Here is a 56,307-nt window from a genome sequence, read left to right as displayed (position 1 = left end):
CCAAGCCCGAGGCCATCGAGGCGATCGCCCGCCTGGAGGAGCGGCGCGGCCTCTATGCGGGCGCGGTGGTCACGCTCTCCCACACCGGAACGCTCGACTCGGCCCTGGTCTTGCGCGCCCTCTACAACCAGGACGGCCAGGCCTGGCTTCGCGCCGGCGCCGGAATCGTGAGCGGCTCAACCCCTGAACGCGAGTACGAGGAGACCTGCGAGAAGCTCTCCAGCATCGCCCCGCACGTGGTCCCCCTCGCCTGACGCGCCACCCAGCGTCGCTCAGCGCCGGTCAACGTCGCTCAGCGCCGTTCGAGCCCGTCGAGCAGCAGGTCGATGAGCCTGCCGGCCTGTGCCTGGTCGCTGCTGGCCAGGCAGATGCCGCTGAGACTGGTCAGCACGTCGAGGGCGGGAACGTCGTCGCGCAGCGTTTTCGAGCCCGCCTCCAGCAGCATGGTCACCGCGGCGACCATCGAGTCGCGGCTGGTCGCGAAGGGGTTGCCGCCCGCGTCGATCAGAGCCCGGAGCGCATCGCCCATGCCCTGCTTGGTGGTGATGTAGCCGTAGAACCTGTCCATCCAGGCGCGCAGCGCCCGCTCGGGCGGCAGTTCGGCGAGCAGGACCGGCGCCGCGTCACAGAGCTTGGACAGCTCGTTCCGGTAGGCGGCCTCGACCAGGGCGTCCCTCGTGGGGAAGTGCCGGTAGAGAGTGCCGATGCCGACGCCCGCCTCCTTGGCGATCGCGTCCAGGGTGGCCTCGCCATCGCGTGAGAACGCGCTGACGGCCACCTCCAGCAGCTTGTCGCGGTTGCGCTGGGCGTCGGCGCGCAGGGGGCGCGGCGGCATGGGCGGATCCCTTCGGTTGCCAAACGGAGGAGGCTCCGCTTATCCTCGAATCGAGAGCGGAGGATCCTCCGCTTAATATTCTACCGTCGAAGGAGACGGATCATGAGCGCACGCATCACCACACCGTTCGGGGCCCAGTCCACGGCCGCCGAGGTGATCGAGGGCATCGACCTCACCGGGAGGCGCGTGATCGTCACGGGCGGAGCGTCCGGGATCGGCATCGAGACGGCGCGGGCGCTCGCCTCCGCCGGAGCCGAGGTGACGCTGGCCGTCCGCAACACCGAGGCGGGAAACAAGGTCGCCGAGGATCTCGTGGCCTCCACCGGCAGTTCCCTGATCCACGTGGGGGCGCTCGACCTCGCCGACCAGGAGTCGGTCGCGGCGTTCGTCGCCGGCTGGGACGGGCCGCTAGACATTCTGGTCAACAACGCCGGGATCATGGCGTCGCCGCTGATGCGCACCCCGCAGGGGTGGGAGATGCAGTTCGCGACCAACCACTTCGGCCACTTCGCGCTGGCTGCCGGGCTGCGCCCGGCGCTCAGGGCGGCCGGAGGCGCCCGGGTCGTGTCGGTCAGCTCCAGCGCGCACCACCGGTCCGGGATCGTGTTCGAGGACATCCACTACGAGCGCCGCGCCTACGACCCGTTCACGGCGTACGGCCAGTCGAAGTCGGCGAACGTGCTGTTCGCCGTCGAGGCGTCGAAGCGGTGGGCGTCCGACGGGATCACCGTCAACGCGCTGATGCCCGGCGGGATCCGCACCAACCTGCAGCGCTACGTTCCGGACGAGGAGCTGGAGCGGCTGCGCGTCGCCGCCGGCGCGTCGGACATGCAGTGGAAGACCCCCGAGCAGGGCGCGGCCACCTCCGTGCTCGTCGCGACGTCACCGCTTCTGGAAGGCATCGGCGGACGCTACTTCGACGACTGCAACGAGGCCGAGCGCGACAGGCTCAGCGCCCGCAACGGCGTGGCCTCCCACGCACTCGACCCGGCCGCGGCCGAGCAGCTCTGGGAAGTCACCACCGAGACCCTCAAGCTCGACGCCTGAGCACGTCGACCTCGCAACCCGGCGCGGACGGGTCGAAGCCGTGGTCGACCAGCCAGCGGATGGCCAGCAGGCTCCGCAACGACCACCACGCGCGGATGACGTCCAGGTCGACATCGGCGCCGTAGCCCGCGAGAACGTCACCGAGGCGCTCCTCGTGCCCGAGCGTCAGGATGGCCAGGTCGAACAGCGCGTCGCCCCGGCCCGCCTCGGACCAGTCGATCACGCCGGTGACCTCGTCACCGCCGACGAACACGTGGGCAATCTGCAGGTCGCCGTGGGTGAAGACCGGTGTCCACGGCCGGAGCGCGGCCTCGGCGACCTGGCGGTTGCGGGTCACGAGGTCGGCGGGAAGGACTTCGTTCGCGATGAGCCACTCGCATTCGCCGTCGAGCTCCGACGCGATCTCGTTCAGGCTCCGGCCGGGCCACGGCGGCAGCGGCGCGTCGTGCAGCTTCCGCACGGCGGCGCCCGCCGCGGCCCACGCCTCAGGCGACGCGGTCGACGGCCGGCCGAGGCGGCCGAGCGGCATTCCGGGGAGGGCGGCGAGCGCGAGCACGGGCGGTTTCCGCCACAGAACCCGCGGGGTCGGGATCGGCGCCAGGGCCATCGCCTCGACCTCGACGTCGGTACGCGCCTGATCAGCGTCGATCTTCAAGAACACGTCGCCGACGCGCAGGGTCGCGCGCTCCTGATGAGCGACGACGACCTCGACCTCCTCCATCCCTTCCACATCGGCCATTGTCGCGTGCGCCTAGGCACTGACCTCCACGCCGTTCGCGTAAACGGCTCGAACGTTCAGCAGATCGGCGGGGTCGGCCAGCGGATCCCCGCCCACCGCGAGGATGTCGGCGTCGTACCCGGCGGCGAGTCGGCCCTTGCGATCCTCAACGCGGCAGGACCGCGCAGCCACCGAAGTGGCCGCCCGCAACGCCTCAACCGGTGAACAGCCGACAAGACTGACCATCATCGCCACGGAATGCGGTAGGACATCGTGGGGCTTGGGCGGACCGATCCCGGCGTCGCTGGCGCATACCAGGGGAACGCCGGCCGCCCGCAGCTGCGCGAAGATCCGCCCGAACCCGGCCAGCCGCGCCGCGATCCGGGGCGGAGGCGCGGCACCGGGCGTGACCCCGGCCGTGAGGGTCACCGTCACTCCGGCCGCGGCGATGGCGTCGATGAGGTCGGGCCGGTCGGCGGTCCCTTCCTCGGTCATGAAGCTGCAGTGCTCGATCGAGTCGACGCCGGCCGCGAGAACGTTCTCGATGGCCTCCGGCGCATGGGCATGAGCGGCCACAGGCAGCCCAAGCTCGTGAGCCTCATCGACGACGGCGTTCAATTCCGCCCGACCGAACTGCGACAGATGAGAATGAGTCCCCGGCGTCAGCTCACCCCCGCTGGCCATGACCTTGATGACGTGCACACCCCGTTGGGCATGCGCGCGTACCGAGGCCCGGACCACTTCGACGCCCTCGACCTCTCCCCCGAGGAACCAGCAATGCCCGCCACGAGTGGTGATCGGCGGCCCCGAAGCCAGCACCGTAGGCCCCTCAACCCTCAGGGCCAGGTAACCCCGATCCCCCAGATCCCTGACCGTGGTGATCCCCGCGCCCAGAGCAGTCCGGGCCGCCCGCCGCATGTCGGCGAGCAGTTCCTCATCGTCAAGCCGAGCAAGCCGCCCGATCTGATCCGGCCTGGCATCGAACGCCAGATGCTGATGCGCATCAATGAGCCCAGGCAACAGCGTCACATCACCCAGCTCGTTCACCACAACGCTCTCAGGCACAGGACCATCGACCGCAACGATCCGCCCATCGGCCACCAGCACCGTGGCATCACGCCGAAGCGAATCGCCGTCGAACAGCCTGGCCGCACGGAGAGCGAACATCGGATCCCCTCCCACAGCTGCCAGTATCAGCCCCCGATAGAGTCGTCGCGTGCGGATTCCCACCGACAAAGAGATTCGCGCCCTGCACGAGGAGTTCGCACCCACACGAGCCGCGTTCGAGCTCGTCCACACGCACTGCGAGATCGTCTGCAAGGTCGCCGAGCAGCTCCTTCGGAACCAGCCCTCAGCCAACGCCGATCTGGTCCGAGCCGGCTGCCTCCTGCACGACATAGGCGTCTACCGCCTCTACGACCAGAACGGCGTGCTGGACCACACCCGCTACATCCAACACGGAGTCCTGGGCCAAGACCTCCTACGCGACCAGGGCTTCCCCGAGATCCTCTGCCGCTTCTGCTCGCATCACACAGGCGTGGGCCTCACCCGCGAGGACGTCCAAAAGCAGAACCTCCCCATCCCCATCGACGACTACCTGGCCGACACCCCCGAAGAGGAACTGGTCATGTACGCCGACAAGTTCCACAGCAAGAGCAACCCGCCGGTCTTCGTCAGCGCCGACACCTACGCCATCAAGGTCCGCCGTTTCGGCGACGACAAGGCCGCCAAGTTCGCCGACTTCCGCGCCCGCTACGGCGACCCCGACCTGCTCGCCCTCCAGGACACCTACGTACACGGAACGATCTGAGCCCGCCGAAAACCCTTTGCGCTGCTCTCCCCCGCTCAAATACCGTGCCTGCGGCCCATCGCTGTGAAGACAGAGGAAAAACCCGCGTGACCCCGCCTGCCCTTTAGACCTGACACCTTCCGCTCACCTTCAAGCTGACCTTCTCGTCAGCTCCGCCGGGCTGCCCGCCCGGCCATTCAGCGTTCGAGGCCGCGCGCAATCGGCCTCGTGTCAGGTCTTGAGAGCTCATGTCTTCACAACCCCATACCGTGCTGCCCTGGGTCGTCAGCCGAACCAGCCTGCCCCTCCTCTCCATGCGGTGCATCGCCTGCCGCTCAGAGTCGGCCACCATCGGCGACGGCAAGTTCCGCGTGAACGCCAACGGCAAACTGCTGGACGTCTGGCTACTAGCCCACTGCACGTCCTGCGACCGCACGGCCAAACTCACCGTTCACGAACGCACCCCAGTCAAATCCCTCAGCCCAACGGCCCTAGACGGCTACCGCACCAACGACCCCGCCCTCGCGGCGTCCACACTCCTGGATCCCCTGATCGCCCACCGCAACCGCTTCACCCTGGACTGGAAAGGGGTCTGGAACCTGAACGCCCCACCCACGCCCCTCGACCACGCCTGGCCAATTCACATAGAGGTGGTCTTCGAGGACCCCATTCCAGTACGCCCGGACCGGCTCATCGCCTATGGCCTTGCCCTCAGCAGGAACGAAGCCCTGCAGCGCATCAAGTGCGAAATCCCATTGCGCCGCCCGTCCAACACCGGATTCAACTTCACCGTAATGCCCGCCGAGTAGCTGCGAGGGCCGGGGCACAACGCCCCGGCCCCATCCGGCCCTACCAATGGCCTAAGGGTTGAACCCGCCAGCGACTTCCAGAGCCGCCCAGACGACCTTTCCGCCGCCGGCCACGGGAGTTGAGCCCCACCTGCGCACGAAGTAGTCGACGAGATTCAGGCCGCGACCGGAGGTCGCGTTCAGGTCATCGGGTTGAGGGGCCGGAAGCAGATCGGAGTCGTCCCAGACCTCGACGACCGGCACGTCGTGATCGCAAAGGAACATGCGGAGGGTGATCTCGCCACCGACGGGCGAGTTCTGGACTGCGTTCGTGACGAGCTCGTTCACCACGAGTTTGCCCTCGTAGACCCTGCGCTCGCACAACCCCCACGTCTTCAATGCCAGTTCAGCCGTCTCTCGTGCGATGGGGAGCGCCTCTGGCTCAGGCTTGAGCGCCAGCGTGAAAATGAAGGAGTCGTCCATGGCGAGCACCCTTGGTCGGCTAATGGTAGGCCAACCTTAAGCACACCAACCCCTACCGACCACGGTATTGAAGGAGCAACGACCTACCGATGGCAACCGTGGTCGGGTTACGGTTGCACTTGATATTCCCCCGTCACACCGGGAGCCCTACCACCATGCCCAAACCTCCGACCAAGGCGCAGGCGCTGGCCGCAGCGCTCACTGCGCGAATCATCGAGGGTGATCTCCCACCCGGTGCCTGGCTCAGCCCGGAGCGTCAACTCGCCGAAGAGCATGACGTCGATCGGTCGACGGTACGGCGAGCACTGCAACTGCTGGCCGAACAGAAGCGTGTTACGTTGCACCCCGGTGTCGGCGCGCAGGTACGGACCGATGAGCCCGTACATCGCGACGCAGGTGACATCACCCGGCAGGTAGGAAGCTGGCGTGGCTTCCACGTCTCCGCCCAACGCTCAGGGCATGAGCCGTATACGGAGGTCACCGCCTGCCTCACGCAGGCCGACGTCACGTTGGCGCGCTGGCTCGGCATTCCGCTCGGGACCGAGGTCCTCGAACGGGCACGGATTCAGGGGTTGGTCGGCCTGTACCCAGTCCAGACAGCGACGACCTGGGTCCTGATGGACATCGTCGAGCAGATACCAGTGCTGAGGGAGGAGAACACCGGCCCGGGAGGCATCTATTCGCGGCTGGCGGAGACCGGCTACGAGATTCAGTTTGAGGAGAGCGTCAACTGCCGGCTGCCCCGGCAGGACGAGCAGGACACTCTGGCGATCGACTCGGACGAACCCGTGCTGACAACGTGGCGTCGCGCGTACGACCAGAACGAACGCATCATCGAAGTCACCCACAGGGTGGTGGTCGGAAGCCGCCACGAGCTCATCTACCGCTACGGAGCGTCCTCATGAACGACCAGGTCATCAAGCAGGTGGGCAGCAAGGTCGTCTACGAGAACCGGTGGATGACGGTGACCGAGGACGACGTCGTTCGGCCAGATGGATCGCAGGGCATCTTCGGCGTCGTTCACAAGCCCGACTTCGCGCTCATCATCCCGATGCAGGATGAGGGCTTCTTCATGGTCGAGGAGTATCGGTATCCGATCGGACGCCGCACGTGGAGCTTTCCGCAAGGGACGCTTCCCGATCGGCAGGACGCCCTTCCGGAGGAACTGGCCCGCCGCGAACTGGCCGAGGAGACCGGGCTCCGGGCCAACAAGCTGGAACATCTCGGCTTCCTGCACTGTTCTCACGGGACCAGCGGGCAGGGGTTCAACATCTTCCTGGCCACGGGTCTTGTGCAGGGCGCGACCGATCGGGAGGCCGAAGAGCAGGACATGCGGTCCGGGTGGATCTCCCGAGAGGAGTTTCACGCGATGGTCGAAGGCGGCCGGATCACGGATGACTCGACTCTGGCGGCCTATGCGCTGTTGGCGATGCGGAGGCTAGGGCTTCAGGCCTAGGTGGATGCGGTAGCGGTCGGCTCGGTAGGTGGAGAAGGTCAGCTCGGCGCAGGCTCCGCGGCTGAACGTGCGGCGACGCAGGTGGAAGACGGTGCCGCCTTGGGGGATGTCCAGCGGCTCGGCTTCGTTGTCGGTGGCTGGGCCTGCCTCGATCGTCTGGTCGCCCGTGTCAGTGACGATGCCGAACTCGCGTTCTAGTGCCTTGAAGAGGGAGCCGCCGGGGCGGCGGCGTTCGAACAGGTCGGGCGCCAGGGCTGCTGGGATGTACGAGCGTTCCACCGCCATGGGTTGGCCGTCGGCGAGGCGTAGGCGGTGCAGGACGTGGACGGGCGCTCCCGGTGCCGTGCCGAGGAGGTCGGCCAGGTCGGCATCGGCCTCGATCGTCTGGGTGCCCAGGTCGACGCAGGAGGCGCTCATGCCGAGGGCGTGCATGTCGTCGGCGAAGGACTGGAACCTGTTTGGTGGGCGCGCCACGACCATGCCCTTGCCGGGGACGCGGCGAAGGCGTTCTTCGACGACCAACTGGTCGACGGCTTGGCGGACCGTTGTGCGTGAGACGTTGAATCGTCGGCACAGCTCGCGTTCGGACGGGATGAGCGCGTCCATTGGGAGGCGGCTGATCGTGTCCAGCAGGAGGGCGCGGAGCTGGAGGTATTTGGGCAGGGGTACGGAGGGGTCGATCATTTGTACACCTGCTTGAAGGATCGCTTGATGGGGGCGCCACGGCTCAGGTGCATCATGGCGCCGATGCACCGGCCCAGGATGGTTGTGGAACGGCGGTCGTAGTCGACGGTGATTCGGGTTCCGGTGCCTTGGGGCTCGACGTGGAATTCGAAGGTGCCGCCGGGCTCGAAGATCCGACCGTCGGTGATGACCGAGCGGACGGTGGTGTCGGTCCATTCGTAGGTGCAGCGCTCCCATACCTCTAGGCCGGGGACTGCGGTGCCCTCTGTTACGTCGGCCTTGCGGTCGTTCAGGTCGTGCAAGGTGTAGAGGCGCGCGGTGAGGTTGGGCCAGATCTCGGGGCGGCGGTCGGAGAAGTCGACCATCGCGCCGATCACCTGGGCCGGAGGGGCGCTCACGTCCAGCTGGAACCGGAACTTGGGCATGTGCGAACTCTATGGGAGCTACTCCAGGGTGGCCGCCAGTTGTTTCTTGCTGATCTTGCCGACGGGGGTACGGGGGAATGTCTTCACGGGCTCGATGCGGTCGGGGAACTTGTAGGCGGCCAGGCCTCGGTCGCGGAGGAACTGCTTGAGGTCGTGCAGGGTCGGCGGTTCGTCGCGGGCTATGAGGAAGGCGCAGGTGCGTTCGCCCATGACCGGGTCGGGCATTCCTACTACGGCCGCGTCGTGGATCGCGGGGTGGGCCAGGAGGTGGCTCTCTAGTTCTTCGGCTGAGACCTTGTCGCCGCCGCGGTTGATCTGGTCCTTCTCGCGGCCCTCGACTATGAGGTGGCCGGACGGGAGTTGGCGGACCAGGTCGCCGGTTCGGTAGAAGCCCTCGGAAGTGAACGAGCGGGCGTTGTGGGCGGGCGCCTTGTAGTAGCCGCGCAGGGTGTACGGGCCCCGAGTGAGGAGTTCTCCTACTGAGCCGGGCTCTACGTCTGCGCCGTTGGGGTCTACTACGCGGATCTCGTCTGCGGGTGAAAGGGGGCGGCCTTGAGTTTGCTGGATGAGGTCTTCCGGGTCGTCCAGGCGGGTGTAGTTGAGGAGGCCCTCGGCCATGCCGAAGACCTGCTGGAGCTGGCAGCCCAAGGTCTTGGGGACTTCGGCCGCGCGTTCGGCGGCTAGTTTGGCGCCGCCTACCTGGAGGAGGGAGAGGGTGGAGATGTCCTCTTCGGACCAGGAGACCGCGTCCATCCAGAGGAGGGCGATCGGGGGGACCACGGCGCAGACGGTGGTTCGTTCGCGTTCGATCAGGGGGAACGCTTCGTCGGGTGAGCCTGAGGGGGCCAGGACCACTGTGCCGCCGGTGGCGAAGACTCCGAGGATGCCGGGGCAGGCTAGGGCGAAGTTGTGGGCGGCCGGCAGGACTACCAGGTAGGTGGTGTCTGAATTGAAGCCGCAGAGTTCGGCGCTGGCTTCGAGGTTGTACACGTAGTCGCGGTGGGTTCGGGGGATCAGCTTCGGCAGGCCGGTTGTGCCGCCGGAGAGGAGGAAGACGCCTACCTCGGATGCGTCGGGGGTGGGGAGCCCGACGGGATCTGAGTCCAGGGAGGAGAGGGGGGTGAACTCCCCCGGGTCGCCGTCGATGACCACGTGCTCCACGGGGAGCGTGCGGGCCATCGTTCGGTAGTCGAAGTCGCCGTCCAGGTCGGACGAGATGTAGGCGCGGGCCTCGGACAGCTCACAGAGGTAGCGGATCTCGCTCTCGCGGTGCGCGGGGAGGGCCAAGACCGGCGCGGCCCCTATGCGGACCAGGGCCAGAAACGTGACTACGAAGCTTGCGGTGTTGGGGAGTTGGACCACCACCCGGTCGCCCTGCTTGATGCCCAGGCGGAGGAGGCCAGCGGCGGCGCGGTCAGCGAGACGGTCCAGGTCGGCGTAGGTGAGACGGTCCGGGCCGGCTACCAGGGCCAGGGCGTCGGGGGCGCCGTTGAGGACGTCGCCCAGGACGCGGTCGGTCCAGTAGCCCTCGGAGACGTAGCGGGCCTGCAGGTCTACGGGCCACGCGGTGAAGCCGTCCATCATCGGCCTGCCAGCTGGGCCTCGGCGCCCGGGACGGGCTCGGCCGGGTCGCTGCCCAGGGCGACGATGCGGTTGGCGGCGTCCACGTGGACCACGCGGGGTTCGTGGGTGTCGCGCTCGGCGTCGTCCATGGTGGCGTACGAGATGATGATGACCAGGTCGCCGGGCTGCACGATGCGGGCGGCGGCGCCGTTGATGCCGATGACGCCCGTGCCGGCCTCGCCCTCGATGACGTAGGTGACCAGGCGGGACCCGTTGGTGATGTCGACGACGTGCACCTGCTCGCCCTCGACGAGGTCGGCGGCGGCCATGAGGTCGGCGTCGATCGTCAGGGAACCCACGTAGTGCAGGTCCGCCTGGGTCACCGTCGCGCGGTGGATCTTTCCGTTCATCAGCGTGCGCTGCACCGGGGAGTCCTCTTCTCTCAGATCAACTAAGGATAGGCTTACCTTAGTCACTCCCCCAGGTTCAGGAGAACCCCCACCGATGCTCATGGACCTCGGCCCGCTGCGCGACAGCCGGCCGTTCCGCAACGTGTTCATCGCCCGCACGGTCTCGGTCTTCGGGATCGGCATGCTGATGGTCGCCGTGCCCGTTCAGGTGTACGACCTGACCGGCTCGACCGTGCATGTGGGCGCCGTCTCCGCGGCCGAGGGCTTCGCCCTGCTGGCGGGGTTCCTGTGGGGCGGTGTGCTGGCGGACCGGCACGACCGGCGGCGGCTGATGCTGTACGCGCGGGCGGCGGCGGGACTCGGGTTCGCGCTGCTGACGGTGAACGCGTTCGTCGGCTCGCCTTCGCTCGCCGCCGTTTACGCACTGGCGGCATGGGACGGGCTTGCGACGGGTGTGAGCATCACCGCATTGCTGGCCGCGACCCCTGCGCTCGTGGGGCCGGACAAGCTCGTGGCGGCAGGGGCCCTCAACGCGTTGACCGTACGCCTCGGGTCCATGGCGTCGCCCGCGCTCGGCGGGCTGGTGGTCTCGTCGTTCGGCGTCGAATGGAACTACGCGGCCGCAGCCGTCGGCACCATGGGGACGCTGGGGCTGCTGACGTCTTTGCCGGAGCTCAAGCCGAGTGAGCCTGAAGCCTCGGGCAACCCCCTCGTGGCCATCGGCTCGGGACTGAAATTCGTCGCCGGGCATCGCGTGGTGGGCTCGCTGATGCTGCTCGGCCTTCTCTTCATGGTGGCGGGCGGGATCCCCGTGCTGATGCCCGCGTTCGCCTCCCAGGACCTCGGCGGCGGGCCCACCACGGTCGGGCTCCTGTACGCGGCGCCTGCGTGCGGGGCCGTCCTCGCATCGGTCACCAGCGGGTGGGCCAACACCCTGCGCGCCCCGGGAAGAGCCCTGCTGGCGGCGTCGGTGGGCGGCTTCGTGGCGCTCGCGTGCCTCGGCCTGACCGACAACGCACCCCTCGCGGTCGCCGTGGTCTTCGGCTATGGCTTCGTCACCTCGATCGAGGAGATCCTGCGGTACGGCCTCATCCAGTCGCACACGCCGGACGGTTTCCTTGGCCGGGTCAACGCGTTGTGGTCGGCGCAGGAGACCGGCGGGGGCGCGATAGGCGCGCTCGGTGCCGGGGCGCTCGGCGGCTACCTCTCCCCCGGCGACGCCATCGTGGCGTACGGGGCGGTGAGCGCGGTGCTCGCGTTGGTGCTCGCGCTCACGCTCACCGGCCTCCGTACGGCGACGCTCAGCCCATCTCCAGACACCGGCCCATCCGCAGACGTCAGCCCAGCTGCAGACGCTCGCTGATCTCGTCCTCGGTCATCGCCTCGACCTCCAGCCAGATCCCCGCGACGGCCTCCAGACGGCCCGGCGTTTCCTCCAGGTCGGCGAAGCGGCGGGCGACGCGGGCGACGGTCCGTTCGGCGAACAGGACGCGGACCGGCAGGGCGCCGGTGTCGAGCGCCTCGCGCAGCCGGGCGATGACCGTGGTCGCCAGCACCGAGTCGCCGCCCAGGGCGAAGAAGTCGTCGTCGGCGCCGACGCGCCCCACGTCCAGGACTCCGGCGACGACGCGCGCCAGGACCTTTTCCAGCGCGGTCTTCGGAGCGACGTAGGCCGACTCTCCCGACTCGGCGTTCGCCAGCGCGACGAGCGCCTTGCGGTCGACCTTGGCGTTGGCGGTCAGCGGCAGCGCGTCCAGCTGCAGCAGCAGCTCCGGGACCATGTGCGGCGGGAGCAGGTCGCGGGCGTGGTCGAGCAGTGCGTCACGCTCACCACCGCCGACGAACGCGCAGGCCAAGCGGCCGTTCGCCACGAACGCCACGGCTCGTTCGACCAAGGGGTGCGCGGCGAGAGCGGCCTCGATCTCGCCGAGCTCGATGCGGAAGCCGCGCACCTTGACCTGCTGGTCGCGGCGGCCGAGGAACTCCAGCGCACCGTCCGGGCGGTAGCGAGCCAGGTCACCGGTCCGGTACCAACGCGTGCCCTCGTGCAGCACGAAACGGTCGGCGGTACGGTCCGGATCGCCGACGTAGCCCTCGGCGACGCCCGCGCCGCCGATCCACAGCTCGCCGGTGGCCCAGTCCGGCCGGTCGCGGCCCAGCTCGTCCACGACCCGGCATGCGACGCCGCGCAGCGGGACGCCGTACGGGACGGCGTGCCAGTCGGCCGGGACCGCGCCGCCCTCGACCTCCTGCACGGTGGAGTGGATCGCGGTCTCGGTCGTTCCGCCGAGCGCGACGAAGCGGGCGGCGGGCGCTCGTTCGGCCACCAGGGCGGGCAGGTGCGTGCCGACCCAGTCGCCGCCGAGCAGCACCAGCCGCAGCGACGGCGCGGGGCCGGTGCGCAGCAGCATCTCCAGAACGGACGGCACGCAGTTCAGCACGGTCACGGCCCAGCAGCGCGCCAGGTCCTCCCAGCGCGCGGCGTCGCGGCGTTCGTGCTCCAGCGGCATCACCACGGCACCGCCCGACGACCAGGGCGCGAAGAGGTCGAACACCGACAGGTCGAAGTCGAGCGCGGAGATCGCGAGCGTGGAGTCGCCGGGTCCGAGGCCGAAGCGGTCGATGAGGTCGCCGATGGTGTTCATGGCGGCGCCGTGCGAGACCTCGACGCCCTTCGGCTCGCCGGTCGACCCCGAGGTGAACAGCACGTACGCGACCTGCTCGGGGCGCGCGTGGATCGGCTCGACGAGCGGCGCGTGATCCGGAACGTCCTCGTCGGTGATCGAGGCGGCGACACCGGCGCTCGTACGGATCCGTTCGCGCCGCGCGGGAGGCTGCTCGGCGCCGATCGGCACGTACGCGGCTCCGGCGGCCAGCACGCCGAGAGCGGCGACGGCCTGCGCCGGTCCCTTGGGCAGCTCGATCGAGACCCGGTCCCCTGGCCGTACGCCACTGGCGATCAGGCTTGCGGCGACGCGCAGCGCACGGTCGGCGACCTCGCCATAGAGCAGCGTGCCGTCGTCGCCCCAGTGCAGGGCGGGCGCGGCGGGCTCCTTGCGGGCGTGCCGGAAGAACTCGTCGGTCAGCGTCCGGGCGGGAGGCGGCGGGGTGGCGTTCAGGCCATGCCGGACGCGCAGCTGCTCGGGCGTGGCGCCGACGCGGAGGGTCTCGGTCCAGTCGGCGTCCGGCGCGCCCAGCCGGGTGATGGCGCCGGTGTACGCGGCGAACATCGCGTCGGCGACGCCCTCGGGGAACGCGGGGGTACGCACGTCCCAGTTGAGCAGCAGCCCGCCCGACACCTCGGTCACCTGGGCGTCCAGCAGCACTTGCGGGCCCTGGGAGATGATCCATTCCGGTTCGCCGAACGAGCCGCGGACCGTCTCGCCGAACAGCTCGCCCAGGTTCAGCGCGCTCGTGTAGACGATCGGCGCCAGGACCTGCTCGCCGCGGGCGCGCGACAGGTCGCGCAGCACCTCGAGCCCGGAGTAGTCGCTGTGCGTGCCGGAGGTGTGCAACGTCGCCTGCAGCGCGCGGGCCCGCTTGGTGAACGGCAGCTCGGCGGTGAGGTCGACCTCCAGCATGATCGAGCCGGTGAAGTCGCCGACGACCGCGTCCACGTCCGGGTGCACCGGCTCTCGGTGGAAGAGCGGCAGGTTGAGCAGGAAGCGAGGCGTCGCCGACCAGGCGCCGATCACCTCGGCGAAGACGGCGGCCAGGGCCATCGCGGGCGTGACGCCCTCGGCGTGCGCCCGCGCGATGAAGCGCCGCTTGGCGTCCGGCGACAGCCAGTGGTGCTTGCGTTCGACCAGGTCGCCGGGCTCGGCGACGACGGGCAGCTCGGGCGGTCCCGGCAGGTCGGCGAGGCGTTCGCCCCACCACTGCCGGTCGCGCTCGCCGGCCTCGGCGCGCGGGTTGTCGGCCAGGTAGCGCGCGTAGCCGTAGCGGATGGGCGCGAGGGTCTCGCCCTCATAGAGCGCGGCGAGGTCGGCGAGCATGATGCGGTAGCTCATCGCGTCGGCGGCGACCATGTCCACGTCGAGGTGGAGTCGTGCGGAGCCGCCGGGCAGCAGGCTGAGGCGCGCGTCGAAGACCCGCCCGGTCTCGATCGGCAGCCGCTGCGTCGACATCTCGGCGCGGACCCGTTGCAGCCCGGCCTCGACCTCGACCTCGGCCGCCCCGCGCAGATCGTGAACGGTCACCGCCGGTCCGGGCCGTTCGGGCAGAACGCGCTGCGTCCCGTCATCGGTGACCGCGACGCGCAGCATCGGGTGGCGCTGGACCAGCTCGCGCACCGCCGCCCCGAAGCGCGCCGGATCGATCTCGCGCCCGTCCAGCTCCACGTACAGATGAGCGGCCACGCCGCCGAGCGCCTGCCCGGAGTCGCGCCCGATCCAGTACGCGTGCTGCATCAGAGCCAGCGCGAACGGCTCGTCAGTATCGGGCTCTACGACCTCCTCGACGACTTCGACGGGGCGGGCCTCGACCTGGCCGCGTTCGGCGAGCAGATCCCACCACTGCGCGAGGCTCGGGCGTTCGGCCAGCTCGGCGAAGCGCACCTCGATCCCGCGCTTGCGCAACCGGCCGGTCAGCTGCATGAGCCGGATGGAGTCCATGCCGAGCTCGATGAGATTGTCGTCGGCCGCCGCGCCCTCACCCAGCACGTCCGCCAGCGTGGTCTGCAGCTCTTCCCAGGTCAGCACCGAACCTCCAAACTAAGGTAAGGCTAACCTAATTAAGCCCCTGTCGAGGCGTCAACAGAAGCCAGGCGAGATAGACGCCACCGAGCACGCCGGTGACGACGCCGACCGGCATCGCGACCGGCAGATGCAGCGAGACCAGGTCCGCGCACACCAGCAGCGCCGCGCCCGCGAGTCCCGCCGGGACCAGCTGCGCGCCCGGACGCCGGGTCAGCCGCCGCGCGAGCTGCGGGGCGGCCAGCGCGACGAACGGCACCGGACCGGTCGCCGCCGTCGCCGCCGCGACCAGCCCGACCCCGGCGACCACCAGCAACGCCCGGGTCCGCTGCACCGGAACGCCCAGCGCCTGCGCGGTGTCGTCGCCCAGCTCCCCCATCCCGAGGCGTCCGCCGAGCGAGACCGCCATCGGAACGAGCACGGCGAGCGCGATCGCCAGCGGAATGGCCTGGCTCCAGCCGCGCCCGTTCAGGCTGCCGGTCAGCCAGAACGCCGCCTCGTAGGCCTGGCGGAGTTCGGCGCGCGTGATGAGGTAGGAGTTCAGCGCCTCCAGCATCGCCGCCGCGCCGACTCCGATGAGCACGAGCCGGACGCCGTGCACTCCCCCGCCCCGATAGGCCATCAGGTAGACGACCAGCGCGGTCAGCACGGCACCGGCGACCGAGCTCATCGTGATGGCGACGGCGCCGCCGCCGAAGACGAGGATCTGCAGCAGCGCGCCGGTCGCCGAGCCCGTCGTGAAGCCGATGAGGTCGGGGCTGCCGAGCGGGTTTCGGGAGATGCTCTGGAAGATGGCGCCGCTCATGCCGAGCGCCAGCCCGGCCAGCAGTCCGGTGACGGCGCGCGGCAGCCGCAATGTGTTGACGATGAACTCGGTGGCCTGGTCGCCCTGTCCGACGAGCGCCCGCACGACGTCCAGCGCCGGGATGAAGAACTCGCCCGAGCCGACGACGAAGACGGCGGCACCGACGGCGAGCAGCACCAGCACCCCGCATACCGCCACGGCGCGGGGATCCCAGCGCATCGAGAGCGCGCCCACACGCGCCACCCGTCCCCGAATCACCTTGCTCACAGGTCGCGCGTCCTTCCCCGCCGCACCATCACCATGAACAGCGGCGCCCCGAGGAACGCGGTGACGATGCCGGTCTCCAGCTCGCCGGGCGTGACGACCCGGCCCGTGATGTCCGCGCAGAGCAGCAGGACCGGTGCGAGCAGCGCCGAGTAGGGCAGCACCCACCGCTGGTCGGGGCCGATGACGGTCCGGACGATGAACGGGACGGCGAGCCCCAGGAAGGTGATCGGCCCGACCGCCGCGGTCGCGGCCCCGCACAGCAGCACGATCGTGAACGCGCCCCAGGCCCGGGTCCGTTCGAGCTTCGCGCCGAGCGCCTTCCCGGTCTCCTCGCCCAACCCCAGCGCGTTCAGCGGACGCGCGAGGACCAGCGCGAGGATCGTGCCGACGACGATGAACGGCAGCACCCGGTAGAAGACGCCCATGTCCCGGTTGCCAAGCGTCCCGACCTGCCAGAACCGGAAGCTGTTGAACGTGCGCGGCGTCAGCAGCATCAGCCCGGCGGTCAGCGCGCTGAAGACGGCGTTGACCGCCGCGCCCGCCAGCACCAGCCGGGCCGGTGAGGTGCCACCGCGCCCGCGTGCCCCGATCAGATAGACCAGAACGGCGGCGCCCGCAGCCCCCGCGAACGCGGCCCAGATGTAGAGGAGCACGTCGTCCACGCGGAACAGCCCGATGACGACGACCACCGCGAGCGCGGCGCCGCCGTTCACGCCGAGCAGTCCCGGTTCGGCGAGCGGGTTGCGGGTCAGCGCCTGCATCATGGCGCCGGCCAGCCCGAGCGCGACGCCCACGACGACGCCGAGCACGGTACGCGGCAGCCGCAGCTCCTGGATGATCAGCGCGTCCTTGGATCCGTCCGGCGAGAAGACGCCCTCGGCCACCTTGCCGAGCGGGATGTGCTCGGCGCCGATGGCGAAGCTGGCCATCACGGCCAGGATCAGCAGGACGAAGAGAAGGGCCATGCCGCCCCATCGGCCCCGGCGCGGTCCGCCGGTGCGCGCCGGGCGGTCGACGGGGATCTTCCGCACGGACGAGGACAGCACGAGATGAGGCTAGCCTAAGCTAACTAAACGGTCGACCGCCCCGAAGCCGACTCCCTACGCCGCCCCCGGCCGACTCCCTATGTGGACCGCGCCTTCTCCACCCGGCCCATGAAGTCGGTGAAGCGGACCCGTTCGTCCTGGGCGGGTGCGAGGACCAGCCGTTCACCCACGTCGGCGACCGCCGCACGCAGCACCTTGTTGGCCTTCCGCGCCCGGCGCCGACCGGCCAGCCACGCCGCCGCACGGGACAACAGGGCGATCACGACCCCGACCACCGCGCCGCCGATCAGCAGCGCGGTCGGCCACGGGATCTCACCGATCTTCGCCGTCGGCAGGTCCGGCAGCTTCAGATAGCTCACGACGAAGAGCAGGAGCAGCCAGAGCGCGCCCACCGCCATCGTCGCGAAGACCAGCCACTGCAGGAACCCGACCACCGACCACCAGCGCGGCCGCTTGGCGGCGCCGAGCGAGGCGGAGGCCACGGCCTGGTCGAGGGCGCCCGCGAGCCGGTCGTTGTTGGCGCGCGCCGCCTCCCGGACGGCCCGCGCCCACGGCTCGGGCACGCCCTTGGCGGCACCGACCCCGACCTCGCGTACCGCGACATCGACCCCGGACCGTTGAACGGGAGAGGCCGCGGGCAACGAGGTCCGCCCTGCTCCGCCGCCATCACCGCCCAGCCGGAGCCGTCGCAACGGATCGGGCCGGAACCGCCGCACCCACCTGGTGAGCGGCCAGCCGGTGGCGACCACCGCGCGATGCCGGTGCGCCTTGGCGACCGCGTCGACGACCAGCGGGACACCCGCCGCCGCGCTCAGCGCCAGCGTGAGCTGCCCCGCGAGATCGGGCTGCTTGCCCGTCTTCGCCTCGCCTTCACCCGACAGGTGGGCGGCCTCGGCCAGCGCGTCCGCGGCCGTGGAGGCGTCGGCCGCCAGCCGCGCCGCCCACGCCTGCCTGCGCGAGACCTTGTCGGCGAGCATCTTGTGCAGCTCCGGAACGCCCTGCCCGGTGCGCGCCGACACGGCCAGCACCGGAACGCCCGACAGCCCGTCCTCGGCGAGCAGGCCCCGCAGGTCGTTCAAGCACTGCGCGACCGCCTTCTCCGGCAGCCGGTCCACCTGGTTGAGCACGACGACCATGACGTCCTTGTGCCGGGCCAGCGGGCGCAGGTAGCGCTCGTGCACGGCGGCGTCTGCGTACTTCTGCGGGTCGAGCACCCACACCAGCAGGTCGACCACCGCGACGAGCCGGTCCACCTCGACCCGGTGGGCGAGCTCGAACGAGTCATGGTCGGGCAGGTCGAGCAGGATCAGGCCGTCCAGACCCGAGTCCCCGCCCTCGACCGCGTGCCGTCGCGGCACCTCCAGCCAGTCCAGCAGCGGCCCGGAGCCCTCCGGATCCCACCCGGCCGCCTGTGCCGTCGCGGTCGTCGGCCGGGTCACGCCGACCGTGGCCAGCTCCGTTCCGGAAAGCGCGTTGAACAGCGACGACTTCCCGCTCCCGGTCGCCCCGGCCAGCGCCGCGACCGTGTGCTCGGCCGACAGCGCGGCGCGCGCCCCGGCCCGATCGGCGACCTCGCGGGCCTGTTCGACCACCGCGTCGTCCAGCCGGTCCTCGGCGAGGTCGGCGGCGGCCGCGAGCGCGGTCAGCCGTTCGTCGAGCGAGATGGTGCTCTTGCGGCGCAGGACCTTCACCGCACCTCCCGCTGAGGAAGCTCGAGCCGGTGCGCGTGGACGGCGGCCGCCGCGGACCGCAGCGCGGCCGGGTCGGCGCCGGTCACACCGTTCAGCAGGACGGTGAAGCGCTTCTCCTCCTCGTCCAGCAGTTCCCGGACGCGGCGCCGCAGGTCAGCGCGGGCGTTCTCGGTCAGCTTCCGTACGGCCTGGTCGCCGAAGACGGCCTCCAGCACCTTCTGGCTGAGCACGGTCGTGCCGCCCGCGATGCCGATCTCGATGCCCGACAGTCCGCCCGTGGAGGCGAACACGCCGATCATCAGCATCAGCCCGAGCCCGTTGATGCCGAACGAGGCGGCCCGCGCCCGCCCGCGCCGGTCGCCGCCCTCGGAACGGACCAGCTCCAGCACGTAGCCCTGCCACTCCCGTACGGCCGTCTCGGCCCGCGCCCGCAGCTCCGGCGAGACGCGACCGAGGCGCCCGGCCATCGCGACGCCGGAACGTTCCAGCAGATCGCGTCCGGGCGGGGTGGCCAGCCACGACTCGACGGCGCGTTCGGCCGACTGGTCGGCGACGGAACGGATCAGTGCCTCGACGCCGCTCTCCAGCGCCGTCGTCAGCTCCTTGGCGGTCGCCGGGCGGCCCCGGACCGCCGCGACGAGACGGTCCCTCATCCGCCCGATCCGCGACTCCAGGCTCCGCATCAGGTCGCCGGTGCCGATGAAGTCCTGCCAGCGTGCCAGCACCTCGCCGCGCAGCAGCGTGCCGTCGCGCATGCCCTCGTCGAACGCCGTCATCCCGGACTCGTAGCTCTTGCCGACCAGCGCCCGCAGCTCGTCGGCGGCGGCCCGCTGCCGGTCGGCGGCGTCGGCGAGCGCGGGCAGCCGTACGGCCAGGCTGTCGAGCGCGCCCGACAGCGTCCGGCGCACGACCTCCGCGCGCGACTTGGCGTCCGCCGACAGCCCGTTCAGCCACTCACGGATCGGCTGAACGGCCGAGGCGGGCAGGCGCGTGTTCTCGGCGGGCAAGGTCAGCTCCGGCACGACGAACAAGGGAGTGCCGGCCAGCCCGTTCTCCTCCAGCAGCCGGGCGAGGTCACGGGCGACCGGGTCGAGCGCCTCCAGCGGGACCCGCTGCAGGATGACCGACAGCGCCGTGCTGCGATCGCGCGCCGTCCGCAGGAACGCCCACGGCACCTCGTCGGCGTACCGGGCGGCGGTCGTGACGAAGAGCCAGAGGTCGGCGGCGGCCAGCAGCTGCGCGGCCAGCTCACGGTTGGCGGTCACCACCGAGTCGATGTCGGGCGCGTCCAGCAACGCCAGCCCGGCGGGAACGGAGTCGGTCGTGACGACCTTGAGCGACCCGGGCTCGCCGCGCCCCTTCCCGGTGGTCCGGGGCAGGCCGGGCAGCACGTTCGTGGCCAGGAACCACTCGGCGTCATCGGGGTGCGTCACCAGCGTCGGCGCCAGCGTGGTGGGCCTCAGCACGCCCGCCTCGGTCACCTCGGCCCCGGCCAGCGAGTTGACGAGCGTGGACTTGCCGGCGCCGGTCGAGCCGCCGACGACCGCCAGCAGGGGCGCGTCGATCGCGGCGAGGCGCGGCAGCAGGTAGTCGTCCAGCTGGCCGGTGAGCTCCTTCAGCGCGCGCCGGTCCCCCGCGACGTCCCTGACCGCCAGCGGGAAAAGATCATGGTCGAGCAGGCGCCGCAGCTCCCCCAGCGCTGCCGACAGCTCATCGGCCATATCCTCGATCTTCCCCTTGTTAGGCTTCGGCCATGCCGGATGAGCCGCAGGATGTGCCCCCTGAGCTGGATCGACATCCGGATCGGCTGCGCTGGAACGCCAAGTACACGGCCCAGGCGACCTCCAGGTTCCGGCCGCATCCACTGGCCGAACGGGCGCTCACGCTGGACCTTCCGGACGGCCCGGTCCTCGATCTGGCCTCGGGCCCGTCCGGCACGGCCCTGCTGGCCGCCACGACCGGCCGCCGGGTGACCGCCGTGGACGTCTCCGAGGTCGCGCTCGGCAGGCTCCTGGTGGAGGCGGGCCGCCGCGAGCTGAACGACCTCATCGACGTCGATCTGATCGATCTGGCCGCATGGCGCCCGGCTCGCACGTACGCGCTGGTGATCTGCACCGGCTACTGGGACGGCGCCGTCTTCCCGAAGGCGATCGAGGCCGTGGCGCCGGGCGGAGTGCTGGCGTGGGAGGCCTTCACCGAGGACGCCCGGCGCGTCAGGCCCTCGCTGCCCGCCCGCTGGTGCCTGGGCCCGGACGAGCCGGCCTCGCTCCTGCCGGAGTGGTACACCGTGCTTGACCAGCACGACCTCCCTGATGAGGACCACGGAACAAAACGCCAAATGCTGGCCATTTCAGGGTGATCCAGGCCACATTCGTGGGTATCGATCAACTGCTCGGGGGTCAGGCACGCTCTGCGCTCCCGAGGTGATCACCGGTGTACAAACAGGTCCTCGATCCCATAGCCGACTCGCTCGGCTGGAGCTCTCTCGTCGCGGCCATCCCGCTGGCCGTCCTGTTCATCCTGCTCGGCGTGGTCCGCATGCGCGCCTGGCTGGCCTCCCTCATCTCGCTCGCCGCCGCGCTGGTCGTGGCCGTCTGGGCGTACGGGATGCCGGTCGGGCAGGCGCTGCTCGCCGGGTCCGAGGGCGCCGCCTTCGGCTTCTTCCCGATCCTCTGGATCGTGATCAACGCGATCTGGGTCTACACGATGACCGTCGACACCGGGCACTTCGACGTGCTGCGGCGCTCGTTCGCGACGGTCAGCGACGACCAGCGCATCCAGGCGGTGCTGATCGCCTTCTCCTTCGGCGCGCTCATGGAGGCGCTCGCGGGCTTCGGAACGCCCGTCGCGGTCACCTCGGTGATGCTCATCGCACTCGGCTTCGACCCGATGAAGGCCGCCGTGCTCGCACTCACCGCCAACACCGCGCCGGTCGCGTTCGGCGCGATGGCGACCCCGATCCTCACGCTCGGCAAGGTGACCGGCATCTCCAGCGACACGCTCGGCTCGATGGTCGGGCGCCAGACGCCGATCCTGGCGGTCTTCGTGCCGCTGGTGCTGGTGGTGATCGTGGACGGGGCGCGCGGGCTGCGCGAGACCTGGCCCGTCGCGCTGACCTGCGGTATCGCGTTCGGGATCGCACAGTACGTGACCTCGAACTTCGTCTCCGTGCCGCTCGCGGACGTCATCGCGGCGCTGACCTCGGCCGTCGTCGTGGTGGCGGTCGTGCGCCTGCGCCCCGCCCCGCGTCCGGCCCCGGTGGCGGGCGGCTCGGTCGACGAGCCCTCGCCGGAGTTCGCCCGCCGCGTCGAACGGCCCGACAGCCGCGCCGAGATCGCGCGCGCCTACGCCCCGTACGCCATCATCATCGCGGTCTTCGTCGTCTGCCAGATCGACCAGGTCAAGACGTGGCTGAACAAGGCCACACAGACCTTCCAGTGGCCGGGCCTGCACCTGACCAGCGCGTCCGGCAAGCCGCTGGGGTCGGTCACGTTCACCCTCAACTGGTTCACGACGCCCGGCACGCAGATGCTGGTCGCGGGTGTGGTGACCATGCTCGTGCTGGGGGTGAGCGTGACCGGCGGCGTCAAGGCGTACTGGGCGAGCCTGGTGCAGCTGCGCTGGGCGATCCTGACGGTCATGGCCGTGCTGGCGCTCGCGTTCGTGATGAACGCCTCGGGCCAGACCGTGACGCTCGGCACCTGGATGGCCGGGGCCGGAAGCGCGTTCGCCCTGCTGTCCCCCATCCTCGGCTGGCTCGGCACGGCGGTGACCGGCTCGGACACCTCCTCCAACTCGCTGTTCGGCGCGCTGCAGGTCACCGCGGCGGACAAGGCCGACCTGTCACCCGTCCTGATGGCCGCGTCCAACAGCTCGGGCGGCGTCCTCGGCAAGATGCTCTCCCCGCAGAACCTCGCCATCGCGGCCGCGGCCGTCGGCCTGCACGGCAAGGAGGGCGACATCTTCCGGAGAGTGCTCGGATGGAGCCTGCTCTTCCTCCTCGGAATGTGCGTCCTGTCGGGGCTCCAGTCCACCGATGTCCTGTCTTGGATGGTCCCGTGAATTTCAGCCTGACTTGCTGAAACTGACGGTCCGCCCCTAACCTGCGAATGCATGGCCACTTTGCGTAAGCGCGCTCTCAACGGACTCCGGGCCTTCGGACTTCAGATCACCGACATCGGGCCCGGCGCGGCCCTGCTGTCGCGCCGTGGAAGGCGGCACAGCCTGCAGCGACTGCCCGGATCGACGGTCATCGTCACCAAGAAGAACGAGCCACGCAAACACGCCTACGAATTCCAGAAGAAGCTGCACTACTACCTCGCCGCCGAGCACATCGCCTGGATCTTGCGCAAATACAAGGTCAACTGCGTGATCGACGTCGGCGCGAATGCCGGGCAATATGGCGCGGGCCTGCGCCGCGCCGGATACAAGGGCCGGATCGCCTCGTTCGAGCCCGTCCCCGAGCACGCGGTGAAGCTCGCCGAGGCCGCCGGGAACGATCCAGAGTGGCAGGTCCACCCGTTCGCGCTCGGCCGCGAGGAGGGGACGGTCGAGATGAACGTCGTCCCCGGCTTCGGGCACCTGAGCTCGATGCTGGAGCCGAGCGACTTCGGCGCCCGCACCTTCAACGACCTGAACGAGCTGGAGGTCGCGGAGGTGCCGGTGCGGCGCCTGGACACGGTCCTGGACGAGGTCCTCGACGGCATCGCCGACCCCCGCCCGTACCTCAAGCTCGATACCCAGGGCTTCGACCTGGAGGTCTTCGCGGGCGCCGGCGACCACATCAAGGAGTTCGCCGGGATGCAGTCGGAGGTGGCGCTGCTGCCCATCTACGACGGCATGCCCGGTATGACCGAGGCCATCGGCACCTACCAGGACGCGGGCTTCGAGGTCTCGGGGATGTTCCCCGTCAGCCGCGAGCCCGCCACCGGCCGCGTCATCGAGTACGACTGCGTACTGGTGCGCCCCGAGACCCTCGTCTAGCGAGGGCCCCGGGGCGCGTTCGCGCAGGCTGACGGCGCCTAGCGGGCGCCGGCGGGCTCGCGTTCCTCTTCGGCGTCGATCTTCTCGATCGACACACCGGCCGTCTCGGGGATGCGCATGATCGGGATGATGGCGATCGCGGCGGCGATCATCAGGTAGTAGGCGGGCCAGTTCTTGTCGCCCGTCTTGTTGATCAGCGCCTCGACGACCACGCCGACCGTGCCACCGAAGATCGCGGTCGACACGTTGTAGCCGATGGCGAACGAGCCGTACCGCACACGGGTCGGGAACATCGCCGGGAACGTGGACCCGATGACCGCCAGGATCAGCGCCAGCAGCATCGCGACCGCCAGGAAGCCGATGAACAGGGCCACCAGGTTGCCGCTCTGCATGAGCCGCACCGCCGGATAGCTGACCACCAGGAACCCGATGGCCGCGGTCATCAGCAGCGGTTTTCGGCCGATCCGGTCCGACAGTGCGCCGAGCGGGACCAGCACGCACATCTGCAGCGCCTCCACGCCGATGATGATCATCGTGGCGGTGTTGGCTCCGATGTCCAGATGCTCGGTGAAGTAGGACGGCATCGTCGTCAGCAGCATGTAGTCGGCGACGTTCAGCAGGATCACGATGCCGATGAGGTTGAGGATCATCGGCCAGTAGCCCGCGAGCGTCTCCTTCAGCGGGATCTTCTCCGGCTCCTCGCCCTTCTCCTGCAGCTTGCGGAAGGCCGGCGGATCGTCCAGCTTGGAGCGCAGGTACAGGCCGACGATGCCGAGCGGGAGCGCCAGCAGGAACGGGATGCGCCAGCCCCAGGTGTCAAAGTGCTTGGTGCCCAGCGACAGGCTCACGATGAGCACCAGGGCGTTACCGAGGATGTAGCCGGTCAGCGTTCCCATCTCCAGGAAGCTGCCGTAGAACCCGCGTTTCTTGGTCGGCGCGTACTCGGCGATGAACGTCGCGGCGCCGCCGTACTCACCGCCGGTCGAGAAGCCCTGGATGAGCCGCAGGCACAGCAGGATGATCGGCGCGGCGATGCCGATGGCCGCGTACGTCGGCAGGACGCCGACCAGGAACGTACAGGTCGACATCAGCAGGATCGTGAGGGCGAGCACGGGCTTGCGCCCGATCTTGTCGCCCAGCGGCCCGAAGAAGGCGCCGCCGAACGGGCGGACGATGAAGCCGATGGCCACCAGGGCCAGCGACTTCAGCACCGCGTTGGACTCGCCCGGGAAGAAGACCTTCCCCACCGTCCCGGTGATGGCCCCCGACGTGAAGACGCCATAGTCGAACCACTCCACAGCGTTCCCCATGGTGGAGGCCATGACCGCCCGTCTGACGGACGACTCGCTGACAGGTGGCGTCGCGCTCTCGTCGAGAGTCGTCATCGCGGAAAGCAACCTCCCAGTTACGGATGCACACGTATCGCAGACTGCTCTTCCCGAGATAAGGACGATCAATCATGGAGTTCCGGTCTTCGACGTGATGTGGGCCACATTCACATGCGGGCAAAGTCCGGGCACACCCCCGGACCACCCGGAGTAGGCGCAGGTCACGGGGTCAACTCTGAAGTCGGCTAATAAAGGCGGGTCCATAAATCCGCCAACGAATCATGCCGATTCGGTGTGCTAAAAACTCACCAGGTCCGCAGAGAGGATCTTGATGGGCACTTCCGTAGCTCGCTCGGTCGACCAGGTCGTCAACACCGCCCGTTATCCGCTGTCGGACCCAGGGACGCTGATCCCCGGGATCCGGCGCGAACTAGAGAATTCCGGGTGCTGCGTTCTACCGGATTTCATCCAGGAACCGCTGGTCGCCGCATTGCGCGAAGAATGTGCGACCGCCGCTCCACTCGCGCACTATGACGTCGAGACCGTCAACGTCTACAACATCGCCGTGGACCCGTCACTCCCGGCCGACCACCCCGGTCGCGTCCCGTTCGACCGCGGCAACGCCTTCGTCGCCCGCGACCACATCCCCGCCGATTTCATCGTCCAGCGGCTCTATTCGAGCGAGCTCTTCCAGCGCTTCGTGGCCGCCTGCTTCGGGCTGAACCGCGTCCACGAACTGGCGGATCCGCTCTCGGGCCTGTGCCTGAACGTCGTCAAACCCGGCATGCAACACCCATGGCATTTCGACGTCAACGAGTTCACGGTGAGCATGGTGACGCAGGAGGCCGCTGAGGGCGGGGAGTTCGAATACTGCCCCAATATCAGATCCGCCGAGAACGAGAATTTCGCCGATGTCGCGAGCGTGCTCGGAGGTGACGACGGCGGGCTGGTCAGGCGGCTGACGCTCCGGCCCGGCGACCTCCAGCTGTTCAAGGGCCGCTACTCGCTGCACCGGGTCACCACGGTGAAGGGTGCGACGGCGCGCCATTCCGCCATCTTCGCCTACAGCGAGCGGCCCGGCGTGATCGGCAGCGTCGCCCGGACGCGGCAGCTGTTCGGCCGCGTGCTCCCCCAGCACCTGGAGGCGGAAGGTCACGCCGTCCGGGTCGACCGGCTACTGGACTAGAGACGGGCTGGAACAACTGAACATGGACACCGAAACCACCGGGAAGGTCTCGCTCGACCACATCTACTCCCAGCCGGACCCCCGCGCCTACTTCGACACCCTGCGCGAGCTCGGCTACTGCATCCCCCAGCTGGCCAAGCCGCACTTCGCCGAGCTGATCGCGGACTACCGGGAGGCCGCCGGCGTCGCGGCCCCGACCATCCTGGACATCGGCTGCTCCTACGGCATCAACGCGGCGCTGCTGCGCTGCGACGCCACCATGGACGACCTCTACGAGCGCTACTGCGACCGCGCCTTCTACGCGCACGACACGCTGGTGTCGCGGGACCGCGAGTTCGTGCGCGACCGCGGCCGTCCCGGCACCCGCTTCATGGGCCTGGACGCCTCCGACAGCGCGCTGTCGTACGCGCTGGAGACCGGCTTCATCGACGAGGCCGTGCACACCGACCTGGAGGCGGGCGAGCCGACCGAGTCCCAGCGCGAGCGGCTCGCGGCCGCCGACCTCGTCGTCTCCACCGGCTGCGTGGGCTATGTCACCGAGCGGACCATCTCCCGCATCGCCCGGGCGCACGGTGAGCGCCTTCCCTGGATGGCACACTTCGTGCTCCGGATGTTCCCATTCGAGCCGGTCGCCGACAGCCTCGCCGAAGCCGGGTATAAAACCGTTCGTCACGAAGGCGTTTTCAAGCAGCGTCGTTTCGCCACGCCAGAGGAGCACACCCAGGTCCTGGACACCCTGTCCTCCGTCGGGGTGGACCCGCACGGCCTGGAGACCGACGGATGGCTCTACGCGCAGCTGTACCTCTCACGGCCGACCCATCCAGAACGAGGATCGAGTTGAACAGCAGCCCACAACCCTCCCCCCGCACCTTCGACAACGAGGACACCCTGCCGCGGATACCGCTGCCCACCCTGGACGACAGCGGCCGCCGGCTGCTGGAGTGGTGCGCGCCGCTGCTGACCCCCGAGGAGCTGGCCGAGACCGAACGCGAGGTCGAGACGTTCCTGCGACCGGACGGACCGGGCCGCAAGCTCCAGGCCGCGCTCGAGGAGTACGACGCGAGCGAGGGGGTGCACAGCTGGCTCGACACGTTCTGGCCCTACCGCTACCTGGGCCGCCGCGACCGCATCGCACTGAACGCCAACTTCTTCTTCCTGTTCCACGACGCGGGGCTCGGGCAGGTCGACCGTGCAGCGGGACTCATCGCGACGGCGCTCAACTACAAGCGGCTCCTCGATGAGGAGGCCATCCCACCCGCCCTGCAGCGCGGCAAGCCGCTGTCCATGGAGCAGAACAAGTTCCTGTTCTCCACGACCCGCATTCCGGGGGCCTCCCAGGACACCGTCCGCTCCCCCTATACCGACGCATGGCCGGGCCCGTCCAAGGCCCGGCACATCGTGGTGTTCCATCGCGGCGCGATGTTCCGCATGGACGTCATCGGCCCGGCGGGCAAGCCCCACACTCTGGAGGAGCTGGCCGCGGGTCTGGACGCGGTGCTGAAGTCCGACGTCGCACCTGAGTCCCCGGTCGGTCACCTGACCACCAAGGCGCGCGCGGAGTGGGCGGCCGACCGGGAGGCGCTGATCGCCCTCGACCCGGCGAACGCGGCGGCGCTCGACGAGGTCGAGACCGCGCTGTTCTGCGTCTGCCTGGAGAACTTCGCACCCACGAGCACGCAGGAGGCGTGCGACCAGCTGCTCGCCGGCGACAGCGGCAACCGCTGGTTCGACAAGGCCGTGTCGCTGATCGTGTTCGCGGACGGCACGGCGGGCATCAACGTCGAGCACTGCGGCCTGGACGGCACGACGATCCTCAGCTTCGTCGACGCGCTGCTGGGCACGCCCGCCGCCGAGCAGGCGGACGCGTCCGGCGCGCGGGCCCAGGGGCAGCCGGGCCTCACGCCGATCGACTTCGTCCTCGACGACGACCTGCGCGCCGCCGTGCGGGGCGCAGGTGAGGCGTTCGCCCAGTACGCCGCCGACACCGCGACGCTGAACGTCTCGTTCGACGACTTCGGCTCCACCCGCGCCAAGGAGCTGAAGACCTCGCCGGACGCGTTCGTCCAGATGGCCTACCAGCTCGCGCACAAGCGGTCGAAGGGCTTCCTGGGCGCCACCTACGAGTCGATCGCCACCCGGCACCTGCGGCGCGGGCGGACCGAGGCGATGCGCGTGGTGACGCCCGAGGCCGTTGCCTTCGCCAGCGCGATGGACGACCCGGCGGCGGGCGCCGACGCCAGGCGCGCCGCGTTCCGCGCCGCCGCCGACGCCCACGTGCGCCGCGCCAAGGACAGCCAGGCGGGTCAGGTGCCCGAGCAGCATCTGTGGGAGCTCCAGCTCATCCAGAAGCGCCGCGGCGCCGAGCTGGGCGTGACCGCCGACGAGCTGACGCTGTTCGAGTCGCCGGGCTGGATCAAGATGCGCGACGACTACCTGAGCACCAGCTCGGCGCCGTCGGTCAACATCCAGTCGTTCGGGTTCGGCTCGACCAGCATGCAGTGCATTGGCGTCGGCTACGTGCTGCTCCCCGACCGCTTCAACGTGTACCTGTCCACGCCGCGCCCGGTCGCGGACGCCATGCAGGTGTTCGCGAACGAGCTGAGGACCGCCGTCGCCGAGCTGCAGGAGCTGCTCGGCTGATCAGCCCATCCAGTTGAACGTCGCCGGGTCGGGACCGAAGCGCTTGCCCTGGTCGAGCGCTTCGATCTCGGCCAGGTCGGCGGCGTCCAGCTCGAAGTCGAAGACGTCGATGTTCTCCTTGATCCGCGACGGCGTCACCGACTTCGGGATGACGACGTTGCCGGTCTGCAGGTGCCAGCGCAGCACGGCCTGGGCCGCGGACTTGCCGTGCTTGGCGCCGATCCGCTTCAGCACCGCGTCGTCCAGCAGGCCCTTGCCCTGGCCGAGCGGGCTCCAGGCCTCGGTCAGCAGGCCGTGCTCGGCGCCCGCGGCGCGCAGCTGCTTCTGCTGCATGTACGGGTGGAGCTCGATCTGGTTGATGACCGGGGTGACCTCGGCCTCCTTGGTCAGCCGCTCCAGCGCCTCGACCGTGAAGTTGGACACGCCGATCGCCCGGGCCTTGCCGTCGGCGTAGGCCTTCTCGAACGCCTTCCAGGCCTCCAGGTACTGCTCCGAACCCGCGACCGGCCAGTGGATCAGGATGAGGTCGACGTGGTCGAGGCCGAGCCGCTCCAGGCTGGCGTCGACGGCGCGCACCGCGTCGTCGTAGGCGTGGTCGGTGTTCCAGAGCTTGGTCGTGACGAACAGCTCGTCGCGCGCGATGCCCGAGTCGCGGACGGCACGGCCGGTGCCCTCCTCGTTCTCGTAGGCCCGCGCGGTGTCGATGCTGCGGTAGCCGGCGCCGAGCGCCTCGGTCACGGCGCTGTAGGCCTCGTCGTCGGGTACCTGCCAGACACCGAAGCCCAGCTGCGGCATCTCCACGCCGTTGTTCAAGGTCACGTACTGCACTGTCGTACCTTTCGCTCGTTGTCATATCTCCCGCCGGCCTCAGTTCGACCGGTGGGCGTCTTTGTCCGGGGGGACGAGTGTGTCCGGGGGGACGAGGGGTTATCTCGGGGCGAGGAGCCCGGTGATCAGCGCGTCGGCGGCGGGCTGCAGGAGGCGGGTGCCGTCGGGCCGTTCCTCCAGCCCGATGACCAGCGCGATGCAGATGTCGGCCGCCTCGTCCGGAGCGACCGTGGCGACGCCCGCCTCGGCGAAGACGCCGGCCAGCAGGGCGCTGAGGTCGGTGACGAACTTGGCGCAGATGTCGCCGAACAGCCGCGCCTTCTGGTCGAGCAGCTCGCCCGCGTGCGGTGACTCTCCGACGAGTTTGCGGACGAGTTCGAGCTTGGCTCCCAGCACCCCGCGCACCCGGTCGGCGGCGGGGGCCTGGGCGGCCGCCGCCTCCCGCGCCTGCTCCAGCGCCTGGGTGTGCAGGCGTTCGGCGAGGCGGCGGAAGGCGTCGTCCTTGTTACGTACGTACTGGTAGACGGCCGACCGTGACATGCCCGCCTCGCGGGCGATGTCGTCCATCGTCGTACGCCGGACACCGTGCAGCCTGAGGCAGGTGTAGGTGGCGTCGAGGACCTCGGTCGGCCGGTCTTTGCCCATGGCTCAGCCCAGCGCCTTGAGGACCTCGTCGGCCAGCGGGCCGGAGGAGGACGGGTTCTGCCCGGTGTAGAGGTTGCGGTCGACGACCACGTGCGGCGCCCACGCCTCGCCCTTGTCGACGTTCGCGCCGAGGGCGACCAGGCGGTCTTCCAGGAGCCAGGCGGCCTTGTCGGCGAACCCGGCCTGGGTCTCCTCCTCGTTGGTGAACGCGGCGAGCCGGTAACCGGCGAACGTCGGCGTGCCGTCGGCGCGTTCGGCGGCCAGCATCGCCGCGGGCCCGTGGCAGACCACCGCGAGCGGCCTGCCCGAGTCGAGCGCGGCCGTCAGCAGCCGGCCCGAGTCGGCGTTCACCGACAGGTCCTCCATCGGGCCGTGACCGCCCGGGTAGAACACCGCGTCGTAGGCGGCCGGGTCGGCCTCCTCCACCTTGATCGGGTCGCGCAGGGCGGCGATGCCCTCCACCTCGGCGGCGAAGGCCTCGCCGCCGAAGTCGGCGGTGAGGCTCGCCGGGTCGGGCTTGGGCACGACAGCGCCGGGCGTCGCGACGGTGACCCGGTGCCCGGCCTCGGTGAAGGTCCGGTACGGCACCACGAACTCCTCGGCCCAGAAGCCGGTCGGGTGCCCGGTCCCGTCGGCCAGCGTCCAGCGGTCGGCCCCGGTCAGCACGAAAAGAATCTCAGCCATCTCGTCCTCCAGCATATAGGACTTCGTGGATGACCTGACAAATTGTGTTCAAAATGTCAGTTCGTCGTCGGTTCGACTCTAGGGGCGGGGTCCAACACCGACCAATAGGCTTCTTTGCATGCCCCATCGGGATTCCTATGAGTCGCTGGACCTCAACCAGCTGCGGACCTTCCTGGCGGTGCACCGCGCCGGGTCGTTCACCGCGGCGGCCCAGCTCCTGGGCTTGTCCCAGCCGACGGTGACCGCGCAGATGCGGGCGCTGGAACGGCGACTGGGCCGCCGTCTCTTCGAACGGCTCCCGCGCGGGGTCGCCTCCACGGCGATGGCCGAGCAGCTCGCCGCCGAGGTCTCCGCTCCGCTCGACGCGCTGAGCGCGGTGGCGGGCGGCGACCAGGTCGACGAGACCGCGGCGGCCGATCCCGTGCATCTGGCCGGGCCCGCCGAGCTGCTGTGCGCGCGAGTGCTGCCCTCGCTCGCGCCGCTGGTCGGAGCGGGTGATCTGCGGCTGCGGGTCACGCTCGGCCTCGCCGACGATCTGCTGGCGGGGCTGCGTGCCGGGCAGTACGACCTGGTCGTGTCCACGATCAGGCCGCGCGGACGCGCGCTGACGGCCGAGCCGCTCGCGGACGAGGAGTTCGTGCTGGTCGCCGCTCCCGATTGGGCGGAACGGATCGGAGGCGGGCGACTCGAACGCGAGGGCCCGTCGGCGCTGCGCGACGCGCCGCTGGTGACGTACGCGGAGGATCTGCCCATCGCGCGCCGCTATTGGAGGCACGTCTTCGGCACGCGGCTCGCCGGACCCGCGGCCGTCGTTGTCCCGGATCTGCGCGGCGTGCTGGCGGCGGTCGTCGCCGGGGCCGGGTTCACGGTCCTGCCGCGCTACCTGTGCCACGCCGAGCTGGACTCCGGCGCGCTCGTGGCGTTGCTGGAGCCCGTCGATCCGCCCATCAACACCGGGTTCCTCGCTCAGCGGGCGGGTCTCCCGGACAACCCGAACGTCACCCTCGTGCGGGATCGCCTTCTGGAGGCCGCCCGAGACTGGTAGCGAGCCGTTCCAGGTAGTAGGCGACCGGGCGGAGCGTCACCATGCCGCTGCCCGCGCCCGCCAGTTCGGCGGCGGCAGGGAGCAGCGCGGTGTGAAGGCGTTGCATCGCGGCCCGGTCGCCCAGCTCGATGGCGACGAGGGCGTGCAGGCACGTGCGGAGCTCGAACAGCAGGTCGTGAGGTGACTCGGGGATGTCGCAGGCGGCCGCCTCCGCTCGCTTGCCGTGGGAGAGCAGGATCAGCGGCCTGGTCCAGGGCTCGTACGGCCCGTAGTCTGCGTCGTCGAGCACCGGGATGTCGTCGCCCTGGAGCCTGAGGCAGAGCAGAGCAAGCGAAAGCAGCCCATCCTCAACGCCGCGCATGCCGGTGCCCGCGAGGCGGACGGCGGCTCGGCGATAAGCGGGCTCGTCGGCCGCCCGCATCGCCGCGTACCACTCGGTGAAGACGCCGACGAGCGGAATCTCGTGCTGCTCGGCGAGCCGGTCGGCCGCGAAGGCCTCCTCGTCGGCGGCCGCGAAGTCGGCGAGCGCCGCGCGGGCCTGGATCAGGATCATGTGGCCGAGGACCTCGAACGGCACCAGGCCGTGGCGCGTAGCGAGCTCGACCAGCTCGGCGCCGATCCGGGCTCGCTCGGGAGCCATCCCGGCCCGTTCGAACGACTGCATGAAGCGGGCGTTGAGCGCGAACGCCAGCACGGTCGGGTCGTCCAGGCGCCGGGCGATCTCCTCGGACTCGCGGGCCGCCGCTCTTCCCCGCTCCCCCGCGTCGGCGCGCAGCTCCATCGCGATGGTGGCCAGCAGCCGGGCGCGTTCGGCATCCCGTCCGGGCGGCAGCGCGGCGAGGGTGCGTTCGGCGGCCTCGGCCACCTCGCGCGCGTCGTCCGCGTCGTCGCCCACCGGCCAGTTGGCGGGCACGTCGAAGGAGCCGATGACCTGAGCCGTGAAGAGCGGATCGCCGAGCTCCTCCGCCCGCCGGATCGCCTCGGCCCGGTGCCGCCGCGCCGCGTCCAGGTCGCCGGTCACCGCGAGCGCGCGCACCATGCCCATCGTCGCCTCCAGGCGCGCGCGGACGTCGGTGTCGCCCGCACGGTCCAGGGCGGCGACGGTCTCGCGCCAGAGCCGCGCGGCCTCGTGCGGCGCGAAGCGGCTCTCGGCCCGTTCGGCGGCGAGGCGCGCGTAGTGCGCGGCGCGGTCGGCGGTCGCGCGGGTCGACGCCCTGATGAGGTGCTCGGCGATGACCGCCACGTCCTCCGGCCGCAAGCGCTCGATCAGCTCGGCCGCGCGGGCGTGCCAGCGTGAACGGCGAGCCTGCGAGATGTCGTCATAGAGGGCCTCGCGCACCAGCGCGTGCTCGAAGCGGAGCCGCTCGGGCCCGGACTCGGCGAGGAAGCCCATCAGCAGCGCGGGCTCCACGGCATCCAGCACCCGGTCCTCGTCGCCGTTCAGGCCGATCAGCACGTCCAGATCGACGTCCGTGCCGATCACCGCCGCCTGCCGCAGCACGGTCCGCGCGGCCTCGGGAAGCGCGGCGAGGCGATGCCGGATGACGTCGCGAACGCCCGCGGGCACGCCGTCCAGATCGCCCTGCGCCTCGTACAGCCGGACGAGCTCGCGGACGAAGAACGGATTGCCTGAGCTGCGCCGATGGATCGCCTTCGCGGTGCGCTCGTCCACCTCCTCGTAGGCGACCGATGCGATCAGCTCACGCACCTCAGGCTCGCTGAGGCCGCCGAGATGGATCCGGAGCGGTTCGAGGCGCGCCGCGCGGCCCAGCGCATCAGCCAGGGCGGGCGTGATCTCGGTCGAACGGTAGGCGCCGACGTGCGGGACGGATCCCGCCTCGATCAGCTCGGCGAGCTCCGCCTCGTCCGCCCACTGCATGTCGTCGAGCACCTTGATCCGCGGTCCCAGGCGCCGGTTGAGCTCGCCGAGAAGCGCGGTCTTGCCCGCGCCGGGATCGCCCGAGATCAGCGCCAGCCTTGATCCCCCTGCCGCGAACTGCTCCAGGGCGGCCAGTTCCTCGGCCCGGCCGACGAACGGACGCGCATCGGGAGTGGGCACGGGCTGTGCGGTCAAATGCGGCGCCTGGGCGAAGATGTCGTTCTCCAGCCGCCGCAGCGCCTCACCCGGATCCAGGCCGAGCTCGGTGTTCAGCATCGTGCGGGCGTCACGGAGGACTGCCAGGGCGTCGGCCTGCCGTTCGGCCTTGTAGAGGGCGAGCGCGAGCAGCCGCCGGGCGTCCTCGCGCAGCGGGTGAGCCGCCACATGCGCCTCAAGCTCGGGTACGACCTCGGCGGCCCGGCCGAGCGCCAGGGCAGCCTCGGCCCGCCGTTCCACTCCCAGCAGGCGCAGCTCGTTCAGCCGGGAAGCCTCGCCCCGGGCCCAGTCCTCCTCGGCGAACTCCGCGTACGCCGGGCCCCGCCACAGCGCCAGCGCCTCGTCCAGCAGGGCGAAGGCCTTCTCGGGCGGCAGGCCCGGCGCCTCACCGAGCGCCGCCTCGAAGCGCCACGCGTCCACGGCGTCCTGCTCGGCCCGTACCGCGTAGCCGGGAGGCGCCGTGACCAGCAGACGGGCGGGCGTCCGCGGCGGCCGGCCCGGCTCAAGCGCCTTGCGGAGCGCGCCGACGAACGTCTGGACGGCGCCGAGCGCCCCCTCGGGCGGATCGTCCCAGAGATCGTCGATCAGCCAGGAGACCGGTACGGCACGGCCCCGGGCGATCAGCAGGCGCGCCAGGACGGCCCGGTGCCGCGGGCCCTTGAGGTTGACCGGCCCGCGCTCCCCCTCGGCCTCCAGCGGCCCGAGCACGCGGAACCTCACGCCAGGCACATCCCTACGTTAGTCATTGCTGATTGAGCGCTGATCGGGGCGTCCGATGCTGGGGCCATGAAGATCAATGGATTCGACTACCAGCGCCTCCCGGTCGCGGACGGCGTGGCCCTCAACACGGCGATCGGCGGCTCGGGCAGCCCGATCGTGCTCCTGCACGGCTTCCCGCAGACCCACCTGATGTGGCGGCACGTGGCCGCCGACCTGGCCGCCGACCACACCGTCATCGTTCCCGACCTGCGCGGCTACGGCGACAGCGACAAGCCCGCCGAGACCGGCGCGGACACCTACTCCAAGCGCACCATGGCCGCCGACATCGTGGCCCTCGCCCGCGCGCTCGGCCACGAGCGCTTCGCGCTGGCAGGGCACGACCGCGGCGCCCAGGTGGCCATCCGCGCCGGGCTCGACCACCCCGAGACGATCACCCACCTGGCCTCGCTCGACACGATGCCGACGATCAACCTGTGGGAGGTGATGCAGGGGGTCTCGGCGGCCGTGGGCTTCCACCTGTACCTGATGGCCCAGCCGCCCGGCCTGCCCGAGCAGATGATCGCCGCGAGCGCGGACGCGTTCTTCGGCCACTTCCTGGACATCTGGGCCAAGGACCCGGCGGCCATCCCGGCGGACGTGCGAGCCGCCTACCTGAAGGCCTCGCGCGAGGCGGTCCCCTCGATCGTCGCGGACTTCCGCGCCTCGGCGGGCATCGACGTCGAGCACGACCAGGCCGATCGCGAGGCGGGCAACGTCTTCCAGATGCCCGTCGCCGTCCTTCAGCAGGACTGGGGCACCGCCCTGGGGTTCGACGCCACCGCGCTGTGGAGCGCCTGGGCACCTGATCTGCGCCACTCGACCGTCGCCTGCGGCCACTTCATGGCGGAGGAGGCCCCGGCCGAAGTCGTGAAGGCCCTGCGCACCCTTATCGGGTAGGGCGTTCGGCATTAGGTTGAGCGCATGAGCGGCACCGCGCGCGACATCACCGTTCCCGGGACTCCCCACCTCCACGAGGTCTCGGACGGCATCTACGGCTACATCCAGCCCGACGGGACCTGGTGGATCAACAACACCGGGTTCCTGGTAGGCGAGCGGGGCGTCGTCAGCGTGGACGCCTGCTCCACCGAGCGCCGGACCCGCGCGTACCTCGACACGATCGGCTCGGTCACGCCGATGCCGGTGCGGACGCTGGTGAACACCCACCATCACGGCGATCACACGTTCGGGAACTACCTGTTCTCCGGCGCCACGATCGTCGCGCACGAGGGCACGCGGGACGGCGCGCTGGCCTGGGGCAGGCCGTTCGACGCCCCGTACTGGTCGGAGGTCGACTGGGGCGACGTCGAGATCGAGCCGGCGTTCCTCACCTACACCGAGGGCGTCACGATCTGGGTGGACGACCTCCGCTGCGAGGTCCGGCACGTGGGGAGCCCGGCGCACACCACCAACGACTCGATCGTGTGGGTCCCCGACCGGGGGGTGCTGTTCTGCGGCGACCTGCTCTTCAACGGCGGGACCCCGTTCCTCATGCAGGGCTCGGTCGCCGGGGCCATCAAGGTCCTGGAGGAGGAGATCGTGCCGCTCGGCGCCGAGACCATCGTGCCCGGCCACGGCCCGGTGGCCGGGCCCGAGCTGATCGCCGGCGTCGTGGCCTACGCGCGCTTCGTGCTGGCGACGGCGGAGAAGGGCCGGGCCGCCGGGCTGTCGCCGCTGGAATGCGCGCGCGAGACCGACCTCGGCGACTACGCGGGGCTGACCGACAGCGAGCGCATCGTCGGCAACCTCTACCGCGCCTACGCCGAACTCGACGGCGAGGCGCCCGGCGCGCAGATCGACCTGGTCTCGGCACTGGACGACATGGTCGCCTACAACGGAGGCCGTCCTCTCACCTGCCGGGCCTGATACCCCAGTGCGGAGATCCTGCCTAGAGCGCACCTGCGCTGAGTTTCTCTACTCAGACGCAACCGAGTAGCTCGGCCGATGGCCGCCGCGCCGCAGCCCGCGAGGCTTGAGGCATGGACGGTTTGTACGGGTTGAAGCCCTGGTACGCGGCGCGGCTCGGCGGTGTGCGCGGCGTGCTCGTGCGGCGCCGGGTGTCGCCGGACGCGGTCACCGCCGCCGGGGTCCTCGCCGGAGCGGGCGCGGGCGTCGCGCTGGCGCTGCTGCGGCCGGGCCCGCTCGCCGGCGTGGTCGTCACGCTGCTGCTGGCGCTCCGGCTCGCGTGCGCCAATCTCGACGGCGCGATCGCCCGGGAGACCGGGCGCGGCTCGCGTTGGGGCTCGGTGCTGAACGAGCTGGGCGACCGGGCCGCGGAACTGGCCGCGCTCGCCGGATGCCTGGCGCTCGCGCCCGCGGGCCTGGTGGCGGGTGCCGCGCTGGCGGCGACGCTGCCGTCCTGGGTGTCGCTCGCGGGCGCGGCGGCCGGGGGCCCGCGCCCGCAGGGCTGGCCGGTCGGCAAGACCGAGCGCTGCCTGCTGCTGGCGCTCATCGCCTTCACCGGCCTCGCCGTTCCCCTGCTCATCGTGCTCGCCGCCGGGTCGCTGCTCACGGCGCTCGTCCGGCTGGAGCGGATCCGGAGGTCGCTGTGACCGAGACGTTGGCGTGTGTGTCGGGGGCCTTCGCCGTCAGCGGGGCCGCCGTGTGGTGGTCGGGCAGGCGCGAGCTGATCCAGCGCTGGCTCAGCTGGCTGGTGATCGTGCCGCTGGTCGGCGGCGCGTTCTGGCTCGGGCCGCCGGGCGCCTTCGCGCTTGCCGCCGGGGTGGGGCTGGTCGCCGTGCTGGAGTACGGCCATCTGCTCGGGCTGCGGGCTCTGGATCGGGCGTTGATGGGCGGTGCGCTGGTGGCGTTCCCGCTCGTGGCATGGCTGGCGCCCGAGCATCTGATCCGGGTGCTGTTCGGCGCGCTGCTGGTGGCCGGGCTGATCACGCTGCTGGAACGCGATCCGGACCGGGGCATGAACCGGGCGTACGGCGTCGTCTTCGGTCTGGCGTGGCTGGCGCCGCTGACCGGGCTGGTCGTGCTCGGCGACCTGGCCCCTCCGCTGTGCGCGGCCGTCGCCGTGGCGGACGTCGCGGCCTGGTGCGGCGGCAAGCTGCTGCGCGGGCCTGCGCTTTCGCCGCACAGCCCGGCCAAGCGCTGGGGCGGCGTGGCCGGCGGCGCCGCCGGAGGGATCGCGATCCTCGTCGCGTTCGGCGCGGCCACCCCGGCGACCGTCCTCGCGGTCGCCGTCGGCGCCCCGCTGGGGGACCTGCTCGAGTCGATGCTCAAGCGCAGCCGTGGCGTGAAGGACGCCGGGAGCTGGCTGCCGGGGTTCGGCGGGCTGCTGGACCGGATCGACTCCCTGCTCATCACGCTGGCAGTGGCGGTGGTGCTGTCATGATCGCCGCACTGCTCCGCACGTGGTTCTGGCGCGCCGCGTTCCGGCTCGCGGGCGGCATCGAGGTCGAGGGCCGCCTGCCGAACGGCCCGTGCGTGATCGTCGCCAACCACGGCTCGCACGCCGACACCGCCGCGCTGCTCGCGGCGCTCCCGGCCCGGCGCCGCCCGGTCGTCGCTGCCGCCGCCGACTACTGGTTCGCGAGCCGGTTGCGCGCCGTGGTCTGCCGTACGGCCGTCTCCGGCTTCCCGGTGCGGCGCGCCAGAGGCGGGTTCGACGACCTCGCCGAGGCCACCGCGCTTCTGGCACGCGGACGGGCGGTCATCGTCTTCCCGGAGGGCACCCGTTCACGCGACGGCGAGGTGCGCCCCTTCCGCTCGGGCGCGGCCCGGCTCGCCTCACTCGCAGGAGTCCCCCTCGTACCGGTGGGCCTGTGCGGCACGCGCGAGGTGCTTCCGGTGCACGGCCGCCTGCGCCGTGCCCGCGTACGGGTCCGCATCGGAGACCCGGTCACCGACATCGACACGGCCCAGCAGGCCGTACGCCAGCTGTCCCTTCACTGAGAGGAAGAACCATGCGCGGCGATATCAAGTGGGCGGCCCTCCGCCTCCTGCTCAGCACGGTCGGGCGCACCGCCCGCAGCATCCGCATCGGCTACCGGCACGGCTTCGACAGCGGAACGATGCTCGACTACGTCTACGTCAACCGCGCACAGGGCGATCTGGGCATCGGCCGTCTGATCGACCGCGTGCACCTGGACGCGATCGGCTGGCGCGCGATCCGCTCCCGCCGGGATCTCCTCCAGGACACGTTGCGCGCGGAGATGCGCCAAGGGCCGCTGCGGATCATGGATGTCGCGGCGGGCCCAGGGCGTTATCTCCAGGAGCTGCTGCTGGAGGACCCGTCGCACCAGGTGCTGTGCCGCGACCTGGCTCCCGCCGGGCTGCGGCAGGGCGCGGCGATGGCCGTGACGAACGGGCTCACGGGCCGGATGACCTATCAACTGGACGACGCGTTCGACCCCGAGCCGCCCGCGTTCGGCGCACCCGACGTCATCGTCGTGTCGGGCCTGTACGAACTGATCCTCGACGACGACGTCATCAAGGCGTCCATGGCGCGGCTGCGGGGGCTCCTGGCTCCGGGCGGCGTCCTGATCTTCACGACGCAGGTACGCCACCCGCAGCTGGAGCTCATCGCCAACGTCCTGCCCAACCGGGACCACAGGCCCTGGGTGATGAAGTGCCGCCCAGTCGAGGACCTGGAGAAGTGGGCACTGGACGCCGGATTCGCGGACGTCTCCTCTCGTCAGGAGCAGGTGGGGCTGTTCACCGTCACTTCCGCACGGACACGGTGAGCGGCAGGTCGCGGGACGAGGTGCCCGCCGAGACCGTGTAGGTCCCGTGCGGGGTCACCCAGGCGTGGGAGGCCTCGTCCCAGTGGGCGAACGGGCGGTCGTCGAGGCTGAGAGTGACGCGGCGGTGCTCGCCGGGCGCCAGGGAGACCTTGGCGATTCCGGCGAGGCGGCGCGGCGGGGCACCCGCGTCCCGCCCGTCGGCGCCGCCCACGTACACCTGGACGACCTCGCTGCCGCGCCGCGATCCGGTGTTGGCGACGTCCACGCTCACCCGGTCGCCGTGCACGTTCAGACGCGACAGCCGGAACGAGGTGTAGGACAGGCCGTACCCGAAGGGGAACAGCGGCGCGATCCCCTTGGCGTCGTAGTGCCGGTAGCCGACGCCCAGCCCCTCGGAGAATGTCGCGACGCCGTTCACTCCCGGGTACTGCGCGGGCGTGCTGGCCGGGGTGTCGGCGAGGCTCTTCGGGAACGTGATCGGCAGCCGTCCCGCCGGGTCCTTCTCACCGAGCAGAACCGATGCGGCGGCGTTGCCGTGCTCCTGCCCCGGGTACCAGGCCTGGACGACACCGGCGACCTTGTCCAGCCACGGCATGAGCACCGGGCCGCCGGTGTTCAGCACGACCACGGTGTGCGGGTTGGCCTTGGCGACGGCCTCGATCAGCTGGTCCTGGTGGCCCGGCAGCGCGAGCCCCGGCCGGTCCCGGCCCTCGGTGTCCTTGTCGGCGGCGAAGACCACGGCCGTGTCGGTGTGCCGGGCGGCCTCGGCCGCCTCGGCGATCTGCGGGTCGACCAGGCTCGCGGGCGGCGTCCACGCGACCGAGATCATGGCCTGGCCGGTCGGCTTGCTCCAGTCGACGCGGAACTGGTGGCTCTCCCCCTTGGTCAGGTGCACGGTCGCCGACGTGGTCGAGCTCGGGAAGCCTCCGCCGCTGGACAGCAGCTTGGTGCCGTCGAGGTAGAGCGAGGCGGAACGGTAGTTGGTGAGGTGGAGGACGTAGTCGCCGTCGGCCGGGGCCGTGAGCGTGCCGTTCCAGCGGATCGACCAGCCGTCGGCCGGGAAGCCGGGGACGTCGGGCGGCCCGCCGGACGGGTCCATCGCGATCCACGGGTCGACGCGCGTGACGGCCGGGTCGCCGGTCCAGTTCGGGTTCTTGAAGTAGCGGGCGGTGAGGCCCGGCCTGCCGTCCTCGGACTTCAGCGCGTACGTCGGCACGGCCGGCTGCGGGCCGAGCTCGACCGGCGGCATGCCCTGTGACTGCGTGACCTTGACGCCGCGCGCCTGGAACGCCTCCAGCGGGCTGACCTTGTAGGTCGGCGCGACGCCCGCGCTGCCGCCGCCGGTCGCGACCGCCGTACGGGAGCTCGCGCCGATCAGCGCGACCGAGCGGTTCTTGCGGAGCGGGAGGACGCCGCCGCGGTTCTTCAGCAGGACGGTGGCCTCCTCGGCCACGTGCCGTGCGATCGCCCCGTCGCCCTTGACGTCGATGGGCCTCGTGATCTGCGCGCGGTCGAAGATGCCGAGCCGGAACATGCTGGTGAGGACCCGGCTCACGTGGTCGTCGAGGTTGGCCTGGCTGACCTTGCCCGCCTCGACGGCCGTCTTGAGGGCGGCGCCGTAGTACTTGCCGGCGGGAAGCTCGAAGTCCAGGCCGCCCTCGGCGCAGCGAACGGTGTCGTAGCAGGAGCTGAAGTCCGACACCACGAACCCGTCGAAGCCCCACTCGTTCTTGAGCACGCCCTGCTGCAGGACCTTGTGCTCGCAGGCGTGCGCCCCGTTCACCAGGTTCTTGGCGCACATCACCGCGCCGGGCTCGGCCTTGAGGGACATCTCGTAGGGCTTCAGGTAGATCTGGCGGAGCGTGCGTTCGTCGATCTTCTCGTCGATGGTGTTGCGGTCGGTCTCCTGGCTGTTGCCCACGAAGTGCTTGGGCTCGGAGATGACGCCCTGCGACTGGACGCCCCGCACCTCGCCGGTGACGATCCGGCCGGACAGGTAGGGATCCTCGCCGAACGCCTCGAACGTGCGGCCGTTCAGCGGAACGCGGGCGATGTCGACGTCCGGTCCCTCGCTGAGGTTGCGGCCGGTGTCGCGGGTCTCGCGGCCCAGGACGTAGCCGTAGGCGCGCGCCACCTCGGGGTCGAACGAGGCGGCCATGCCGAGCGGCGCGGGCATCGCGGTGGTCTGCGGCTGGACCGGGCCGCCCGACCCGACTCCGGCGGGGCCGTTGTTGAGCCGCAGCGCCGGGATACAGAGCCGCGGGATGGGGAGCGTCTCGCGGGCGTAGGTGTCGTTGGACAGGGACGCGGTCATCGACACCTTCTCGTCGATGGTCATCCGCGGCAGCAGGGCCGCCACCCGCTGGGCGGCGGGCTTGGAATGATCCATCCAGGGCTCGCCCGAGCAGCCGGGCGCGGCCGAGGCGCCGTGCGGGGCTGTGAAGAACGAGGCGGACAGGACGAGCGCTAGCAGAACGGGGCGCCTGTGCATCGAGGTCTCCAACGGGATGGGTGACGCCCTTCAGGTAAGCGCTTTCTGAATCCCTTGTCCAGCCCGAACATCCGACCTATCCCGCCCCTCACCGCGCCGATCTTGCTCTCATGGCCCTCTCCGGGGGTATTTGAGGCCCATGAGAGCAAGATCGGCGTGTTTGTGGATGCGGGTGATCCGATGAATTACCGGAGGCCCTCGCGGACGAGGGTGAGGAGACGCTCGGGGTCGGTGCCGGCCAGGGCGATGCCGTTGGCCAGCGCGAGCAGCTCGGCGACCGTCACGTCGGTACGCACGGCACCGGCGTGCCGTGCCCGCGCCAGCAGCGGACCGGCGGTCATGTGCATCGACTCGTGCCAGCGCGCGAACAGGGCGGTGCGCTCGTCGCCCTCGTCCTCGTCATCCGGGACGGCGAGGGCGAGGTCACGCTTGGCCGCCACGTGGGTGATGAACGCCAGCAGCCATTCGTACAGCGCGCCGCCCGGGTCGTCGCTGCCGAGCAGGGCCGCCCCCTGTCCGTTGAGGGCGGCCACCTCGTCGGCGTACACGGCCACGATCAGATCGCGCCGGGTCGGGAAGTGGCGGTAGAGCGTGGCGTTGCCGACGCCCGCCCGCCGCGCGATCTCGTCGATCGGGACGTCGACGCCCTGCTCCGCGAAGGCCTCCTTCGCGGCCGCCAGCACCAGATCATGGTTGCGCTGCGCGTCCGCCCGCCTAGGCCGCCCTGACATCACGTCAAGGCAGCCTAGTTGAGCGTTACCCCCGTTGGGCTATCCGGCGCAGTTGCCCTGGACCGCCTTGCCCGCGAACCGGTCGGTGAGGAAGGCCATGGCGTCCGGCTCGCTCTCCACCAGCCCGGTCGCGTGCTCGGCGATCTGGTACACCTTCCACGTCACGTTCGCGCCCTTGGCGCACCAGGCCTTGTGCAGCGCGTCGGCCTGCGTGAGCGGGATGATCTCGTCGAACCCGGCGTGCGCCTGGAAGACCGGCACGCTCGGCGCGGTCGAGCCCAGCTTGTTGGAGTCGAGCGCCGCCTTCCACTGCGGCGTGTCGAGCGGGTTGCTGGTCGTGTAGTCGGTGATCTTCTTGAACGCGGTGGTCAGCAGCGTGGAGACGCCGTCGACGCTGAGCAGGCAGACGTTCTGGCTGCTCTCCAGCAGCTTGCGGCCGTTGTCGTTCAGGTAGCCCTTGAGGTTCAGGTCCGGGTAGGCGGTGTCGTAGCCGAGCGCGGCCATGAACATCAAGGCGACGAACGGGGTGCCGTCCAGGCCCGCCGCGACCGCTCGCAGGTCGGCCGGGACGCCGCCCGCCACGACGCCCTTCAGCTGCAGCTCGGGCGCGTACGACTTGGCCAGTTCGGCGGCCCAGCCCGCCGACGTGCCGCCCTGGGAGTAGCCCATGACCGCGACCGGCCCCTCTCCCAGGCCGTCGTCGGTCAGGCGCTGCGCGGCGCGGGCCATGTTGAGCACGGCCTTGCCCTGCGACCCGCCGACCTCGTAGGTGTGCTGGCCCGGCGTTCCGAGGCCCTCCATGTCGGTGATCGCGACGGCCCAGCCCCGGCCGAGCGCGTCCGCGATGAACAGCTCCTCGTAGTCCATGCCCTGGGTGAGGGTGTAGGAGGGCGCGCACTCGTCGCCGAGGCCGCGCGTTCCGACCGCGTACGACACCACCGGACGCTTGCCGCCGCCGGTCCACTCCTTGGTCGGGACGAGCACGGTCCCCGACACCGCGACAGGCGCGCCCTTGACCGACTCCGAGCGGTAGAGCACCTGCCAGGACTTCACACCGCTGTAGGGGCTCTTGCCGAACGGGTCGACGGTGAAGACCGAGGGCCGCGAGCGGATGACGTCGCCCGGCTTGCCGTCGGGCAGCGGCGAAGGCGGTGTGTAGAACGGGTCCTGCGAGGGCGGTACCGATGGCGCCGCCTGCGGGGCGGCGGCCTGAGCGCTGCCCTGCAGGGCCGTCGCCGTCAGGACAAGTCCGAGGCAGGAGGCCGTGAGAAGGCGGCGAATGGGGGTGGACATGGCCGTTGACCCTTCGTCGTCCCCCGAAGCCGCCACCATGGCGGTGCACCGAGACTAAGTACTGGATCTGCCGTCCAATACTTATGCGGCTGACAAAACCGGCGCCGCCGCTTGCCACCCAGGGACGGGTGACCCTGGTCACACAACCAAACGCTTGCTACGCTCCGGCCTATGATCTCCACGATCGTCTGGGGAACGGGCAATGTGGGGCGGCTCGCCATCCGCGCCGTCGAGGCCCACCCGGCGTTGAAACTCACGGCCGTCATCGTCAGTAATCCCGACAAGGTCGGCCGGGACGCGGGCGAGCTCGCCGATCTCGGCCGGGAACTGGGCGTCGCGGCCACCAATGACATCGACGCGGTGCTGGCCACCGCTCCCCAGGCCGTCGTGTACGCGGCGTCCGGCGAGATCCGGCCCGACGACGCGCTCGCCGACATCGGCAAGGCGATCCGTACCGGCGCGGTGGTCGTGACGCCGTCGCTGTACGCGCTCTACGACCAGCGCAACGCCCCGCCCGAGATGCGCGAGCCCGCGCTGGCCGCGATCGCCGAGGGCGGCGGCTCGCTGTTCGTGTCCGGCGTCGACCCGGGCTGGGGCAACGACATCCTGCCGGTGATGATCAGCGGGCTCGGCGCGCACGTCGACGTGATCCGCTGCCAGGAGATCTTCGACTACTCCACCTACGACCAGGAGGACTCGGTCCGCTACCTGGTCGGCATGGGGCAGCCGATGGACTACGACGCGCCGATGATCGCGCCGACCGTTCCCACCATGGTGTGGGGCGGCCAGATCAGGCTCATCGCCCGCGCGCTCGGCGTGGAGCTGGAGGACATCCGCGAGACCGTGGACCGGCGCCAGCTCGACGAGACCGTGACCACCACGACCATGGGCGAGTTCGAGAAGGGCACGCAGGGCGCCATCCGGTTCGAGGTGCAGGGCATCGTCGAGGGCGAGCCGCGCATCGTCATCGAGCACGTCACGCGCATCCACGGCGGCTGCGCCCCGGACTGGCCGGTCCCGCCGAGCGGCGACGGCGCGCACCGGGTGATCATCGAGGGCCGCCCGCGCATCGAGGTCTCGATCGAGGCCACCGACGAGGGCGGCAACCGCGCCGCCGGCGGGAACGCGACCGCGGTCGGCCGCCTGGTGAACGCGATCGGCTGGCTCGTCGAGGCCGAACCGGGTCTCTATGACGCCCTGGACGTCCCCCTCACCGCCGGCCATTTGGCAAGGAAGCAGTCATGAACATCGACATCCCCGAAGGCAAGGACGCGATCGAGTACGTCTGGGGCGAGATGGTCCCCGGCATCGGTCCCGCCGCCGCGAACTTCTCCCTCGCCGTCTACGCGCACACGACCCTGGGCCTGCGCGAGTTCGAGGCCGCACGGCTGCGCGTCGCCCAGATCAACGGCTGCATCTTCTGCCTGGACTGGCGTACCGAACGCGACGGCGAGAAGGTCGAGGAGGAGTTCGCGGGCGCCGTCAGCGAGTGGCACACCACCGACCGCTTCGACGACCGCACCCGGCTGGCCGCCGAGTACGCCGAGCGCTACACCCTCGACCACCACAACCTCGACGACGACTTCTGGGACCGGATGAACGACCACTACTCCCAGCTGGAGATCGTCGAGCTGAGCATGTGCCTCGGCTCGTGGCTGGCGTTCGGCCGCCTGAACCACGTGCTCGGCCTGGACACCGTCTGCGCCCTGCCCAGCCACGCCGTTCGCCGCTGACCGAACTCGGTGCGCCGCCGGTCAGCGGACCGTCAGCACGGGCCAGGAAAGTGAATCTCGTCGCCGGGACAACGGTCCCGGAACCTGAAAAGGGAGAACGAGATGAACGTCCTGACCGGCAAGACGGCTCTGGTGACCGGCGGATCGCGCGGGATCGGCCGCGCCGTGGCGCTGCGGCTGGCCGAGGACGGCGCCCTGGTCGCGGTCCACTACGGCGGCAACCGCGAGGCGGCCGACGACACCGTGCGGCAGATCAACGACAAGGGCGGCCGGGCGTTCGCCGTCCGGGCCGACTTCGCCGCACCCGACGCCGCCGACCGCCTCTTCGAGCAACTGCTGCCCCCGCTCGGCGACCGGCTGGACATCCTGGTCAACAACGCCGGGATCGGCTCGACCAGCCCGATCGGCGCGGTGAGCACCGAGGAGCTCGACCGGATCTTCACGGTGAACGTGCGGACGCCCTTCCTGGTCATCCAGAAGGCCATCCCGTCCCTCAGCCATGGCGGCCGCGTCATCAACATCGGCTCCACCGCCACCCGCGTCGCGGTCTCCACCCAGATCGCCTACACGATGACCAAGGCGGCGCTGGACAGCATGGCCGCCTCGCTGGCCAACGAGCTCGGCCCGCGCGGCATCACGGTCAACACCGTCGCGCCCGGCGTGGTGCGCACCGACATGACCGAGGGCCACCTCAGCTCCCCCGAAGGGGCCGCGGTCCTCGCCTCCATCGCCGCCCTCGGCCGCCTCGGCGAAGTCGACGACGTGGCACGGCTGGTCGGCTTCCTCGCCGGCCCGGAGGCCGCCTGGATCACCGGCCAGACGCTGGACTGCAGCGGCGGGATGTGGCTCGGCCCGATCATCCCGCCCCAGGCCTGAGCGGACGGCTTACTCAGGCGAGCAGCTTGCTCAGGCGACCGGCTTGTTCAGGCGAGCAGCCGGCCTAGGCGAGCAGCTTGGCCTTGGCCGCCGCGTACTCCTCCTGGCTGAGCAACCCCTGCTGGACCATCTGCCCGAGCTGCAGAAGCTGGTCCGCGACCGTTCCCCCTCCGGCCGGCGCCTGCGCCGGTGCGGGGGGCGGCGGCGCTTGTACGGGCTGCGCGTACGCCTGCTGTGCTTGAAGCTCGGCGATGTCGGCGCTCTGCTGGGCCTCCCGCTGGGCGCTGTTGGCGGCCCTGCGGCCCATTGCGTAGGCCGTACCGCCCACGAGCGCGCCGCGCAGCAGCGGCCTCCCCCGGCCTCGTACGATCATGATCCCTCCCCCGGAACGTTCTCGGGCGCGATGTGGACCGAGGCCGCCAGCTGCCCGCCGGCCTGCCGCACCGCCTCGGCGGCGTTCTTGGCCCAGGTGTGCTCGACCAGGACGGCCAGTGCGCACGAGCCGGGTTCGAGCGTCTCGCCGATCTCCTCGGCGTCCTCGCTGCCGATGAGGTTGTTCTGCGCGTCCCGGCCGGCCACGGTCTCGCTCAGGTGCGGCACGTCGGCGAGCTCGGTGCTGCTGACGGCGCCGTCGGCGCCCTTGGCGACCAGCAGTGAGTCGACGACCTGGACCTCGCCGTCGCGGCGCAGGCCCGCCAGGGCCCCGACGGCCTCCCTGCCGGGCGCCTCGCCCGGAAAGGTGAGCACCAGGAATTCCAACGGTCCCCAGGTCATGGGCATCGCCTCCGAAGGTGGATCTCGTGATCCAGATCTACCCGGGACGATCTTCGGCCCGCCCCAAGGGCAGGCCATGACCTGGCAAGTGAATGGCGTGGTGGCCGCCTCACCGGCCGGCGTGCGCCGTCCGGCCGGTGAGGCGGCGGGTCTCTTGCTGATCCCTAGTGGATCCTCAGTGGCGTTTGGTGGCCCACTGGTACTGCTTGAAGATCTCCCGATCGGACAGCGCCCGGTCGAGGAACATCAGGCCGTCCATGCGGCAGTTACAGGGGTTGCCCTCCTTGGTGTTCTGCGGATAGCTCCCCCCGATCTTGATGCCGCGGGGGTCGGACGCCGTGGACAGGTCCGGCTCGGGCTCGCCCTGGACCGTCCAGGGATCGCCGGGCAGGACGTAGAAGCCGTCGAGCGGGCGGCCGTCCTTGTAGAGCTTCATCGTCGCGTTGTCGAAGTCGAACGTCGCGGCGAGGAAGGACCACTTGTCGTGCTGGAGGATCGACTGCCAGTCGGCGTTGGCGGCGAACGTCTGCGAGCTCGCCCCGTCCACGCGCCGCCCGAGGGCGACGACGCGGAGCGTGCCGTCGACCGAGATGACCTCCAGCAGAGCGCGTACGTCGTGCCCCTGGGAGGTGCCGGTGAGAACCCCGGCCAGCCCGACCGCGTTGTAGTGGCCGGTCGCGCTGTTGAAGCCCGGGTTCTCGCCGGTCTGCTTGAACCAGCCCATGATGGTGACCTCCTTCACGCCGTTGAAGGCGTGGAGGGAGGGCACACCGGTCTCGGAGTAGAGGCCTGCCTTCCAGTCGTCGTTACTGGTGACGCCGGGACTGACCTGCTGGGTCTGCAGGGCCGACCGGCTGCCCGGGTAGGCGTGGTCGCGCACCCGCTGCGCCGCGCCGCCGTTCACCAGGTTGATCGGGGTGCCCGACCGGCCCAGGTCTCTCTCCTGGGCCGCGTTGCCGCGCACCGGGTGGTCGAAGTCGTACGAGGCGACCACGTCGCGCCGCAGGCTCGGGAACGCGCCCGGGTCGCCGTGGGTGTGCGCCGCGGCCGGAGCCGCGGCGGCGACCGTCAGGGACCCGCCCATCGCGAGGGCGAGGGCTGCTGCTCGTGCTCTCTTCATCCTCATGTCGTCACGCCGCCGGAGTTCCGGTGACCTTGAGGTCACGGATGCGGCCGATGTTGTCGAACGAGCCGAAGCCCACCTTGCCGGAGGCGAACGTGCTGTCGATCGAGGTGATCAGCGGGGTGCGGGAGCCGTCGATGTAGGCGGCGGTCTCGCCGGAGTCGCCGCAGTGCCGGATCCGCACCCGGTGCCACGCCGCGTCCTTGATCGCGGGCGGCGCCCCGTGCGAGCGGACCGCGTTCCACTGGTCGTCCAGCCGCAGCCGGTCGGCGTTGTTCACCGTGAACATGCCGTTGTGCGGGTAGATCGAGTTGTCCGACGACAGGTGGGTGTAGGAGAACTGCAGGTCGGAGTTGTAGTTGTAGACCAGGATCACGTCCCGGTTGATGATGTCCACCGGGGTGTCCAGGCGTACCTGGGCGTCGAGCTGGAACGACTTCCAGGCCGCCGGTCCCTTGTTCAGCACCGCGTACTCGAACGGGCGCCGTGGTCCGGGACGTTCCACGCCCGCCTCGGCGAGCACGACCTCACGGCCGGGGAACTGCCACTTGGAGGGGGTGACCGGCGTCCAGTCCTTGGCCGAGGTGGCGTTGCGGACGGTGGTGTGCCCGACGTCGCAGGACGCGAAGTTCTGCGTGCCGGTGATCTTCCAGATCTTCCCGTTCGCCTTGCCGATCAGGTAGAGCTCGCCCGCTCCGTCGCGGCCGATCCGCAGGTCGGCGCGCTTGGGGTCGCCGGTCGAGCCGGGGCCCGTGAGGTCGGCGGTCGACAGGCGCTTGCCGTCCTTGTAGAGCATGAGCTGGTGGACCTCGGCGCGCGGGCCGCCGAGCTTCATCTCGCGCTCTTCGGTGTAGAAGATCCGGCCGTCGACCAGGTCGTCGAACAGGTACTTGCCGCGCAGGGCCGCGATCTTGCCACGGTAGACGTAGCCGCCGGCGATGGCGCGGCCGACGTCGGACTTGCAGTCCCAGGTCGGCGAGGGGTCGTGGTCGTAGGCGGCCACCGGGTAGGTGTAGCCCTTGTCGTCGGCGGGCAGCGGGTAGAGCTTCTTGCACGGGTCGGTCGCGGTCTTGTCGAAGACCCAGCTGCCCTCGCGGTCGCTCCAGCCCAGGTTGGCGCCGGCGCGGATGTCGTAGACCGACTCGATGGCGTGCTCGCCGATGTGGCCGAGGAACAGCCGGTGGCTGCCTCCCGGGTCCCAGCTGAAGCGGTGCGGGTCGCGCATGCCGTAGGCGTAGATCTCGCCGAGCTTGCCGGCCTGCCCGGTGAACGGGTTGTTCTTCGGGATGCCGTACTTGCCGTTGGCCGAGTTCGTGCCGCGCGGGTCGATGCGCAGGATCTTGCCCTGCGGGATCGACAGGTCCTGCGGGATGCCGCTGTTGAACCCGATGCCGCCGTCACCGGCCGCCACGTACAGCAGGCCGTAGTCCTTGTCGTGCGGACGGGCCGTCGGGTTGAAGTCGATCTGCTGGATGCCGTGCACCTGGCCCGCGAAGCCCAGCCGCAGCACCTCGCGGCGGGTGCCCTTGAAGGTGTCGGCGTGCGGGTCGTCGGCCGTCCACTCGGTGATGATGCCGTGGTAGAGCGTGCCCGCCTCGGGGGTGAGGTCGGGGACCTTGTCGGTGGACGAGGCCAGCTCGGTGTGCACGGTGTAGAACCGGCCGTTGCGGCGGAAGTTCGGGTCGAACGTGACGAACCCGAATCCCTGGCCCATGCCCTTCCCGGAGAAGAACTGCGGGGCGAACGTGGCGCCGACGTCGAGGTAGACGTGCGGCTTGCGGTCCTTGCCGAGGAAGTAGAGCTTGCCGTTCAGGTCGGGGACGTACGTCCGCCCGGACCCGTCCGGCACCTCACCGAGGTGGTTGATGCGCGCCCAGCGGACCAGCCGCTGGTCGGTCGGCGCCGGGGTGGGCTCGGACTTGGGGAACGAGGCGTAGTCCTCGACGGTCAGGCCGAGCCCGGAGGTGCTGGGGCTCTCGGGGATCGGGTCGTAGATCGGGTCGCCGGGGGGTACTGCCGCGCGGCCCGGTGCCGCGGCGTTCGCCGGGGTCACCTGTAGCAGCGCCGCGAGCACGGCGACGATGGTCAGAAGGAGCCATCTGCTCTTCGGCATCCTGTCCCACCTACTGGTCGGAGGCTGTGAAAGCGTTTTCAGTAAGCGCTTTCTTGGAACCTAGAAGACGATCTCGTTAGCGTCAAGAACGAATTTCGGCCGTCTCAGGCCATGACATCGGGCGTGACTTGCGGCTGACTCCGGTCACCCGGCTTCAGGCCACGTGCTCGGCGAAGCGTTCCACGACCAGCGCGAGAGCCTCCGCGCCGGGCATGGCCCACAGCTCCTCGTTGAAGATCTCGACCTCGATCGGGCCAACGTAGCCCTCGGCCTCGACCGCCCTGCGGAAGCGGCGCAGTTCCACGCAGCCGTCCCCGAGCATCCCGCGACCGGTCAGCACGCCCTCGGGCAGCGGCGTGATCCAGTCGGCCACCTGGAAGATCGCGATGCGGCCTGCGTCGCCCGCCCGTACCAGGTCGGTCCACACCAGCGGGTCCCACCACAGGTGGTAGGTGTCCACGCAGATGCCGACCTGTTCGGGCGGATGCGGCAGCGCCAGGTCGAGCGCCTGGCCCAGTGTCGACACCACGCAGCGGTCGGAGGCGTACATCGGATGCAGCGGTTCGATGCCGAGCTTGACTCCGCGCTCCCCCGCGTACGGGGCCAGTTCAGCGATCGCGTCGGCGACGTTCTGGCGCGCGCCGTCGACGTCGCGCGACCCGGGAGGCAGGCCGCCGCTCACGAGCACCAGCAGCGGCGCGCCGAGTTCGGCCGCCTCGTCGATCGCCCGGCGGTTGGCCTCGATGGCGTCCGGCTCCTGGAAGAAGCCGCCACGGCACAGCGAGGTCACCGTCAGCCCGGCCTCGCGCACGAGCTTGGCGGCCCGTCCGACGCCGTACTCGCTGACCGGCTCGCGCCAGAGCCCAACGCCCGACACCCCGGCCGCCGCACAGCCCTCGACCAGGTCGGGCAGCGGCCAGTGCCGCGTCGTCCACTGGTTGAGGCTCAGCCGCCCACTCAGCCGCCCGGACACTTCGCCGCTCATGAGTCCACTCCCTGAACCGCGAGCCAGCCGCGCATCCTGGCTCCGGCGAGTTCGGGGTCCGGCAGCAGCCCGGCCGCGTCGGCGAGCCGGAAGAGCCGGACCAGGTGCGGTACCGAACGCGCGCTCTCCAGTCCCCCGACCATGCGGAACGCGCTCTGGTGCCCCGCCAGCCAGGCCAGGAACACCACTCCGGTCTTGTAGTAGTACGTCGGCGTCGCGAAGACCTCGCGGGCGAGCGGCAGCGTCGGCGCGAACGCCTCCTCGTAGGCCGCCATGTCCCCCGCGTCGAGGGCGCGCAGGGCCGCGGCCGCGGCCGGTGCGATCGGGTCGAAGATGCCGAGGAGCGCGTCGCTGTGCCCCTCCTCGTCGCCCCGGATCAGCTCCGGATAGTTGAAGTCGTCGCCGGTGTAGAGGCGTACGCCGTCCGGCAGCCGCCTGCGCACCGCGACCTCGCGCTCTGCGTCGAGCAGCGAGATCTTGATGCCGTCGATCCGGTCGGCGTGGTCGGCGATGAGGGCCAGGACGTGCTCGGTCGCCTCGTCCAGGTCGGTCGAGCCCCAGTACCCGGTCAGCGCGGGGTCGAACATCGGCCCGAGCCAGTGCAGCACCGCGGGCCGCGACACCGCCCCGAGCAGCCGCCCGTACACCTTGGCGTAGTCGTCGGGGCCCTCCGCCGAGACGGCCAGCTGGCGGCTGGCCATCAGCACCGGCACCGCGCCGGCGCCCTCCACCACCTCCAGCTGTTCCTCGTAGGCGGCGGCGATGCGGTCGAGCGGCGCCGGACCCGGAGGGAGGTGGTCCGTTCCGGCGCCGCCGACCATGAGACCGCCACAAGCACGGGCCTCCGTACCCGAGCGGGCGATCAGTTCCCTGGTGACCTCCCAGTCCAGCCCCATGCCGCGCTGCGCGGTGTCCATCGCCTCCGCGACGCCCAGGCCGTACGACCACAGGTGGCGCCGGAAGGCCAGCGTCGCGTCCCAGTCGAGCGTCGTGCCGTCCCCCAGCGGGTCGGCCACGACGTGGGCGGCGGCGAAGGCGGACCTACGAGCCAAGGGGGCGGTGCTGCGCTCGTAGGTCCGCGGCTCCCCCATCGTGTACGGCGTCAGGGTGCCGTCCGGTTCGGGGAGGTTCAGGTTCATGTCGCGAGCCCCAGCTCCGGCACGTCGATGCGACGGCCCTCCTTCCAGGCCCGCAGGCCGAGCTCTGCGAGCTGGACGCCGCGCGCGCCGGAGTGGAAGTCCCAGCGGAACGGCGCGTCCGCCACCACGTGCAACAGGAACGCCTCCCACTGCGCGCGGAAGCCGTTGCCGAAGTCGGCGTTGTCGGGGATCTCCTGCCACTGCGCCCGGAAGTCGTGGGTGGCGGGCAGGTCGGGGTTCCACACCGGCTTGGGGGTCATCGAACGGTGCTGGACGCGGCAGCGCCGCAGGCCCGCGACCGCGCTGCCCTCGGTGCCGTCCACCTGGAACTCGACCAGCTCGTCGCGGAAGACGCGGGTCGCCCAGGAGGAGTTGATCTGCGCGACGATGCCGCCGTCGAGCTCGAAGATGCCGTACGCGGCGTCGTCGGCGGTGGCGGCGTAGGGCTTGCCGTCCTCGTCGACGCGCTCGGGGATGTGGATCGCACCGAGCGCCTGCACCGACCGCACCGGCGCGACGATCTCGTCCAGCACGTACCGCCAGTGGCAGAACATGTCGGCGATGATCCCGCCGCCGTCCTCGACCCGGTAGTTCCAGCTGGGCCGCTGCGCCTCCTGCCAGTCGCCCTCGAACACCCAGTAGCCGAACTCGCCGCGCACCGACAGGATGCGGCCGAAGAACCCGCCGTCGACCAGGCGTTTCAGCTTGCGCAGCCCCGGCAGGAACAGCTTGTCCTGAACGACGCCGTGCTTGATCCCGGCCTCGTCGGCCAGGCGCGCCAGCTCCAGCGCCCCGGTGAGGTCGGAGGCCAGCGGCTTCTCGGTGTAGACGTGCTTGCCCGCCGCGATGGCCTGGGTGATGGCCGGCATCCGGGCGCCGGTGATCTGCGTGTCGAAGTAGATCTCGACCCCGGGCCTGGCGAGCGCCTCGGTGAGGTCGGTGGACCACTCGGTGAGGCCGTGCTTGTCGGCGAGCGTGCGCAGCTTCACCTCGTTGCGGCCCAGCAGGATCGGCTCCGGCCACAGGACCGTTCCATCGTCCAGGGGCAGCCCTCCGTCGTCCCGGATCGCCAGAATCGACCTGACCAGATGCTGGCGGTATCCCATCCGGCCGGTGACGCCGTTCAGGATGATGCCGATGGGCCTGCGTTCGGTCCCCATGTAACCCCTTCGATCAATCGGCGGCACGGGAGGCCGTCTAGTCGTTGTCCTGCGGGCCGGCGCCCAGCAGCTCTCGGATGCGGCCGGTGGCCCTGGCGAACTCGGGCCGGGCCATGGTCGCCGCGTAGTTGCGTTCGGCGGGCAGGCCGACGTCGATGATCTCGGCGACGGTGCCCGGCCGGCTGGTCATGACCACCACGCGGTTCGCCAGATACACGGCCTCGGCCACCGAGTGGGTGACCAGCAGGACGGTGGTGCCGGTCTCCCTCCAGATGCGGTGCAGCTCGACGTTCATCTGCTCGCGGGTGAGCGCGTCCAGGGCGCCGAACGGCTCGTCCATCAGCAGCACGGGCGGCTCGTGCAGGAGCGCCCGGCAGAGCGCGACGCGCTGCTGCATGCCGCCCGACAGCTCGTGCGGCAGGGCTCCCTCGAACCCGCTGAGCCCGGTCATCTCGATGAGCCTGTCGGCCTGCGCGCGGGCCTTGTCGGCGGGCATGCCGCGCATCTCGGCCTGCAGCAGGATGTTGCGCCGAGCGCTGCGCCACTCCAGGAGGGCGGCGCGCTGGAACACGTACCCGATGTCCTTGCGCGGCCCGGTGACCTCCTCACCGCGTAGCCGGACGCCGCCCGTCGACGGCTTCAGGAGGCCGGCGACCAGCTTCAGCAGCGTCGACTTGCCGCAGCCGGAGGGTCCGACGATGGCGAGGAACTCGCCCTGGTCGACGCTCACCGACACGTCGTGCAGCGCGGTGACGTCCCGCTTCTTGGTACGGAACCGCACGGCCACGTCGTCGAGCTCGACGGCGGCGCCGCCCACGGCGCCGTCGCCGGCCGCCGTCGCGCCCGGGTCCGTCTTGGTCCTGTCCTTGCTGGCGATCTTCATCTCCCCGCCGTCATCCCTGGTTGGCCAGGTCGTTCGCCCAGTACTTGTCGGGCGACTCCGCCTTGGTGATGAGCCCGGACTGGGCGAAGACCCCGACGGTCTGCGTCCAGTCGGCCGCGGTGTTGATCCCGGGCGCCTTGCCCTTGGTCGCGTCGGTGTGCAGCAGCGTCAGCGTCGTCTTGAACTGGTCGGTGAGGACCGGCGCCGGGGGCAGCTGCTGCGAGGCGCCGGCCATGGAGGCCACCGCGCCCGCCTGGTCCTGCTCGGCCGCCGCCCACGCCTCGCTGGTCGCGGCGAACATCCGCTTGGCGAGGTCCTGCGAGCTCTTCAGCTTCTTGTCGCCGACGACCAGGCCGTTGGAGTAGTAGTTCAGGCCGAACGCCGAGTAGCGCAGGTAGGAGATCGGCTTGCCCGACTTGTTCTGCATCGTGGGGCCCTGGTCGTTGGCGAACCCGACCAGCCCGTCCACCTGGCCCGACAGCACCACGGCCATCTTCCCTGCCGGGTCGGTGTTCTGGATCTTCACGTCCCCGTCGGCGACGCCGTTCTTCTTGAGGAAGACCGGGAAGGTCTTGGAGAGCGCGTCACCGGCGGTGAGGGCGATCTTCTTGCCCTTCAGGTCGGCCGGGGCCTTGATGGACTTGCTGGAGAACGCCTGGACCGAGGCGGGCGTGGTCTGCAGGAAGACGCCGATGCTCTTGATCGGCAGGCCCTGGCCCACGCCCGTCGCCAGCGCCGAGGTGTCGGCCCAGCCGAAGTCGGTCTGGCCCGCCGCGGTCGCCTGGACGGTCTTCTGCGAGCCCTGGCCGGCCTTGATGTCCAGCGCGATGCCGTGCTTCTCGTAGATCCCCTTCTGCTTGCCGTAGTAGAACGGCGCGTGCTCGCCGTAGGGGTACCAGTTGAGGGTGAGCGTGACCTTGTCGAGCTCCTTGCCCGAGGCGCTCTTGGTCTTCTTGCCCGAGTCGCCGCACGCGACGGCGCTCAGGGCGAGCAGCGGCACGAGCGCGACGGCCGCGAGGGTACGGGTCTTGAAGGGGGGTCTCATGGGGGTGGCCCTCCGTCGATATCTGTGAGGTGAGGAGAAGGATCAGTAGGAGGTGGTCACGGCCGCGCTCCGGCGGCTGGCGTGCCACGGCAGCAGCAGTGCCTCGGCGAGCTCGACGAGGACGAAGAGGATGACGCCGATGGCCGACATCACGACCAGGCCGGCGAACAGCATCGGGGTGTCGAGGTTGCCGTTGGCCTGCAGGATCACATAGCCGAGGCCCTCGTTGGCCCCGACGAACTCGCCGACGACCGCGCCGGTGACGGCCAGCGTGACGGCGACCTTGAGGCCCGAGAACAGGTACGGCAGCGAGGCCGGGAACCGGATCTTCATGAACGTCTTCATCGGCGGCGCGCCCATGGTGGCCGAGAGCTCC

At 70.6% G+C, this 56,307-nt stretch carries 54 protein-coding genes (2 of these 54 running past the window's edge); 23 read left to right on the top strand and 31 right to left on the bottom strand.

Going from position 1 to position 56,307, the window contains the following annotated elements:
* Positions 1-254, top strand: the final stretch of a protein-coding gene (locus J4573_RS26605; protein ID WP_208258591.1) for a salicylate synthase. It extends 1,036 nt beyond the left edge of the window; 254 of the gene's 1,290 nt are visible here — the last part of the coding sequence; the start codon falls outside the window, past its left edge; it ends in the stop codon at positions 252-254.
* A gap of 38 nt (positions 255-292) precedes the next feature.
* On the opposite strand, the gene J4573_RS26600 is transcribed toward J4573_RS26605, so the two are convergent.
* Positions 293-835, bottom strand: a complete 543-nt coding sequence (locus J4573_RS26600; RefSeq protein WP_208258590.1) for a TetR/AcrR family transcriptional regulator — start codon at positions 833-835, stop codon at positions 293-295.
* A gap of 102 nt (positions 836-937) precedes the next feature.
* On the opposite strand from J4573_RS26600, the gene J4573_RS26595 reads away from it, so the two are divergent.
* Positions 938-1,882, top strand: a complete 945-nt coding sequence (locus tag J4573_RS26595; RefSeq protein WP_208258589.1) for an SDR family NAD(P)-dependent oxidoreductase — start codon at positions 938-940, stop codon at positions 1,880-1,882.
* Here the strand turns inward: J4573_RS26595 and J4573_RS26590 are convergent.
* Entirely contained in the window at positions 1,866-2,603 is a 738-nt protein-coding gene (locus J4573_RS26590; protein WP_208258855.1) for an aminoglycoside phosphotransferase family protein, read from the bottom strand. The genes J4573_RS26595 and J4573_RS26590 overlap by 17 nt on opposite strands.
* Before the next feature lie 30 nt (positions 2,604-2,633).
* Positions 2,634-3,767: a metal-dependent hydrolase family protein gene (locus J4573_RS26585; protein ID WP_208258588.1), complete on the bottom strand. Its 1,134-nt coding sequence runs from the start codon at positions 3,765-3,767 to the stop codon at positions 2,634-2,636.
* 49 nt (positions 3,768-3,816) lie between these two features.
* On the opposite strand from J4573_RS26585, the gene J4573_RS26580 reads away from it, so the two are divergent.
* Both J4573_RS26580 and J4573_RS26575 read left to right on the top strand, forming a co-directional pair.
* Entirely contained in the window at positions 3,817-4,410 is a 594-nt protein-coding gene (locus J4573_RS26580; protein ID WP_208258587.1) for an HD domain-containing protein, read from the top strand.
* A 248-nt stretch (positions 4,411-4,658) separates the two neighbouring features.
* A complete protein-coding gene (locus J4573_RS26575) occupies positions 4,659-5,198 on the top strand; it encodes a DUF1062 domain-containing protein (protein ID WP_307796905.1) in 540 nt (179 codons plus the stop codon).
* A 51-nt stretch (positions 5,199-5,249) separates the two neighbouring features.
* Here the strand turns inward: J4573_RS26575 and J4573_RS26570 are convergent, their stop codons facing one another.
* A complete protein-coding gene (locus J4573_RS26570; RefSeq protein WP_208258585.1) occupies positions 5,250-5,660 on the bottom strand; it encodes an ATP-binding protein in 411 nt (136 codons plus the stop codon).
* Between the two features lie 155 nt (positions 5,661-5,815).
* Between J4573_RS26570 and J4573_RS26565 the strand changes: the two genes are divergently transcribed.
* Both J4573_RS26565 and J4573_RS26560 read left to right on the top strand, forming a co-directional pair.
* On the top strand, positions 5,816-6,565 hold the full coding sequence (locus tag J4573_RS26565) for a GntR family transcriptional regulator (RefSeq protein WP_208258584.1): 750 nt from the start codon (positions 5,816-5,818) through the stop codon (positions 6,563-6,565).
* A complete protein-coding gene (locus J4573_RS26560; RefSeq protein WP_208258583.1) occupies positions 6,562-7,116 on the top strand; it encodes an NUDIX domain-containing protein in 555 nt (184 codons plus the stop codon). The genes J4573_RS26565 and J4573_RS26560 overlap by 4 nt, the downstream gene beginning before the upstream one ends.
* On the opposite strand, the gene J4573_RS26555 is transcribed toward J4573_RS26560, so the two are convergent.
* The 4 genes from J4573_RS26555 to panD are packed head-to-tail and all read right to left on the bottom strand — an operon-like array spanning position 7,099 to position 10,213.
* Positions 7,099-7,800 carry a GntR family transcriptional regulator gene (locus J4573_RS26555; RefSeq protein WP_208258582.1) on the bottom strand — a complete coding sequence of 234 codons (702 nt, stop codon included), beginning with the start codon at positions 7,798-7,800 and terminating at the stop codon, positions 7,099-7,101. The two genes, J4573_RS26560 and J4573_RS26555, sit on opposite strands and share 18 nt — an antisense overlap.
* Positions 7,797-8,225, bottom strand: coding sequence for an SRPBCC family protein (locus J4573_RS26550; protein WP_208258581.1), 429 nt, complete (start codon positions 8,223-8,225; stop codon positions 7,797-7,799). Before J4573_RS26550 ends, J4573_RS26555 begins: the two co-directional genes overlap by 4 nt.
* A gap of 18 nt (positions 8,226-8,243) precedes the next feature.
* Complete coding sequence (locus tag J4573_RS26545) at positions 8,244-9,809, bottom strand: (2,3-dihydroxybenzoyl)adenylate synthase (protein ID WP_208258580.1); 1,566 nt, start codon at positions 9,807-9,809, stop codon at positions 8,244-8,246.
* Positions 9,806-10,213, bottom strand: coding sequence for an aspartate 1-decarboxylase (gene panD, locus J4573_RS26540; protein ID WP_208258579.1), 408 nt, complete (start codon positions 10,211-10,213; stop codon positions 9,806-9,808). The genes J4573_RS26545 and panD overlap by 4 nt, the downstream gene beginning before the upstream one ends.
* Positions 10,214-10,292: 79 nt before the next feature.
* Between panD and entS the strand changes: the two genes are divergently transcribed.
* Entirely contained in the window at positions 10,293-11,561 is a 1,269-nt protein-coding gene (gene entS / locus J4573_RS26535) for an enterobactin transporter EntS (RefSeq protein ID WP_208258578.1), read from the top strand.
* On the opposite strand, the gene J4573_RS26530 is transcribed toward entS, so the two are convergent.
* The 5 genes from J4573_RS26530 to J4573_RS26510 all read right to left on the bottom strand — a co-directional run bounded on the left by J4573_RS26530 (position 11,536) and on the right by J4573_RS26510 (position 20,422).
* Complete coding sequence (locus J4573_RS26530) at positions 11,536-14,898, bottom strand: non-ribosomal peptide synthetase (protein ID WP_208258577.1); 3,363 nt, start codon at positions 14,896-14,898, stop codon at positions 11,536-11,538. The genes entS and J4573_RS26530 overlap by 26 nt on opposite strands.
* A 28-nt stretch (positions 14,899-14,926) precedes the next feature.
* Complete coding sequence (locus J4573_RS26525) at positions 14,927-15,964, bottom strand: FecCD family ABC transporter permease (RefSeq protein WP_307796904.1); 1,038 nt, start codon at positions 15,962-15,964, stop codon at positions 14,927-14,929.
* The gene (locus J4573_RS26520; protein ID WP_307796902.1) at positions 15,961-17,010 is read right to left on the bottom strand and encodes an iron chelate uptake ABC transporter family permease subunit; all 1,050 of its coding nucleotides are present in this window, start codon (positions 17,008-17,010) and stop codon (positions 15,961-15,963) included. Before J4573_RS26520 ends, J4573_RS26525 begins: the two co-directional genes overlap by 4 nt.
* A gap of 77 nt (positions 17,011-17,087) precedes the next feature.
* Complete coding sequence (locus J4573_RS26515; RefSeq protein ID WP_208258576.1) at positions 17,088-18,701, bottom strand: GTPase; 1,614 nt, start codon at positions 18,699-18,701, stop codon at positions 17,088-17,090.
* Positions 18,698-20,422, bottom strand: coding sequence for a GTPase family protein (locus J4573_RS26510; RefSeq protein ID WP_208258575.1), 1,725 nt, complete (start codon positions 20,420-20,422; stop codon positions 18,698-18,700). Before J4573_RS26510 ends, J4573_RS26515 begins: the two co-directional genes overlap by 4 nt.
* 32 nt (positions 20,423-20,454) lie before the next feature.
* Between J4573_RS26510 and J4573_RS26505 the strand changes: the two genes are divergently transcribed.
* The 3 genes from J4573_RS26505 to J4573_RS26495 all read left to right on the top strand — a co-directional run bounded on the left by J4573_RS26505 (position 20,455) and on the right by J4573_RS26495 (position 23,684).
* Entirely contained in the window at positions 20,455-21,060 is a 606-nt protein-coding gene (locus tag J4573_RS26505; protein ID WP_208258574.1) for a class I SAM-dependent methyltransferase, read from the top strand.
* Positions 21,061-21,134: 74 nt separating this feature from the next.
* Positions 21,135-22,763, top strand: coding sequence for an L-lactate permease (locus J4573_RS26500; protein WP_208258573.1), 1,629 nt, complete (start codon positions 21,135-21,137; stop codon positions 22,761-22,763).
* 51 nt (positions 22,764-22,814) lie between these two features.
* Positions 22,815-23,684: an FkbM family methyltransferase gene (locus J4573_RS26495; protein ID WP_208258572.1), complete on the top strand. Its 870-nt coding sequence runs from the start codon at positions 22,815-22,817 to the stop codon at positions 23,682-23,684.
* A gap of 38 nt (positions 23,685-23,722) precedes the next feature.
* Here J4573_RS26495 and J4573_RS26490 read toward each other — a convergent pair whose 3' ends face one another.
* Complete coding sequence (locus tag J4573_RS26490; RefSeq protein WP_208258571.1) at positions 23,723-25,069, bottom strand: MFS transporter; 1,347 nt, start codon at positions 25,067-25,069, stop codon at positions 23,723-23,725.
* Between the two features lie 274 nt (positions 25,070-25,343).
* Here J4573_RS26490 and J4573_RS26485 point away from each other — a divergent pair, with 274 nt between their 5' ends.
* Genes J4573_RS26485 through J4573_RS26475 form a run of 3 tightly spaced genes read left to right on the top strand, consistent with a single transcriptional unit; the run spans position 25,344 to position 28,838 of the window.
* Entirely contained in the window at positions 25,344-26,198 is an 855-nt protein-coding gene (locus tag J4573_RS26485) for a HalD/BesD family halogenase (protein WP_208258570.1), read from the top strand.
* Positions 26,199-26,220: 22 nt separating this feature from the next.
* Positions 26,221-27,039, top strand: a complete 819-nt coding sequence (locus tag J4573_RS26480) for a class I SAM-dependent methyltransferase (RefSeq protein ID WP_208258569.1) — start codon at positions 26,221-26,223, stop codon at positions 27,037-27,039.
* A complete protein-coding gene (locus J4573_RS26475) occupies positions 27,036-28,838 on the top strand; it encodes a choline/carnitine O-acyltransferase (RefSeq protein WP_208258568.1) in 1,803 nt (600 codons plus the stop codon). Before J4573_RS26480 ends, J4573_RS26475 begins: the two co-directional genes overlap by 4 nt.
* Here J4573_RS26475 and J4573_RS26470 read toward each other — a convergent pair whose 3' ends face one another.
* From J4573_RS26470 to J4573_RS26460, 3 genes are all read right to left on the bottom strand, one after another.
* Positions 28,839-29,666 (bottom strand): aldo/keto reductase, encoded by an 828-nt coding sequence (locus tag J4573_RS26470; RefSeq protein WP_307796901.1) that lies wholly within the window; start codon positions 29,664-29,666, stop codon positions 28,839-28,841. It lies immediately after the preceding gene.
* 99 nt (positions 29,667-29,765) lie between these two features.
* Complete coding sequence (locus J4573_RS26465) at positions 29,766-30,311, bottom strand: TetR/AcrR family transcriptional regulator (RefSeq protein ID WP_208258567.1); 546 nt, start codon at positions 30,309-30,311, stop codon at positions 29,766-29,768.
* Positions 30,312-30,314: 3 nt separating this feature from the next.
* Positions 30,315-30,995 carry a type 1 glutamine amidotransferase domain-containing protein gene (locus J4573_RS26460; RefSeq protein ID WP_208258566.1) on the bottom strand — a complete coding sequence of 227 codons (681 nt, stop codon included), beginning with the start codon at positions 30,993-30,995 and terminating at the stop codon, positions 30,315-30,317.
* Positions 30,996-31,113: 118 nt separating this feature from the next.
* Here J4573_RS26460 and J4573_RS26455 point away from each other — a divergent pair, with 118 nt between their 5' ends.
* A complete protein-coding gene (locus tag J4573_RS26455; protein ID WP_208258565.1) occupies positions 31,114-32,040 on the top strand; it encodes a LysR family transcriptional regulator in 927 nt (308 codons plus the stop codon).
* On the opposite strand, the gene J4573_RS26450 is transcribed toward J4573_RS26455, so the two are convergent.
* Entirely contained in the window at positions 31,994-34,864 is a 2,871-nt protein-coding gene (locus J4573_RS26450) for an ATP-binding protein (protein WP_208258564.1), read from the bottom strand. The genes J4573_RS26455 and J4573_RS26450 overlap by 47 nt on opposite strands.
* Positions 34,865-34,921: 57 nt before the next feature.
* Here J4573_RS26450 and J4573_RS26445 point away from each other — a divergent pair, with 57 nt between their 5' ends.
* From J4573_RS26445 to J4573_RS26420, 6 genes are all read left to right on the top strand, one after another.
* Positions 34,922-35,791, top strand: coding sequence for an alpha/beta fold hydrolase (locus J4573_RS26445; RefSeq protein WP_208258563.1), 870 nt, complete (start codon positions 34,922-34,924; stop codon positions 35,789-35,791).
* A gap of 24 nt (positions 35,792-35,815) precedes the next feature.
* Positions 35,816-36,757 (top strand): MBL fold metallo-hydrolase, encoded by a 942-nt coding sequence (locus tag J4573_RS26440; RefSeq protein WP_208258562.1) that lies wholly within the window; start codon positions 35,816-35,818, stop codon positions 36,755-36,757.
* A 113-nt stretch (positions 36,758-36,870) separates the two neighbouring features.
* Complete coding sequence (locus J4573_RS26435; protein WP_208258561.1) at positions 36,871-37,443, top strand: CDP-alcohol phosphatidyltransferase family protein; 573 nt, start codon at positions 36,871-36,873, stop codon at positions 37,441-37,443.
* Entirely contained in the window at positions 37,440-38,234 is a 795-nt protein-coding gene (locus J4573_RS26430; RefSeq protein WP_208258560.1) for a phosphatidate cytidylyltransferase, read from the top strand. Before J4573_RS26435 ends, J4573_RS26430 begins: the two co-directional genes overlap by 4 nt.
* Positions 38,231-38,794, top strand: a complete 564-nt coding sequence (locus tag J4573_RS26425) for a lysophospholipid acyltransferase family protein (protein WP_208258559.1) — start codon at positions 38,231-38,233, stop codon at positions 38,792-38,794. Before J4573_RS26430 ends, J4573_RS26425 begins: the two co-directional genes overlap by 4 nt.
* A gap of 11 nt (positions 38,795-38,805) precedes the next feature.
* A complete protein-coding gene (locus J4573_RS26420) occupies positions 38,806-39,585 on the top strand; it encodes a class I SAM-dependent methyltransferase family protein (protein ID WP_208258558.1) in 780 nt (259 codons plus the stop codon).
* Here the strand turns inward: J4573_RS26420 and J4573_RS26415 are convergent.
* From J4573_RS26415 to J4573_RS26405, 3 genes are all read right to left on the bottom strand, one after another.
* Positions 39,563-42,076 (bottom strand): beta-glucosidase, encoded by a 2,514-nt coding sequence (locus J4573_RS26415; protein ID WP_208258557.1) that lies wholly within the window; start codon positions 42,074-42,076, stop codon positions 39,563-39,565. The two genes, J4573_RS26420 and J4573_RS26415, sit on opposite strands and share 23 nt — an antisense overlap.
* Positions 42,077-42,261: 185 nt before the next feature.
* Complete coding sequence (locus J4573_RS26410; protein WP_208258556.1) at positions 42,262-42,759, bottom strand: TetR/AcrR family transcriptional regulator; 498 nt, start codon at positions 42,757-42,759, stop codon at positions 42,262-42,264.
* An 87-nt stretch (positions 42,760-42,846) separates the two neighbouring features.
* Positions 42,847-44,100 carry a lipase family protein gene (locus J4573_RS26405; RefSeq protein WP_208258555.1) on the bottom strand — a complete coding sequence of 418 codons (1,254 nt, stop codon included), beginning with the start codon at positions 44,098-44,100 and terminating at the stop codon, positions 42,847-42,849.
* Positions 44,101-44,271: 171 nt separating this feature from the next.
* Here J4573_RS26405 and J4573_RS26400 point away from each other — a divergent pair, with 171 nt between their 5' ends.
* The 3 genes from J4573_RS26400 (at position 44,272) to J4573_RS26390 (ending at position 46,709) form a co-directional block, all read left to right on the top strand.
* Positions 44,272-45,345, top strand: a complete 1,074-nt coding sequence (locus J4573_RS26400) for an NAD(P)H-dependent amine dehydrogenase family protein (protein ID WP_208258554.1) — start codon at positions 44,272-44,274, stop codon at positions 45,343-45,345.
* Positions 45,342-45,833, top strand: coding sequence for a carboxymuconolactone decarboxylase family protein (locus J4573_RS26395; RefSeq protein WP_208258553.1), 492 nt, complete (start codon positions 45,342-45,344; stop codon positions 45,831-45,833). The genes J4573_RS26400 and J4573_RS26395 overlap by 4 nt, the downstream gene beginning before the upstream one ends.
* Positions 45,834-45,935: 102 nt before the next feature.
* On the top strand, positions 45,936-46,709 hold the full coding sequence (locus J4573_RS26390; protein WP_208258552.1) for an SDR family oxidoreductase: 774 nt from the start codon (positions 45,936-45,938) through the stop codon (positions 46,707-46,709).
* 64 nt (positions 46,710-46,773) lie between these two features.
* On the opposite strand, the gene J4573_RS26385 is transcribed toward J4573_RS26390, so the two are convergent.
* From J4573_RS26385 to J4573_RS26340, 10 genes are all read right to left on the bottom strand, one after another.
* Entirely contained in the window at positions 46,774-47,082 is a 309-nt protein-coding gene (locus tag J4573_RS26385; RefSeq protein ID WP_208258551.1) for an SHOCT domain-containing protein, read from the bottom strand.
* Positions 47,079-47,483, bottom strand: coding sequence for a DUF6325 family protein (locus J4573_RS26380; RefSeq protein ID WP_208258550.1), 405 nt, complete (start codon positions 47,481-47,483; stop codon positions 47,079-47,081). Before J4573_RS26380 ends, J4573_RS26385 begins: the two co-directional genes overlap by 4 nt.
* Positions 47,484-47,658: 175 nt before the next feature.
* On the bottom strand, positions 47,659-48,603 hold the full coding sequence (locus J4573_RS26375; RefSeq protein WP_208258549.1) for a LamG-like jellyroll fold domain-containing protein: 945 nt from the start codon (positions 48,601-48,603) through the stop codon (positions 47,659-47,661).
* A 10-nt stretch (positions 48,604-48,613) separates the two neighbouring features.
* Positions 48,614-50,719: a PQQ-dependent sugar dehydrogenase gene (locus tag J4573_RS26370; protein WP_208258548.1), complete on the bottom strand. Its 2,106-nt coding sequence runs from the start codon at positions 50,717-50,719 to the stop codon at positions 48,614-48,616.
* A 154-nt stretch (positions 50,720-50,873) separates the two neighbouring features.
* The gene (locus tag J4573_RS26365; protein WP_208258547.1) at positions 50,874-51,704 is read right to left on the bottom strand and encodes a sugar phosphate isomerase/epimerase family protein; all 831 of its coding nucleotides are present in this window, start codon (positions 51,702-51,704) and stop codon (positions 50,874-50,876) included.
* Positions 51,701-52,843, bottom strand: a complete 1,143-nt coding sequence (locus tag J4573_RS26360) for a dihydrodipicolinate synthase family protein (RefSeq protein ID WP_208258546.1) — start codon at positions 52,841-52,843, stop codon at positions 51,701-51,703. The genes J4573_RS26365 and J4573_RS26360 overlap by 4 nt, the downstream gene beginning before the upstream one ends.
* Positions 52,840-54,003: a Gfo/Idh/MocA family protein gene (locus tag J4573_RS26355; protein WP_208258545.1), complete on the bottom strand. Its 1,164-nt coding sequence runs from the start codon at positions 54,001-54,003 to the stop codon at positions 52,840-52,842. The genes J4573_RS26360 and J4573_RS26355 overlap by 4 nt, the downstream gene beginning before the upstream one ends.
* Before the next feature lie 37 nt (positions 54,004-54,040).
* Positions 54,041-54,886 carry an ABC transporter ATP-binding protein gene (locus J4573_RS26350; RefSeq protein WP_208258544.1) on the bottom strand — a complete coding sequence of 282 codons (846 nt, stop codon included), beginning with the start codon at positions 54,884-54,886 and terminating at the stop codon, positions 54,041-54,043.
* Positions 54,887-54,896: 10 nt separating this feature from the next.
* Positions 54,897-55,931, bottom strand: a complete 1,035-nt coding sequence (locus tag J4573_RS26345; RefSeq protein WP_208258543.1) for an ABC transporter substrate-binding protein — start codon at positions 55,929-55,931, stop codon at positions 54,897-54,899.
* Positions 55,932-55,973: 42 nt separating this feature from the next.
* On the bottom strand, positions 55,974-56,307 hold the final stretch of the coding sequence (locus J4573_RS26340) for an ABC transporter permease (RefSeq protein ID WP_208258542.1). The gene runs 527 nt beyond the window's last position; the window shows 334 of its 861 coding nt (coding positions 528-861); its start codon lies beyond the right edge, outside the window — the gene reads right to left on this strand; its stop codon occupies positions 55,974-55,976.

The sequence above is a fragment of the Actinomadura barringtoniae genome (genome assembly GCF_017573505.1).
GTDB lineage: Bacteria > Actinomycetota > Actinomycetes > Streptosporangiales > Streptosporangiaceae > Spirillospora > Spirillospora barringtoniae.
This window is presented reverse-complemented; position numbering and strand designations above follow the sequence as displayed.

Coding starts and splice junctions, on each gene's coding strand:
- J4573_RS26600 (WP_208258590.1), bottom strand. CDS start 835: ATGCCGCCGCGCCCCCTGCGCGCCGACGCCCAGCGCAACCGCGACAAG.
- J4573_RS26595 (WP_208258589.1), top strand. CDS start 938: ATGAGCGCACGCATCACCACACCGTTCGGGGCCCAGTCCACGGCCGCC.
- J4573_RS26590 (WP_208258855.1), bottom strand. CDS start 2,603: ATGGAGGAGGTCGAGGTCGTCGTCGCTCATCAGGAGCGCGCGACCCTG.
- J4573_RS26585 (WP_208258588.1), bottom strand. CDS start 3,767: ATGTTCGCTCTCCGTGCGGCCAGGCTGTTCGACGGCGATTCGCTTCGG.
- J4573_RS26570 (WP_208258585.1), bottom strand. CDS start 5,660: ATGGACGACTCCTTCATTTTCACGCTGGCGCTCAAGCCTGAGCCAGAG.
- J4573_RS26565 (WP_208258584.1), top strand. CDS start 5,816: ATGCCCAAACCTCCGACCAAGGCGCAGGCGCTGGCCGCAGCGCTCACT.
- J4573_RS26560 (WP_208258583.1), top strand. CDS start 6,562: ATGAACGACCAGGTCATCAAGCAGGTGGGCAGCAAGGTCGTCTACGAG.
- J4573_RS26555 (WP_208258582.1), bottom strand. CDS start 7,800: ATGATCGACCCCTCCGTACCCCTGCCCAAATACCTCCAGCTCCGCGCC.
- J4573_RS26550 (WP_208258581.1), bottom strand. CDS start 8,225: ATGCCCAAGTTCCGGTTCCAGCTGGACGTGAGCGCCCCTCCGGCCCAG.
- J4573_RS26545 (WP_208258580.1), bottom strand. CDS start 9,809: ATGATGGACGGCTTCACCGCGTGGCCCGTAGACCTGCAGGCCCGCTAC.
- entS (WP_208258578.1), top strand. CDS start 10,293: ATGCTCATGGACCTCGGCCCGCTGCGCGACAGCCGGCCGTTCCGCAAC.
- J4573_RS26510 (WP_208258575.1), bottom strand. CDS start 20,422: ATGGCCGATGAGCTGTCGGCAGCGCTGGGGGAGCTGCGGCGCCTGCTC.
- J4573_RS26505 (WP_208258574.1), top strand. CDS start 20,455: ATGCCGGATGAGCCGCAGGATGTGCCCCCTGAGCTGGATCGACATCCG.
- J4573_RS26495 (WP_208258572.1), top strand. CDS start 22,815: ATGGCCACTTTGCGTAAGCGCGCTCTCAACGGACTCCGGGCCTTCGGA.
- J4573_RS26490 (WP_208258571.1), bottom strand. CDS start 25,069: ATGACGACTCTCGACGAGAGCGCGACGCCACCTGTCAGCGAGTCGTCC.
- J4573_RS26485 (WP_208258570.1), top strand. CDS start 25,344: ATGGGCACTTCCGTAGCTCGCTCGGTCGACCAGGTCGTCAACACCGCC.
- J4573_RS26480 (WP_208258569.1), top strand. CDS start 26,221: ATGGACACCGAAACCACCGGGAAGGTCTCGCTCGACCACATCTACTCC.
- J4573_RS26465 (WP_208258567.1), bottom strand. CDS start 30,311: ATGGGCAAAGACCGGCCGACCGAGGTCCTCGACGCCACCTACACCTGC.
- J4573_RS26460 (WP_208258566.1), bottom strand. CDS start 30,995: ATGGCTGAGATTCTTTTCGTGCTGACCGGGGCCGACCGCTGGACGCTG.
- J4573_RS26455 (WP_208258565.1), top strand. CDS start 31,114: ATGCCCCATCGGGATTCCTATGAGTCGCTGGACCTCAACCAGCTGCGG.
- J4573_RS26445 (WP_208258563.1), top strand. CDS start 34,922: ATGAAGATCAATGGATTCGACTACCAGCGCCTCCCGGTCGCGGACGGC.
- J4573_RS26440 (WP_208258562.1), top strand. CDS start 35,816: ATGAGCGGCACCGCGCGCGACATCACCGTTCCCGGGACTCCCCACCTC.
- J4573_RS26435 (WP_208258561.1), top strand. CDS start 36,871: ATGGACGGTTTGTACGGGTTGAAGCCCTGGTACGCGGCGCGGCTCGGC.
- J4573_RS26425 (WP_208258559.1), top strand. CDS start 38,231: ATGATCGCCGCACTGCTCCGCACGTGGTTCTGGCGCGCCGCGTTCCGG.
- J4573_RS26420 (WP_208258558.1), top strand. CDS start 38,806: ATGCGCGGCGATATCAAGTGGGCGGCCCTCCGCCTCCTGCTCAGCACG.
- J4573_RS26415 (WP_208258557.1), bottom strand. CDS start 42,076: ATGCACAGGCGCCCCGTTCTGCTAGCGCTCGTCCTGTCCGCCTCGTTC.
- J4573_RS26405 (WP_208258555.1), bottom strand. CDS start 44,100: ATGTCCACCCCCATTCGCCGCCTTCTCACGGCCTCCTGCCTCGGACTT.
- J4573_RS26400 (WP_208258554.1), top strand. CDS start 44,272: ATGATCTCCACGATCGTCTGGGGAACGGGCAATGTGGGGCGGCTCGCC.
- J4573_RS26395 (WP_208258553.1), top strand. CDS start 45,342: ATGAACATCGACATCCCCGAAGGCAAGGACGCGATCGAGTACGTCTGG.
- J4573_RS26390 (WP_208258552.1), top strand. CDS start 45,936: ATGAACGTCCTGACCGGCAAGACGGCTCTGGTGACCGGCGGATCGCGC.
- J4573_RS26385 (WP_208258551.1), bottom strand. CDS start 47,082: ATGATCGTACGAGGCCGGGGGAGGCCGCTGCTGCGCGGCGCGCTCGTG.
- J4573_RS26380 (WP_208258550.1), bottom strand. CDS start 47,483: ATGACCTGGGGACCGTTGGAATTCCTGGTGCTCACCTTTCCGGGCGAG.
- J4573_RS26375 (WP_208258549.1), bottom strand. CDS start 48,603: ATGAAGAGAGCACGAGCAGCAGCCCTCGCCCTCGCGATGGGCGGGTCC.
- J4573_RS26370 (WP_208258548.1), bottom strand. CDS start 50,719: ATGCCGAAGAGCAGATGGCTCCTTCTGACCATCGTCGCCGTGCTCGCG.
- J4573_RS26365 (WP_208258547.1), bottom strand. CDS start 51,704: ATGAGCGGCGAAGTGTCCGGGCGGCTGAGTGGGCGGCTGAGCCTCAAC.
- J4573_RS26360 (WP_208258546.1), bottom strand. CDS start 52,843: ATGAACCTGAACCTCCCCGAACCGGACGGCACCCTGACGCCGTACACG.
- J4573_RS26355 (WP_208258545.1), bottom strand. CDS start 54,003: ATGGGGACCGAACGCAGGCCCATCGGCATCATCCTGAACGGCGTCACC.
- J4573_RS26350 (WP_208258544.1), bottom strand. CDS start 54,886: ATGAAGATCGCCAGCAAGGACAGGACCAAGACGGACCCGGGCGCGACG.
- J4573_RS26345 (WP_208258543.1), bottom strand. CDS start 55,931: ATGAGACCCCCCTTCAAGACCCGTACCCTCGCGGCCGTCGCGCTCGTG.